The sequence below is a fragment of the Candidatus Nitrosotenuis chungbukensis genome, from assembly GCF_000685395.1.
In the GTDB taxonomy this organism is placed as follows: domain Archaea; phylum Thermoproteota; class Nitrososphaeria; order Nitrososphaerales; family Nitrosopumilaceae; genus Nitrosotenuis; species Nitrosotenuis chungbukensis.
This window is the reverse complement of record NZ_AVSQ01000020.1, coordinates 1-56,001: the sequence shown is the minus strand read 5'-3', so window position 1 is coordinate 56,001 and position 56,001 is coordinate 1. Positions and strand designations below refer to the sequence as shown.

Below are 56,001 nucleotides of genomic sequence, written 5' to 3'. Positions count from 1 at the left end.
AGATACGAAGATGCAGTTTCTGATGTATTGCTCAAACTCTTCGAATTTTAACGGCCTGTTGTCAAACGCACTTGGCAGCCTAAAGCCATAGTCTATTAGTGATTTTTTTCTTGTGTGATCTCCTGCATACATTCCGTGGAGCTGCGGTATCGTTACATGCGACTCGTCAATTACCAGCAAAAAGTCGTCACCAAAGAAATCCAAAAGGCAAAACGCTTTTTCTCCCGCCTTTCTTCCGTCAAAATGCCTTGAATAGTTCTCAATTCCAGAACAGTATCCTAGTTCCTCGATCATTTCAAGATCAAACTTTGTCCTCATCTCTAGTCTCTGCCTTTCAAGCTCGTTTAGCTGAGTCAACCTGACTTTTAGTTCGTCTTTGATTGACTTGACTGCTTTCTGCCTGACATCGCTTGCAACCAGATAGTGCTTTGCGGGAAATATCTTGATGAGGTTTGTTTTTCCTTTCTCACTTAATGAGATGTGGTCCAAAACGGAAATTCTCTCCACCTCGTCACCAAATAATGAAATTCTTATCATGTCCTCAGAATATGCCGGAATTATGTCGATGGTGTCGCCCTTTACTCTGAAATTGCCAGGGGCCATCTCTGTATCGTTGCGCTCGTATCTTGCGTTGATGAGGCTTCTTATCAGTTCAGAGCGCTCTATGTTCTGGCCAGCCGTTACGGTTATTGCCATTTTTTCCCATTCTCCAGGCGAGCCAAGCGAATAGATGCATGATACTGTGGCTACAATTATTGTCGGCTCGCCTGAAAGCAGCATCGCAGTTGCCTCCAGCCTCATTTTTTCGATTTTTTCGTTAATCTGAGTGTCTTTTTCTATGTATGTGTCAGTCTGGGGGAGATAGCTTTCCGGCTGATAGTAATCGTAATAGCTTACAAAATAACCGACATTGTTTTTTGGGAAGAACTGCTTTAGCTCAGAGTAAAGCTGCGCCGCAAGTGTTTTATTGTGCGATATGACAAGTGTGTTCTTTCCAGTCTGGGCAATTACGTTTGCAACGGTAAACGTTTTGCCGCTGCCTGTGACTCCAAGCAGTGTCTGGATCTTCTTTTTTTTGACTCCGTCTATAATTTTTGCAATCGCCTGCGGCTGGTCTCCTGTGGGCTCAAAGTCTGATACTAATTGATACATGTGTACTTGTTGCAACAGATCCGATCGTATTTTGCGAAATTTAAAGCAATGGTGATTGTGTAATGCTGCACGGGATGATCCGTAGTTGATCACTGATGAATCATACGTCTATCTTTTAAGCAAAACTCCAAAGATGTGCCTTGATTGCAAATACGTAATAATCCTCACCTGATCGGCGTTTGCTCAATTGTGGCAGTATCGGTAATTGCGTTCTGGGGATTTGGACTGGCAGAAAAAATAATGCCGCAAGAACACATCCCCCAAATTACGGATGCACTGTTTGATAATTCCCCCGAACCTGTGGCCCAAAGCCCAATTATATCGTCAGCGTCTGCTGACGTGGAATCAAAAAGCGCATCAGAGACAATGCCTGAAAAAAAGCATGCCGCGGTTGAAAAAATCCTCAAACCTGTTCTGCGCCTCGAATCCCTTGAAAAAAGAGAATTCTATCTGAGTATGAGTGGGACATATTATGCAGGATCCCCAAGCGCATCAAAACCTGCAAGCCTTGAGATGAAAATTCGTCCCGTTCTAGGTACAAATTTAGAGAATTTTGAGGTGGTTGAGGCAAAAATGATGTTTAATAATTCGGGAATTCCAATTGCTCAGCCGTCAATTACGATAACTGGAAACGACGTGTTTCTGACCTTCGTATCTGACACTGTCGGTTCCTTTGTAATTAGAGGAACACTTGACGAATCTATTCTCTCAGACAAAAACGACAAGCAAACAATTGTAATTGATGATCAGCTGTTCTATCTTGCGCAAAAAGATATGCCGTATCATATTGACATGACTGGAATTATGTCTAGCTCATAATTACCAGTTTGGCTCGTCTACCATCTTTGCGCCGCTTTCAGTAATCTCAAAGCCCATGATTCGTAATGTTTCTCTTGAGGTGGGGGAATTTCGCTCTAGTATTTTTCCTGCAATGTGGCTTCGGGTGCCTTTGTCCATGTGCTGGCCAATCTTGTACTTTCCGCGCATTGTGTGCGGAACTATCTTAATTATTGCAACCTCGTTTACTACTTCCATGTCTCGTGTGAGTTTTTCATATCTTCCCTCTGGCTGGTATTTTTCCATCAATCCGTTTAGTGCCAGCGTTTTTTCGTCCTTGTCTGAAACGATTACCCCCTTTCCCTTGATCACCACGCTGATGTACAGCGTATCTGCCTGTGATGCGTCAGTTGGGTGTGTAAAATATGATGGCAAAAATTCTAGTTCTCTGTCTACCTCAAAGCCTACCTTGTCGTTTGATTTTATGTTTTCAAGCTTTTCGCCTCTTGTGTGCGAGTGCATATAGATTGCGTCGTTTAGAAAGATAAAGTTCATCGGGATTATCTGAGGAAACCCGTCTTTGTCAATTGAGCAGACCCGTCCCACATGCTCTTGGTTTAGGAACTCGGCTATCTTTTGTTTTGACTTTATCTCCAGTCTTCCCAACAACTGCATAGGAAAAACTATGATTTATTGTAATTAAATACAATCGTTTTACATTTGGCCTGAAAAAACACCAAATTTGAGCCTGAAAAATCCTGATCTAAAGTTTTAAAATAAATTCTGGCTCTATGAATAGGCCCATTCGTAAATTGAAAATGTCAGCCCTTCTTCTTCTGAAGAGTTTACTATTTTCTTTTCAAAGACAATTCTGTAAATTACGCTATCGTCATTTATTATGTTGAGTCCGGGCTCTGATTCTTTGCTTGACATCTCCTCTGAGAGAACGTCGAGCAATACGTTTGAGAGACTATCCAAATCTTTTTTTGCGTGCGCCGTGTCCTTTTGCAGATAAAACACCACATTTACGGAGAGAGGCTTTCCCTTGCATCGCTCCCTGACATTGCCGATGTTTTTCCCAAGCTTTGTCTCGACTGCATTGCGGATCTTCTTTTTATCTTCCTTTGCGTTTTTGCCAGCAGTTGCAGGAACAAAGCCTCTTACTTGGACGTTCTGTAGCAGTATGTCTCCTTTCATGAGACCTCTGGATTCTGTCTGAATTTAAGCCAAGCCTGCAAACAAAATCTGATTCAAAAGCTTGTCTTTTTGAATTAGGGCCGGACATTCTAAAATTTGATCGGCCTTTGCTTAAAGTGAATCAAAGTCTCGTTTGCCCCGTCAAGCAGTCTTTCTATTCCCGGCGTCCTGTCCTTGTTTTCAGAAATTTTCTTTTTTAACACGTTGAGATGGTGTATGTTCTGCTTGAGGATCTTGCCTCTTTTGGTTTTTGATAATTCCGAGTCCTTTAGGATCTTAAGTGTCGCCGATATTTCGCACAGTTTGATCAAAATTGATTCCCATGGAGCGTCTTGTAGCTGCTTGATGTACTGCTCCTCCTGCCTTTGTCTTGGCAGGGAAAAATCCTTTGATATTGAGGTGACAACTGTCGCTATCTCGCGCCCAAATCTTGCGTGTATCTCATCAAAGCTTGAATTTGCATAGCACAAAAAGGCGCAGCAAAGTATCTGCTCGTCGTTTACGCCAATTGACTTTAGCCTAAACACGATGCTCTTGCAAAAATCAATGTCTGCATTTTTGGCCCTTGCAAATGCTTCTGCCGATTCTATTAGGCTCATTGTCTTGTGCAGGCGCACCTGACCCAGACTACTTTGAACTTTCCTTCGGATTTTACGTTGTGGGATATTGGCTTTTGGCAGTGCCTGCACTCTGTAAATCCGTGATACTCGTCGACTGGAACTGTAAACACGTCCCAGCATTTTTTTACATCATTCCAGACTGTGGACTCGATAGTCTTTGGGGTTTCTGGCATTACTTGTTGTGTTTTTCTTTAAAGTATGGCATCACTTTTGATGCAAACTTGTCAATAGAGCCAAAATAATTGGAGCCCCAGAATCGTATCACAAAGTGATTTACTCCTGCCTTTCGGAATCGCTCAAAGACTGGAATCACGTCATCTGGCGTCCCGACAGCGACAGATGATCTTGCAACAGAGTCTGGAATTGTAGTTGCTCCCTCTCGCATCTTTACAATCCAGTCCTGGTTTGACATGGAGTATTCTGTGAAGTATTTCTTAAAGTCAAATCCCTCAATTTCTTTTATCCCGTGAACTCGCAGCACTTCTGGTTTGAACAAGCTTACTTTGACTGCCTCTTTCATTTTTGCCCATGACTCTTCTGCGTCATCTGAAAAGTAAACATCGATGTCTAGCGCATATTGGAAATTGTCCTGATCTTCTTTGCTTCTGTTGTTTTCTTTCATCGAGTCCTTGATTGTCTTTGCATGGTCTTCAAATAGCTCCGGAGTGTATCCTATGGGTAACCATCCGTCGCCGTACTTGCCTGTCATCTTTAGTGTTCGCTGTCCGCCTGCTGCCATGTATATCGGTGGGTGTGGTTTTCTGATTGGTTTTGCCTGAAGGCACGCTTTAGTTAATTGATAGTACTTGCCGTTAAAGTCTACCGTGTTCTCAGGGCTTGAACCAAACAAGAGCTTGATTACTTGTAGCTGTTCTTCCCACTTGCTAACTGGATTGTCAAACGGTATGTTGAATTCTTTTAAATTTTGAGCTTCGCCTGCACCTATTCCAAGTGTGGCTCTTCCCTTTGATACTCTGTCAAGCGTGATTGATGCAAGCGCAATGTTTGATGGGTGTCTTCTAATTGCGTCAGTGACACATGTGCCAAGTTCCACATGTCTTGTTGTTGCAGCTATTGCAGAAAGCATGACCCATGGGTCGTTTACTATTGCCTTTGTCCACTGGGGCACATTGGAGTGGTCCATGTACCAAATAGAGTCATAACCTGTTCTGTCTGCAAGTAAGCAAGCAGTTAGGATCTGGTCTTCGCTAAATCCTGCTCTTGCAACATTGAGCCCGTTTTGAATTCCGAACTTCAGCATCTTTTTTCTGGTCATATTTTGCGGTATTTAAGTTTAGTAAAATGTGCGATTTCTGCACCGTGCAATAAAAGAGAAAAGAGAGGAAAAAATTCTAGAGTCTTCCTTCGACGATGTCCTTTAGACACTGGATGACATCTTGCTTTGTTACCGGTCTTGGGTTTGGATCCAAATGGCCCTTGTCTGTCATGACCGTGTCTGCTGCCTGGTCAAGTGGCGCCTTTAGGGACATTCTGTCAAACTTTAGCTTTTCAATTACCTCTTTGAATTGCTCGTAAAAGATTGACTTGTTGAACTTGTGTGCTACTGTGGTGCATGACGAAAGGGAATAGCCGTGAGCAACGCCCTCATTTGAAAAGACGTATGACAAAGCATGGCCTAGCGTCGTGGAGCAATTACCAAATCCTATTCCAGATAGCATTGAGCCATACGGATAGTTTTCTGGCTTGTTGTTGATTATTGCGTCGTACAAAACCTCGAAGGCCTGCTTGCACATCGTTCGTGTGAACTCGTTTCCAAGCTTGCTGTCGTACCCTTCAGTTGCCTGTGCACATGCGTCGCAAACGGAATTTTTGACAATTTGTTCTGGAGTTCCCTCCATAAAGTATGCGTCAACTATCGCTCTGTCTGCAAGGAACCTGTCCTCTCGCAAGAGCTTTTTCTTTCCGTCAAACTTTAGAACGCAATATGTGGTCATTTCCGCACCCGTTCCAAATGTTGTCGGGATGAGTGTTTTCTCAAGTTTCATTTCAGCTGCCGAATATTTTGCAACATCGAGTGAGCTTCCGCCGCCCAGCCCAATTATGCAAGACGGATTCTTTGCCTTGTATTCTGAGATGACCTGGTTTACAGTCTCAATTGACGGTTCTGGCTCAACCTTGTCGTACAACATGTAATCCTGAATTCCCATTTTTGCCAACCATTTTGATGATATTGGCGGAGGGGCAGTTGTAATCACGAGTGCGTTTTTTGGATATTCTGCTTCTGATAATGCGTCTTTGCCAAACTGAATAATTTTTGGAATTTTTACTGTGTGCATATTTTGTGGTGTATTCAAATACTAATTATACTTTACAGGAGGAAACAACTTCCCCAATAATTCTTGATGCCAGGTGCGACGTTTGGTTGTTTAGGTCGTGCTTTGGGCAGACCTCCATGATGTCAAACCCAGCCATTCCCCTTTGAACAATTTTCTTGACTAGGTGCATGGCGTCTCGGCTCTCAATTCCTATTGGCACTGGAACTGAGACTCCTGGGGCGTATGCTGGATCTAGGCAATCCATGTCAAATGATATGTAGACATTTTCCTTTATTGTGTCTAGGACTGTTTTTGAGATTTCCATCATGCCTTGCTCTACTACGTCAAATGGCGTGATTACCTTGAGGCTGTGTTTTTTTATGTTGGCAATCTCCTCTGTTTCTGGACTTCGAATGCCGATCTGTATGCTTGATTTTACGTCGATATAGTCCAAAGAATCCGTGATGACTGAGCCGTAATAGTTCCTAGTGTGGGATACAAAGTCCGGATGGGCATCAAAATAAACCAGAGAGACAGGACCGTGTTTTTTTGCCATTGCCTTTAAAATTGGCGTGGTGTTGGAATGATCCCCTCCAATCGCAATTGGGATTTTTGAGGATGATAAAATTTTATCAAATGCCTGCGGAATCTGCCGTTTTTTGATATTCCCATAATCGTGGACTCTCGTGTCTTGGAGGCCGTTTGTTGTGAGGGCAAGACACTGGAGTTTTTTTTCATAGTATATGTCCCGCTCATTTGAAATCCTTCGTATCCTGTCTGGGGCCTTTGAGGCGCCTGACCATATCGAGTGGGATCCCGTCTCATCGGGTATTCCTAATATGACAATATCCGACTCTTCAAAACCTGCCGTGTTTGCCCAGCAGATTTTTTTGATTGCTTTCTTTGTTTTAACCAACTCTGGTGCATTGTGCATATTGGGAGTTGGAAAATAACTCTTTCTACAAACTTCACAAAATACTGATTATCATAGGTGATCTTAAATGATCTAATGCGGACTCAAAAGATGTTTGATTCAAAACAAGCAGGCGATCTATGGCAAAAAGACGCAAAACGCACTTGGCATTCTAGAGGCTGGATTGCAATCTGCATTGCCTGAAAACTTGCTTACCGGCATGATTACAAAAAATAAACTGCGCATTGGAAACAGATCGTATAATCTGTCAAAGTATGATAAAATCTATGTAGTGGCAGTAGGCAAGGCGGCAGATTCGATGGCAAAACTGGTTCACTCAAAAATAAATCTAGAGCGAGGAATAATTGTAGTTCCTCAAAATCACAAGCCAGTGTTTTGTAACAAAAAATTTAAAATTTGTCGCGCAGGCCATCCGATACCAAACAAATCAAGCGTGGTTGCGGCAAAATCCGTCCTAGCACTATTGAAAAATGCCAAAAAAGGGGACCTTGTAATTTTCCTGATTTCTGGCGGCGCATCTGCCCTGCTTTGCCTGCCTGACGGAATATCTTTGGCGCAAAAACAGCAAATGACAAAACTTCTTCTCAGATGTGGCGCCTCAATTGGCGAAATCAATAGCATTCGCAAGCACCTTTCTATGATAAAGGGCGGAAAATTGGTCCAAAATCTACCCTGTCCGGCAGTTTCGCTGGTAATGTCAGACGTGGTGGGAAACAATCTTGCCTCGATTGCGTCTGGCCTTACGTACTTTGACGATTCGACATTTTCTGATTGCATGAGAGTTATTAAAAAATATGGATTGGAGGGAAAAACGCCCCCGTCTGTTTTGAGGCGGATAAGACTTGGCATGACGGGGGAAATAGATGAGACTCCAAAAAAACCGGCAATCCCAAATTTTATCGTTGCAACAAACAAAAACTGCGTTGATGCGATGGCAAAGAAAGCAGCAAGTCTTGGCTACAGAACAAAAACACTCACTCCGATTTCAGGCGATGTAAAAAGTGTGGCAAAAAGAATTTTGAAAATCTTTTCAAATGCAAAAAAATCCTGCCTTGTTTTTGGCGGGGAACCGACTGTCAAAGTTACTGGCAGTGGCAGGGGTGGCAGAAATCAGGAATTGGTTTTACGGATATTGAAAGATCTAAAAGACCCTTCAGTTGTAGTTGCATCTGTTGGCACTGATGGAATTGATGGCAATACAAAATACGCTGGGGCTATTTTTGATTTTATTCCAGACCGTAATGAAATACAAAACTACCTGGATAATAACAACTCGAACGCATTTTTTAAAAAACACAACCGACTGATTCTGACTGGGCCAACTCACACAAATCTGATGGATGTTGGGCTGATCATGAGATCATAGGAATTTTGATGCGCTGTTATCTGCGGCGTTAATTTTTTCATAGATGAACTTGAGGTTTCTCTGCGTGCCGAGCTGATTTATGAATCCTTTTTTATGCTCTAGCATCTGGTCGCCTGATTTTGCATCGGAAGAAAGATGATTGATCATTTCATCTGAATCTAGCATGATCCTCACAGTGTCTCCGTTTTTTATTATGAAAACGCCAATTGACCAAAACAGTCCTACGTGCAGTGCAATGTACTTTGATTGAATATTTGTAACCTTGTCAAGATAGATATCTGCGTGGTCTCGAAACTGATCTCTTTGATCATTTTCTGTTTTGATCGTCCATGAGATCCTCTTTGCATTTCCGTCCGAATACAAAAGGTGCTCCATGGTCAATCAAAAAGGCGTTTTTAGTCTATATAATTTGAATTCAGGTCTGAATAATCAATCTGAAAATAAAGTCTTGATGCAAAGATCCTTTGCCTTCTTTACGAAAATGGTCGATGAACTAGTTGAGTTTTCAGATACTGATCCTGAGCTTGCGGAGGGCATAAAATGGCTTGACACGCAAGCGCAAAAGAAAGGAATCACATTTTATGAAATGGTGTTCCAAGTGCTTTACAAACACGACATCAATGCAAGGGCACAACAGTGGCTTAACTCTAGGAACTAGTCTTTTAGTAGCTCGCTTGCCTTTCTGAATTCTACTTTGTGTTTTCCTGGAATGATTTTACTGCGCGGCTCAATTCTTGGTTTTGACGATTTCTTCTTTTTTGCCTGAACGCTCTTTTTTGCCTGACTGCGCTTTTTTACCTTCTTACCGTAATCCTCCCACTTGATCCAGACCAACAATTACTCTACTTGGAAACTAGGATTAATGATTTCTCACTGTCTCAAGTCTAGCTGTTTGTACTCGCAACCTTGCGGGCCGCAGTATTTTCCGACATAGTTTGCCTTTGGCCTGTATAGCACCGGTTTTGGAGCAGCTCGCGCAAACTTTTCCTCAATTACATGTGCTGCCCATCCTGCAACGCGTGATATGGCAAAAATGGGCGTGTTGAGATCAGGCGGTATTTTGAGCATGTAGTACAGTGACGCACTGTACAGGTCCACGTTTGGATAGATGTCTATTCCTTTTTGTTTTTTCATTTCTCTGATTGTCACCTCTTCTACTTTTTCTGTTATGTCGTACCATGGCTGCCCTGTCTTCTTTGCCAGTTTCTTTGAAAGTTCTTTGAGCACTTGGGCGCGTGGATCATATGTTTTGTAAACTGCGTGGCCCATTCCCATGATTTTCTCGCTTTTTGCCAGTCTTTCTTTTACCCATGACTCTGCATTGTCAACTGTTTTGATATCAAGCAGCATCTTCATGACCTCGTGGTTTGCTCCTCCGTGGAGGGGACCGCTCAGTGCCCCTATTGCCGCACTTATTGCCGAATACATGTGGGCGCCAGTTGATGCAACCTCGCGCGCGGCAAACGTTGATGCATTAAACGTGTGATCTGCATGCAATATCAGGCAAATGTCAAAAATTCTCTCAGTTTCCTGATCAGGCTTTTCGCCAACAAGCATGTTCAAAAAGTTTCCAGCATGGCTTAGCCTTGGGTCTGGATCTACAATGTCTTTGCCAGTCCTTACCCGCTCCCAGCTTGCCACGATGGTCGGCATTTTTGTAATCAGGTTGATTGCGCTTTGATAATTGATTTCTTCCTCGCTTTCTCCATTGTCGTCATAGTATCCTGCAAGTGCAACCACGAATGCCTGTAGCATTACCATCGGATCTGCGTTTTTTCTCCAGTTTCTCATGTTTGACTGCATTTGCCTTGGCATGTCGCGTGCATCAACTAGTCTTTGCACAAACTCCTCAAAATCTGCCTTTGTTGGAAGATCGTCATTTAACAGCAAATAAGCTGTTTCCTCAAATGTTGAGTTCTTTGTTAAATCTAAAATGTCATATCCTCGATAAATCAACTTGCCCCTGTCGCCATCGATGTCTGAAATTTTGGTGTCTGCAATCTCGACATCTCTTAACCCTATGTTTTTTGTCTCCAATTTGGTATTTTTTGCTTGAAAATTGCCTATTAAGTTTTGCACCGCATGATCCTCTGTAAGATGTCTGCAAAGTCAGACGTGTGCTGTAAAAAATTGTTTGTGCTTATAACATGAACAAAAAATAATGAATGATTGCAGGCAAATACCGTTTGTGAAAATAAGGACAAAAATTCTTCTGATTTCGTCAATACTGGTACCTTATTTGCGGCTAAAAATTTAATCCGAACTAGCTCTTTATTGCTGCGCTAAATTTAGCAATTAGTCTAATATGGTAAAGCTTGCCACTATAGGCGTATTTTTTGATTGTAATCATGACTCAAGTCGAGCGCAAATACATGCAACAAGTAGATGATTTCATACTTGGAGCCTCACCTGAGGTCCTTTCAAAGTTGGCAGAAATTGACAAGAAAACTCAACTTGAAGGATTGACGTTTTATGATGTGTATTCTGCACTGTCTGATGAAGACCGAAAACAAATTTTGGTTAGAAACATCCAAAACAAAAAAGACTAGTTGGTTTTCCTTTTTGATTTAAATAAGGTAGCTAAAGAGTGCGAATGTGACTGCTGCTAAAAAGACAAAAACTGTAAAAAAACCGAGAACCAAAGTGATTTGTCTTTCTCACATGGAAGATGCAGACGGCATATGTGCTGCAGCACTTGTACGCGAAGCACATGGTGGAGACTCAGTCCTAGTTGATTATCCTGGAATGATGCCTGCATTAGAAATGGTCGCACAAGATGAAAAACTAAAAACTCTGATTATCTGTGACGTGGGGCTTGCCAAAAATAATCAGGAGAAATTTGTAGACATTCTGTCTGGTCTTAGAAAAAAAAGAGTCTCAATTACATACATTGATCATCATGACATTGATCCCGAAATAGTGAAAAAACTAGAGAAGGCAAAAATCAAAGTAATACATGACACAAACGAGTGCACCACAGTCCAAGTCTATGATGCATACAAATCAAAGTTGTCAGATCATTCTTCGTTTATCGCAGCATGTGCTGCAATAACTGATTACATGGAGGATAGGCCAAAGGGTGCCAAGCTTCTGCAAATCTATGACAGACAGTTTGCACTGATCTCTGCAACCGTTCTCACATACAACATAGTTGGACACCAAAAGGATCCTGACTACTTGCTGTATCTAGTTGAGGTTCTAAGTGAATCAAAATATCCGCATGAGATTCCAAATTCGTTTGAATTTGCACAAATCCAGGTTGAAAAGCTTGCAGGGATGATTGCAAAGGTCAAAAAGTCGCTAAAAACAATGAAGAACCTTGGATACATGGAGATTTTGGATGCAGGTGCAAGCGGTGCAGTTAACTTCGTTTTGGGACTTTCAGGAAAAGAGGTCGGTGTGGCATACAAGGAGCGTGTCGATCATGGCATCTATGCAGTATCCATCCGTGGCTCCAAGTCGTGCAAGATACACCTTGGAAGACTGGTAAACTCGCTTGCCGCAGAATTTGGAGGCTCTGGCGGAGGACATGATAAGGCATGTGGAGCGGTTATTCCAAAAGCAAAGATTCTCGCATTTGTAAAGGAACTTAACTCAAGACTCAATCAGAAGTAAATTCTACAATCATATCTATTTCGACAGTGGAATTTAGGGGAAGACTTGATACTCCAACTGCAATTCTTGAATGCTTGCCTTTCTCACCAAAGATTTCAAAGAACAAATCTGATGCTGCGTTTATTATTTTGGGATGTTCTGTAAAGTCGCCTGCCGAATTTACAAATCCTGACACTCGAACAATTTTTGATATTCTGTCCAGACTGCCAAGATTTGCCTTTAGCTGTGACAAAATATTGATTGCGCAAATCCTTGCTGCACTCTGCGCCTCTTCTGGAGTTCTTTCGGTTGGAACCTTTCCAGTGTATGCAACTTTGCCTTCTTGCATTGGGATTTGTCCTGAAACAAACGCCAAATTTCCTGATACTACGACTGGTATGTATGATCCTGCAGGTTTTGGCGGTACTGGTAATGTTATTCCAAGTGACTTTAATTTCTCGTCGATCACAAGTACTGTCCTCTGTCTTGGTTTTTTAATTCTTTGAATTTAGCTGTTTATCTTCAGATGGACCATCTCGCCTTTGTGCGAGTCCGTATGATAAGTCATTTTGGTGCTCTGGCCCTTTTGCTCAAGGTAGCTTCCAATTAACATTGCCCATGGCAAGGAATGGCCGCTGTTTATCTTTGATTCAAGCGTGATGTTGTTTGTCTTTGAGTCGTACTGGATCTTACCTGCACAGGTGATCTCTAGGGTAGAGTTTACAATGTCTAAAATCTCCTCTAGCGGTCTGTCCTTTAGCGATATACCATTTTTGTCCAAAAACTTTACAAAATCTACCAGTTTATTCTTTGAATTCATGATGGAATTGAGAACGAAGCCAAGGCCGTTTTCATTTATTGCGTTGATTATCTTGCAAACCTCAAGTGCGCGGGCCTTTGTCATGTCTGAAAGGTTATCTATTTTCAATGCAGTCTTCCAAACCTGTGAAAAAATCTTGGTCTGATTTCCACCTAGTATGTCAGTTGCAGTAAAAATTGCCCCCTTTCCGTTTGTGCTGTCAATTAAGAGAAGCTCAGTGTCATCAAAGATGAAGCAGTTCTGAATGATTTCCGATGACTTGATTTTTACGCCGTCTGGCATTGCCCTAAATGACTCGCTTCCAATTACCTGTGACGGCACAATTAACTTGACATCTAGATTCCTTCTCAACACTGAGAGTAATTCCTCCTTGCATTCTGCCAGAATGCTCAAACCCCACGAGTCTGCCATTACGTGAATTGATGATTTTGCACCGTCGACCATGGTGCGCAGCTGTTTTACAACATAATTCGGATGAAGGTGGAAATATCTTTTTTCTTCAGCGCCGCGAGCCTTCTTGCTCTCCTCGCTGATTTTCTTCAAGTTGGAGACAAGCGTATTCATGGCGTCTACTTTGTTTATCTGCTCGTGCACTATCTCGTCAAATGCGTCCTCTGGCGCAATGGCCGTGCACATTACTGGCTTGCTTTTTGATAAAATTGCAAGTTTTTTCTGCTGGAGCTTTAACAAAACTGGATAAACCTTGGTTCTTGGAAGTTCGGAATAATATGCAACCTCGCTTGCAGAAATGGTGCCCTTTGTGACTATTGTCACATAGGCGCGAGCTTCGTATTTTGAGAGGCCAAACTCCTCCAAACTTATGGTTAGCTCGTGTTCTTTTACCATGACCTGTGTTTTGGTATTATTAGGTAAGATCCATTGTCAAATTCATTGAACAAATGCTAGAAAAAAAACTCTAGATTGTACCCCTTGCATACTGTAACTGCGGTTAAACCAAAATTTGTGACACCGTTCTAATAAACACAAATCTGGGTTGATGATCAAGACATGGTCGCAAGTTCAGTATTTGTAAATGATATGGTGCGCGTTCTTCCAAACCCGTACGCCCTTACAATAAAGCCAAGGCTGGAATACTCTGCGTATCTGGTACAGCGCATATTTGATAAACTGCAAAAGCAGTGGGTGCTGGCAAGAAAATCCAACCTGAAGTTCTATCTCCAAAACGAAGGGGTGCTTGCAGAAAACTACGAGTTCAACAAACAGGTAGAATTTGAAGGGATCCTGACCTCTGCAATAACTGCAATCAAAATGATTCAAAAACGACTTGACTCAATATCTCAAATCAGTAACATCACCGAAACCGTGTCTCCCATGATATCCATTTTGAGGACTGTTAACTCTAACATCTATCTTACGTCGCCTGATATTAGTCAGGATTTCATTGAGCTATCCGGGATTTTGGGCAGCATTGTTATGGATTCGGGGAGTTTGATTGAGGCCAAATTTGACTTTAAGCAAACAAACCTCGAATCCAAACAAATCCTAGATGAAGTAAATTTGATAGCAGAATCTAAAATTCGCAAGCAGTACCCTAATCTAAATTTCTAGCAAGCCTGTGATGCTCATGAAGTCCTTTGAATCAAGCAGTTTAGACCGAGATGTGGAAAAGGTCAGGGGCATATCTGCACTCGTCAAAAAAAGACTCCTAGAATCGAACCCAAAATACGAACAAAAAATAGCAAAAATGTCTCGTGAGGAACTAGAAGACTTGGACATGATACTTGGACTGGCAGAGCAAGTGCTCATGAAATACCACCACAAGCATGATGCATATGCCATTTTGAAAGAGTTTACGGACCTGATTAGAAATTCGACTTTTTCACTTGGGGAAATAAATGACCAAATACAAGAACTGATAATTTCCGCCCAGTCCTCAGTGTCTGAAATAAAGACAGCGCAAGGCGATGTATCATCAAGTCTGTTTTTTGACGATAAGGTAAGGCCTGAGACCTCCTCAAAAGAAGGTAGAATAAATTTAACAAAATCTGCTACACCTGTTTACACACCAGAATACCAACAAAGTTCTCCAGTCCAGTACGAACAGGTGATTTGAGATGAGTCTAGCCCCGCAAGAATTAGAAAATAATGCAAGCAAGTATGCCTCTGACGCAATAAAGCTTGATTCCCAAGGCGCAAGGGGCATGGCAATTGCAAGCTACCAAAAAGCAATCGATTCTCTTGTAAAATTAATCCACTTGTATCCTGATAACAAACTAAACAAGGTTTACACCGAAAGATGCCGCGCTTATGAAAATAGAATAAAGGCGCTCCAAATGACACGCGGTGTGGACATAGAGCCAGCAGTTGATCCAAACGCAACTCCTGCAGAGCAAAAAGCGTCACTTGAAAAGAAAAAGGACGAAGATGATTTTGATGACCTGATAATGAAAGAAAAGCCAGACGTTAGCTGGAAAGAGGTAGTTGGTCTAGACGATGCAAAAAGCGCACTGCGCGAGTCAATCGTGTATCCTACACAAAGGTCTGACCTGTTTCCGCTTGGCTGGCCCCGAGGAATCTTACTTTATGGCCCACCAGGATGTGGCAAAACAGTCCTTGCAGCGGCAACTGCAAACGAAATTGACGGCTATTTCATAGTGGTTGATGCGGCATCGATGATGAGCAAGTGGCTTGGCGAGGCAGAAAAGAACGTCTCCAAAGTATTCAAGATGGCACGAGGATATGCCGAGCGCGAGCACAAGCCAGTAATATTATTCATAGATGAAATCGACTCCCTTCTGGGAAATAGAAACAGCGAGGTTGGAGGCGAGGTTAGAACAAAGAACCAGTTCCTAACAGAAATGGATGGAATCAACGGCAAAGGAAAGGACATCCAGCTGTATGTGATTGGTGCTACGAACAAGCCTTGGAGCCTTGACTGGCCATTCCTGAGAAGATTCCAAAAAAGAGTCTATGTTCCACTGCCGACACTTGAGGCAAGGGAGAAACTGTTTGATTTGTACACTCATCCGCTCAAAAAGGACGAAAAAGTCAAGTCAAATGAGCTTGCAAAAATATTTGACGGATACAGCGCAAGTGACATTAAGGACATCTGCCAGTCTGCACAACTAATGATTGTAAACGAGTTGTTTAGCGCACCTGACTATCACGAGCCAGTTGCAGGCGAAACGCCACCGCAACCGCGCGATCTGACCACCAATGACTTTAAGGAAATGATGGGAAGAAGAAAGCCGAGCGTTTCGATGGACATGATCCGAGCTTACTACAAGTGGAGCGAGCAGTTCAGAGCACTCTGACTTTTTGTTTGCGATCATCTCTCATAAAACTTAAATCAGCTTAGAAATCCACTTTTTGAGGGTCACAATTTCGATAAAAAAAGCCCAGTTTGCAAACAAATACGGAAAACTGATTTTATCTGACGGTACGGTTCTTGACGGCAAGGGCTTTGGGTACCAAAAGACCGTTTTTGGAGAACTGGTGTTCAACACTGGGATGGTGGGATACACTGAGACTTTGACTGATCCATCCTATGCAGGCCAAATCCTGACACTGACCTATCCGTTAATTGGGAATTATGGCGTTCCAGACCCGTCACTAATGGATAAATCGGGAATATCTCAATTCTTTGAATCTGATAAAATCCAGGCACGGGGACTGGTGGTTCACGAGCTATCTGAGGTTGCAAGCCACTGGAATCTTACCATGACCTTAGATGAATGGCTATACAACGAAAAGGTGCCTGGAATCTCTGGAATTGACACGAGGGAGCTTACAAAAAAACTCAGAATTGGAGGCGTCATGATGGCAGCACTCGTGGTATCTGACTCTGAAATTGATGTAGAGTCTATCAAAAAACAACTCGCGGAAGCCAAATCGTACTCGTCAGAGGAATTCATGGACCAGGTTTCAACAAAAGAAGAACACATCTATGGCAATGAGAGTGAATCGATTGTGGTGATTGACACTGGCGTGAAAAACGCAATCATACGAAACATTCGGGACCTGGGATACAGGGTGGTAAAGCTTCCATGGAACGCAACGATTGAAAAAGTATTATCGTATAATCCAAAAGGAGTGGTGCTAAGTAATGGTCCTGGTGATCCTGAGAAATGCCCGCAAACAATTCAAACTGCAAAACAGCTAATTGAAAAAAATATTCCGACACTTGGCATCTGTCTTGGCGCACAAATAATCGGGCTTGCCGGCGGCGCAGAAACTTACAAGCTCAAATACGGTCATCGGGGGCAAAACAAATCCTGCCTTAATTTGAAAAATAACCAGGTCTATGTCACAAGCCAAAATCACGGTTATGGAATTAATCCTGACTCGTTGGGAAAAACTGATTTTGAATTATGGTTTACAAATACAGACGATAATACAGTCGAAGGCATAAAGCACAAACAAAAAAAAGTCATCGCAGTCCAGTTTCATCCGGAAGCATCGCCTGGGCCATATGACTGTAAATACGTCTTTGAAGAGCTGAAAAGTTTGATCAAGGGGGGAGATTCTAATAAGAAATGAGAGCCTGAAAAAAATTCTAGTTCTTGGTAGTGGGGCAATAAAGATCGGAGAAGCAGGCGAAAGTCGCAAAAACGACCGCTAATTCGACTACTCCGGCAGTCAATGCCTCAAGGCCATACGGGAGGACGGTCTGAAAAGCGTGCTGATCAATCCAAACATCGCTACAATTCAGACAGATACCCGTTTTGCCGATAAAGTGTATTTGCTACCAGTTACTCCCGAGTATGTCTCGTCAATAATTGAATCTGAACGACCAGACGGCGTAATGCTGGGGTATGGCGGCCAGACTGCGCTTAACTGTGGTGTAAATCTTGGCGAGCAGGGAGTCTTGACAAAATATGGAGTCAAAGTGCTTGGAACGCAAATCCCTGGAATCCAAAAAACAGAGGACAGGCAGCTGTTCAAGGATTCCATGAAAGAGTGCGGAGTCCCGGTACTCAAGAGTAAAACTGTCAACACGTTTGACGATGCAAAAAATGCCGCAGAAGAACTAGGCTACCCTGTGATAATCAGAGTGGCGTACACACTTGGGGGCAAGGGAGGCGGTGTGGCCTACAATGAATACGAATTGCACGAAATTGTTGAACGCGGATTAAATGCAAGTCTTGTAAGACAAGTGCTCATTGAGGAATACATCGGGCACTGGAAACAAATCGAATATGAGGTAATGCAAGACTATGAGGGAAACAATGTCATAGTGTGCAACATGGAGAACGTTCTTTCAATGAGGGTTCATACTGGCGATAACATTGTTGTTGCACCGTCACAAACAATTAACAACCATGAATACCACATGCTTCGCTCTGCAGGACTTCGCGCAACAAAACACGTTGGGATTGTAGGCGAATGCAACATCCAGTTTGCGCTAGAGCCCACCTCTGATAGATATGTTGCAATCGAAATCAACCCAAGACTCTCAAGATCATCTGCTCTTGCAAGCAAGGCAACCGGATATCCGCTTGCATACATGTCTGCAAAAATAGGGCTTGGACACTCACTACCAGAACTTGTAAACCGCATCACAAAAACTACCACTGCGTGCTTTGAGCCCTCCTTGGACTATATCGTGTGCAAGCACCCTCGCTGGGATTTTGCTAAATTCGAGCTTGCAAACCGCAAGCTTGGTCCTACCATGAAGTCGGTGGGCGAGGTAATGGCAATTGGCAGGACATTTGAGGAATCATTGCAAAAATCAATCAGGATGCTTGACATTGGCAATGATGGGCTGGTCCTCAACCGCGGCAATGGGAAATCATACGATGTGGAAGACATTGAAAATCATCTTTTGAATCCAAATGATCATATTTTGTACTATGTTGCAGCCGCTCTTAAGAAAGGACTATCAGTTGAAAAAATCCAAAAACTATCTTCAATTGATCCATGGTTTATCGAAAAAATAAGAAACATCGTTGACGTAGAACAACAGACAAAGGAAAAACCGATGAACTCTGAACTTATGCATAAAGCAAAGCACTTTGGGTTCTCTGATAGGCAAATAGGGCGGGCTATAAACAAAAATGAATTCGAGGTGCGAAAACTCCGAAAAGAACTCGGTGTTGTTCCAATTGTAAAACAAATTGATACACTTGCAGCGGAATGGCCGGCAAAGACAAACTATCTTTACATGACGTATGGGGGAACTGAAAACGACATTCAAGTCAGTTCCGATCAGAGGGGCGTAGTTGTACTGGGTGCAGGACCGTATAGAATTGGAAGCAGCGTAGAGTTTGACTGGGGAACAGTCAACATGGTTTGGGGGTTGCAAGAAAATGGCGAACAAAACGTAATTGTTGTAAACTGTAATCCGGAAACCGTCTCAACTGACTATGATATTTGCAGCAGGCTTTACTTTGAGGAGCTTACCCTTGAAAGAATTCTGGACATTGCCGACTTTGAAAATCCAAAGGGCATGGTCACCTCTGTGGGCGGACAAACTGCAAACAATCTGACGCCACAGCTTGCAAAGGCGGGAATTCATCTCCTGGGCACGTCTGCAGAAGATGTTGACATGGCTGAGGACCGCTCCAAGTTTAGCAAAATCCTTGACAAATTGCACATAAAGCAGCCTCTATGGCAGGCGTTTTCTAGCTTTTCTGAGGCAAAATCATTTGCAATAAAGGTCGGATACCCCGTCTTGGTAAGACCATCTTACGTGTTAAGTGGAGCCGCAATGAAAGTGGTGTGGTCACAAGAAGAACTTGCCAAGTATGTCGGCGAGGCAACCACGCTTTCGCCTGATCATCCCGTGGTGATTACAAAATTCATGCTAAACTCGCTTGAAGTTGATGTGGATGGCGTATCTGATGGAAAAAATGTCATAATCGGCGCAATTGTGGAGCACATTGACGCCGCTGGCGTTCATTCAGGCGACGCAATGATGGTCATCCCGCCGTGGCGCCTTAACAATAAACAAGTTGAGACCATAACTGATTATTCAAACAAGATTGCAAAATCGTTTAACATCAAAGGCCCGTTCAATTTACAATTTCTGATTCATAACGATCAAGTTTACGTAATTGAGCTAAACATTAGGGCGTCTAGATCAATGCCGTTTGTCTCTAAACTGATAAAGACAAATCTCATCAGCCTTGCGGCACGCGCGGTTCTGGGCAAACCCCTGCCTAACATACCTTCAGACAAGTGGAAGAAAACACTAATCCATGGAATCAAAGTGCCCCAGTTTTCGTTTATGCAGCTTGACGGTGCAGATATCGTACTGGGTGTGGAGATGCAGTCAACAGGCGAGGCCGCGTGTTTTGGCGATAGCTTTTACGATGCGCTGGCAAAGGGATTGATTTCTGTTGGGTATAATCTGCCAAAGCAAGGGACTGCACTGATCACAATCGGCGGTGCAGAAAACAAGGAAAAAATGCTACAAACAATGGCAATTCTAAAACACCTTGGATTTAAAATACTTGCAACAGAGCACACTGCAGAATTTTTGTCTGAAAAAAATATTCAGGACGTTGAAATTGTCTACAAAATCAGCGAGCCGCACCGAAAGCCAAACATCTCTGATTTGCTTTATGAGCGCAAAATCAACTTTATAATCAATATTCCATCCACGTCAACCCTGGAAAAATATGTGGGAATGCTTTACGACGAATTCCAAATTCGCAGAAAGGCAACTGAGCTTGGAATCCCCGTTCTTACTACGACTGAGCTTGCAGAGTCTTTTGTCAAAACGCTAGAGTGGCTTCACACCAACGAAACTACCAAAAGGGCGCTTGAGCCGTACGATCCGTTCTAAATTACTTGGGACAGAAGCGACTCATTGCCAATTATTGTGCCGTCTAGCGTGGCAATTTTTGCAGAAGAAAAATCCTTGATCCTTTCTAAAATTGGTGAGATTGATTTTTTGTATGTCTTCTTTTTTGTCGCATAAAAATACCTGTTAAACGATGGAACTATCGTTATTTCTATTTCTCCGGAGGTAGACGGAAATATTTTTTCTTTTTCGGCCTTTAATGAAACCCATACCCGTTGCCCGTTTAACACCGAGTCTTCCTCAAAAAACACGGGGTGGACGTGCCCCATAATTATCTTGTCCACATGAGAAAAATTCTCTGTTGGCATTGTGTGGCCGTGTGTGAGCAAAACGTTTTCAATTACAAGGCCGATCGAACCAATCAGAGTTATTCCGTCTGGTGCAAGTTTTTGTATGTTGGAATCGTGGTTTCCGGGAATCAGTATGACGTTTGTTTTTTCTTGCATCTTTTTTAAAAACAGCGGAACCTCGTCCCACTCACTCCTTGAAATTGTCTTTATGCTTGATTTTACGTCGCCTAGCAGAATCAAATCGTCTGGTTTTTCAGAGTCAATGATTGATGATAACTGCTCGATTGATTCGTTGATGCTGGTATTTTTTCCAACAAAAATCAGATTTGTTGCCAGACTGCTTTCAAATCCTATGTGCAGATCAGTTGCTATTAGGTGACGCTTTTGACCTTCAAGTATCATTGCCGGCTTGGAAGGAACTATCTTAGTTAGTACCACCAAAAATATACGCATCATTTGAGATTAAATTCTTGTGGAAAAAACAGAAAATAAAACAGACGTGATTGTTTCAGAAAAACGAGTAAAACTGCACCTGTTTGAGCCTAGCCAAAGGCAAATCTGGACCGTGGTTGGAATGGGAAAAGAACATTGGATTTCTCCAGAATTTGATTTTTGCTCGTGCGAGGGATATTATTTTGGGAAATTAAAAGGAAAGAAACATTGTTACCATCTTGACTCTGCCAAATTGGCGCAGGACGAAAACAATATTGAAATCGTAACGTTTTCTGATGACGAATACTCTGATTTTTTGTCAGGACTGATATCTGAATTATAGGCTATTCGTTTCTTATGGAGTCTCGTGAGTGACCCTTGTTTACTATCATCTGAATTACGGCATCGACTGAATACTCTATGCCGTGCTCACTTTCCATGTGGTCGCGCAGCTTTTGAATCAAGGATATGCTTTTTTTGCCCTCTAAAACAAAATCGCACTCAAAACCATATTCTGCGCATATGAGTTTTATTGTCATCATTTGAAAATTTCGTCTTTTTACTTATAACCTTTGTTTTACAAGGTTCTGTGTAATCTACGAGACCTAAACCCCGATGTCATTCCGAGGTCAACATCTAACACAACGGATCGTTTTAATCCCAAAATCTACCATATGCTCCCATTGCCTGTCAAGTCAGTGCGGCAAAACTTTGATCCCAACTCGGAAATATCATCGATGATGGAGACATTCCGCCAGATGGTGAACCACTGCATAAGAATCGGTCTTGAAAACAACTGCTCTACGCTAAAAAGACTATCCAGTTTGGCATACCGCACACTGCAGGATTATGATATAATGTCGTACTACAAGATGACTGCAATCTCGCAAGCATGCGGAAGACTGTCCCAGATGAAAAGAGACATCAAAAAAGGCAGAAATCCAAAATCACCGTTTGTGCAAAAGCCATATCTTGTATCCTGCTATGGATTCAAAATCAATGGAATACTGCTATCATTCCCAGTACGTAACAGGGAATTTGCAAACATTCTGCTAAATGATCATCTGATCAGAATTTTATCAGACCAGTCCATTACACCAAGATCATTTACCATAACGCCCCAATCCCTGTCAATATCGATTGCCAAGGATGTTGAATCAATCCAGACGGAATTCACAATAGGAGTCGACAGGAACCTGAGAAATGTCACATTTGGAAACGGCAAAGAAATAATCCAAGTAAACACGTCAGAGATGCTCAAAATAAAGGAGAATTATTCTCACGTCAGATCCACATGTACAAGAAACGACCACAGAATCAGAAAAAAGGTTTACGGAAAACTTGGAAGGCGGCAGACAGGATAAGGCAGAGAATCCACAGAATGTCAAAATCAATAGTAAACTATGCCAAGAAAAACAAGGCTGCAATAATATTTGAGGATTTGAAAGGAATCAGAAAACTATACCGAAAGGGAAACGGCCAGGGAAATAAATTCAGAAGAAAGCTAAACTCGTGGTCTTTTTACGAACTGGAAAGGCAGACATCATACAAGGCAGCATGGGACGGCGTTCCGTTCTATAAGATAGATCCAAGGCGCACCAGCACGCTATGTCCGGCATGCGGAGGGAGACTCCAAGTGGACAGGCAGAGACATCGGGATTTGTGGTGCGGTAGTTGCAGGCGATGGCGCGACAGGGATGTTGTTGCCGCAATGAATATTGCTTGCAAGGGGTTGCACAGGTTTTGCAATCCTCAAGGTGACGCAGGTGAAGCGATGAGGGGGAACCTGGAAGAGCCAGTAATCCTCAGAGTCGATGTGTCAAAGTTGGTCACGGACTGGAGCGATGAGTGCATTGTTCAGGTCTTGTAGATTACACAGAACCTTTTACATTGTTAAGTGGCAAAACCCTGGATCTGCTATTTTCAAAAAGGGGAATTAAAGTGGGATGGTAGATATGTCGTCTTTTGAGACTCCTTTCCACAATCCAATCATGCCTACCGGCTCCACTGGCTCGACTTTGGTAATTTTTTGAATCTTGATGTGATCCGGGTTTGGCGGCATCCAAAGCATTGCCATGTAGTCTCCCACACTGCCTACTTTGTTTGGCAATGCAGAAAATATTTTGTCTTTTGAGAATCCTTTTGCCACAAGTGCTTCTATTGACTTGGTTTGCAAATCCATTCTTCCATGCGTAAAAAGGTAAACGTCTTTTGTTGCATCTATTTCTGACATGTATTCTCTGAATTGTAAAGGTAAATCAAGGTTTCCAACAATCTGGGCTCAAAAAAAGTTAAATTGGTATTAAAAAGACTGCTAACTGTGAAGATTGTAACTATTGGTAGCAGAATTTTTGTTACAAGTTTTCAATTAGCCGGAGTTCAGGGAATAGTCGTGGATAATCCGTCTGAGGCATTTTCAGAAATCAAAAAACTAGCCGATGATCCTGACGTGGGTCTGGTTCTGATAAGTGATGATATCTCTGCACCGATCAACACTGATTTGACAAAGCTACGTGCAACAAAATCAAAACCACTCGTGTTCTCATTGCCAGCTGCTGGCAGCGCAAAAAAGGAAGTAGACTACAGAAAAATGCTCAAGACCATTCTCGGAGTCTAAATCCTATCGTATTTCCTATCGTCTGCAAAAGACAGTTTGCCCGTCTTCGGTCCTTGCACATACGTTCCAATATACGCAATGCCTCCTGCAATTATTCCGCCTGCAAATAAAAGTGCAAACCCAGTTATTGGAATTTCTATCATGTCCATGATTTCAGAGCTGGCAGTTTCGTTTCCTATGGCAAAGTCAATAAACCCAGCCCCGCTCAGTCCTGCAAACATCATCAGTATTGTAGTTGCCGCCCCACCGACATTCATTCCTACAAGCTGCGCCCACGCAAGTTGTTTTTTACTTCCTCGTACCTGGCGATTCAAATTTGTCTCAAGATGACTGTAAAATATCGCAGTAATTGCGATTGTAACAACTAGTGTTATGTACATGAAATAACCGAAAAAGAACCACTTGGCCGGACCATCAATTGATAACGATAGGAACTCAATTAGGCTTACGTCTGCAAAGATTGCCTGAATTAGGATCAACGCGACAGTAAGTCCCGTGATGACTGCTCCCTGAATTATTGCAGATAGTACGAACCTGTTCCCCCAAACACTTGGGCGTTTTTTATCGGATACCTCGAGGAACTTTCTCCGCTCGGTTTCCTTCTTTTCAATCTCTACATAGTTGTAGAATTTCTTCAATAGCCTCGATTCTTCCTCATCGTCAAACCTATCTGGCTCGTCCCATCGCGACATTACTGATGTGAGTCTGAATTTTGTAATAATTGATTTTATGTTCGAATCGAACGGAATGTTTGAAAATTCTCCACAAATTTTTCAAATTCGTGAATACACATATACCCAAAAAATCTTGTAAAAAACACAATGAAAGCGGCATTTGTTACCGGTCCATCCAAAGTTGAGGTTGGTGACGTACAAAACCCCGCACTTGGATCCGGAGACGTTTTGATCAAAATGAAATCTTGTGGGATATGCGGCTCTGACGTTGAAAAAGTGTTTGGAAAATACGGACAACCTTCAATGCGCCTTGGACACGAACCTGCCGGAATAATCCTAGATGTGGGATCTGATGTTAAGGAATTCAAAAAAGGAGACCGCGTCTTTACTCATCATCACGTGCCTTGCTATTCTTGTCATTTTTGCACGCATGGAAATGAGACGATGTGTGCAAAATACTATGAGACAAATCTCTCCCCATGTGGACTGTCTGAAGAATACGTGGTTCCTGAATGGAACGTAAGGCACGGGGGCGTCTTGAAAATTCCAGACTCGATGTCATTTGACGAAGCTGCAATGATAGAGCCACTGGCATGCTGTGTTAGAGCATGGAACAAGTTCCAATTCAAAAAAGGCGACACTGCGGCAATCTTTGGGACTGGACCTACTGGCATAATGCACATGATGCTTGCACAAGCAAATGAGTTTAGCAAGGTATTTTGTTTTGACGTAAATGACTTTAGGCTAAATTTTGCAAAAACATTTGGCGTAACCACGCTGACATCGGGAAACCAAAATTCTATTCCACAACTTTTGTCTGATACGCAAAACCGGGGAGTCGACGTTTCAATCGTGGCAACGGGAAGCCTGCGCGCCGTATCTGACGCCATATCGTGCACGAGAAAGGGTGGGACAATTGTCCTCTTTGGAGTTCCGTCAAAAGGCGCTACGATGGATATTGACATGAGCGTGATTTACTCTAAAGAACTGACGCTGGTCCCAAGCTATGCTGCATCCGATCATGATACCAGACAATCACTTGATCTAATCGCGTCTGGCAAGGTGGATGTAAAAAAACTAATCACCCATAGGTACACGTTATCTGAATCTCAAAAGGCCTTTGAGCACGCTCACACTGGCGAAAACGCCATGAAGATAATCATTAACAGCTAGAAAAGATTAAGAAGGGTTCAAAATTTTTGAGAGTGAATAGAAATGGATTGGGGTTTAAAAAACAGAATTGCAAGCATAATCAAGCCAACCAATAACAGGGGCGTAATGCTTGCCATAGATCATGGTTATTTTTTAGGACCGACAGAGAAGCTTGAAGTTCCAAAGCGAACAATTAGTCCTTTACTAAAGTACTGTGATTCGTTGATGGTGACAAGAGGAATTGTCAGGACATCAGTTGATCCTAACTTTCCGGTTCCAATAGTGCTGCGCGTTTCAGGCGGCTCTAGCATAATTGGGGAGGATCTCTCAAATGAAAAAATCACGACAAGCGTAAAAGACGCAGTTAGAATTAATGCGAGTGCACTTGCGACGTCTATCTTTGTCGGTGCAAAATACGAGCACAACTCCCTAGTGAGTCTTGGGAATCTGGTAAATGAAGCAGAAGAATACGGGCTACCAGTTTTAGCAGTGACTGCTGTAGGAAAGGAACTTGCAAAAAGGGACGCACGATACCTTTCACTATCATGTAGAATTGCAGCCGAATTTGGCGCACATATAGTCAAGACATACTATTGTGATAACTTTGAAAAAGTTGTAAACAGCTGTCCTGTACCTGTAATAATTGCAGGCGGACCAAAGATTCCAGAGCGCGATGCGTTGGCATTGACGTACAATGGAATCAAGGCAGGCGCGGCGGGAGTTGACATGGGCAGGAACATTTGGCAATCCCAATATCCAATCCCAATGATTCGTGCAGTGCGAGCAATAGTTCACTCTAACTATAATCTCAACCAAGCATACGAGTTATTCAAAAAACTCTGCAAGGAATATCCTGTAAGAAACAATCCCTCACAGAATTTCCCAGGAAGACTGCCACAAAACCAGCAACGACCACAACAAAACCAGCCAAAGCCGCAGCAGAACCAGCAGCGACCTCAGCAAAAGCCACAGCAGAATCAACCACGCCCTCAACAAAATCAGCAACGTCCACCACAACCAACTCAACAACAAACCAAACCGCAACAAACTCAACCAAGACCTCCGCAAAAACAGCAACCAAAGCCTCAGCAAAACCAGCAGCGACCTCAGCAAAAGCCACAGCAACCAAAGCCACAGCAGAATCAACCAAGACCTCCGCAAAAACAGCAACCAAAGCAGCAGCAAAACCAGCAGCGACCTCAGCAAAAGCCACAGCAACCAAAGCCACAACAACAGTCTAAGCCAAAACCACAAAAATCAGAACCAAAAAAACAACCAGAGCCAGCTGCGGCAAAAACACAATAAATTTTTACAACTTTTCTGTTTTTGATTACGGTACTCTAGAAAGATGGATGTGAACTATTTTCCACGTTGGCTTTTTTATCAGGACAAATGTGGCCCTGCCGTCAATTAGGATGTGCTCACCAGTGTACGCCTTGTTGTCTATTAGCATTCCTTTCTGTGTCAGCTCAAACGCGACTACTGCCACGTCCCCAAACACGCTTATCTTTGGATTTCTTATTTGGTGATCATAGTCTGATATGCTGATGAATCGCAACTCCTCTAGCGATATGGTCGTCTTAAAGTCCTTGAGATCGTATGGCGGAACGTCACTAAAGCTAGAAAAACTGTTGTCGTCAAGCTGAATCTCCCTTAGGGGTGCCAAGTCTTTTGTTTTTCCCACCTCAAAAAAAGTTTCAATTATTTTGATGATTTCTTCCCTGTCTGACAAAATCGTTTTTGCTTGGAACATGCCGAGTTTAAGCATTATGCCTACGTGGACATTCTAAACCGAAAAGTCAACAGGAGTTTTTACGAATCTATAAGGTAATGTTTATAATGCTAAAATCCGTGTTAACCACTGAATATGACAATTTACAGTTCGACTGCCCCTACGGTTCTGCTGCTGGTCGAGCTGGTGCTGTAAATTTATACTACAGCGAATTTTTTAGGTGAATAATTTATGGAAACAATCTCTGGCGCTCGCGCATTAATGAAAGCATTGGAAAAGGAAGGTGTTAAGGAAGTCTTCGGCCTACCGGGAGGTGCAAACTTGCCTATGTACGACGAGTTGTACAAAAGTAACATCCGTCACATACTTGTCAGACACGAGCAATCAGCTGCACACATGGCAGATGGGTTTGGCAGGGTTAGCAGAAAGCCCGGTGTGTGCTTTGCAACTTCAGGACCTGGAGCAACTAACATCATAACGGGGCTTGCTACCGCACAGGCAGACTCCTCACCGATGGTTGCAATCACAGGCCAAGTGCCAGTCAACATGATTGGACGCGACGCGTTTCAGGAAAGTGACATTATCGGAATTGCAAATCCTGTGGTAAAGTATTCTTTTCAACCAAGACATGCATCTGAAATTCCGACCGTTATCAAAAAAGGGTTTTACATTGCAGAGACAGGACGTCCTGGCGCCGTATTAATTGACATTCCAAAAGACGTGCAGCAAAATGAGGCACAAATGGAATTTCCAGACGAGATCAAAATACGCGGATATCATCCATGGACTGATCCTGACGTTATTGCAATAGAAAAAGCAATTACCTTGCTGCTATCATCAAGCAGGCCTGTCATTTTGGCAGGTGGAGGAGTGATAATTTCAGGAGCATTTGCAGAGTTACAATCCCTTGCAGAAATGCTAATGATTCCAGTTGTCTCTACATTCAAAGGAAAGGGCGCATTTCCAGAAACCCATCCGTTATCTGTAGGACCGATAGGCATGCACGGTCACGCAGAGGCAAATAAAATAATGGCAGAGGCTGACTGTGTTCTTGCAATAGGGACACGATTCTCCGACAGATCAGTTGGGACGTTTACAGAATTTGAAAAGCACCTAAAAATAATCCACCTTGACGTGGACCCTGCCGAAATAGGAAAGAACCAGACCACAAGCGTTGCAGTGGTTGGCGATGTCAAGGCATCATTGAGAATATTTCTCAGATTGTTGCTTCAAAAGGCAACTAAAAAGTCAGAACACAACGTATGGTTTGATCACGTAACTGAGGTAAAGGAATACTGGAAACAAAACTTGAAGCTACACCCCGGCGAGCTTACAGCTGCAAAAATCTTGAGGAAATTGCGCGAGGTATTGCCGCACCAATCGATTGTTACAACCGAAGTAGGCCAACACCAAATGTGGGCATCATTGTTCTATGATGTGATACACCCTGGAACTTTCTTTAGCTCAACTGGTTTGGGAACTATGGGATGGGGATTCCCGGCAGCGATTGGAGCAAAAACTGCAAGGCCCGACTTGCCGGTAGTGGACATTGCAGGCGATGGAAGCTTTAACATGACTGAAAACTCGTTGGCAACATCAGTTCTTGACAACTTGCCTGTGATCGTATTTCTAGTAAACAACTACACCTTGGGAATGGTTGCCCAGTGGCAGAGAACCTTCTATGATAGGAGGATGATTGGCGTTGATCAAAAACACTGTCCTGACTATGTCAAGCTAGCAGAGTCATACGGGGCACAGGGAATTAGAGTGGGAAACCTCGACGAATTGGGCAACGCAATCAAGGCAGGGCTAAAGAGCGACGTGGCAACCGTAATTGATATTCCAATTGACCCAGAAGAAGACGTGCTTCCATTCGTTGCACCCGGCACCTCACTTAAGGACATGATATTACCATCGTAGTGATCTGAAATGTGGGCAATACTTTCAATACTTGTCGAAAACAAACCGGGGATTCTCTTTAAGGTGACTCATCTTTTCAGGTCGAGGAACTTTAACATAGATAGCATCTCAGTTGGAACGACGCAAAACCCCGAGTTTTCCAAGATGACAATCACCACAATAGGCGATGAGAAGCAGATCGAACAAATTGTAAAACAGCTTGACAAAATGATTGATACGATAGAGGTAAAGCGCCTAGATGAGAAAAAAACCGTATATAGAGAATTGGTCTTATTTAGAGTTAAAGTATCAAAGGCATCTGATACCATGGAGATAAACAATATTGCAAATTCATTTGGGGCAAAAATCCACGATGCGAGAAAGGACTCCATCATGCTAGAATTGACTGCCACCCCTGATCAGATAGAAAACCTTCAGGAGCTATTGTCCAAATACGAAATCTTGGACATGGCAAAAACCGGCGTTGCGGCATTGCAGAGGGGCGGAGATTGAGAGTTAGGATTTTTGACACCACGTTACGGGACGGAGAGCAAACACCTGGCGTCGCACTGTCGCCGGAGAAAAAACTCGAAATTGCAAAAAAGCTAGACGAGCTTGGCGTAGATGCAATAGAGGCTGGATTTCCAGTAATATCTGAAGGAGAACAACAAGCAATTAGGCTAATAACAAAGGCAAACCTTTCTGCAGAGATTTGCGGCCTTGCACGAACGACCAAGAAGGACATAGATGCAGCAATAGACTGCGGACTAAACTACATCCACACATTCATCGCAACATCTGACATTCACTTGCAGTACAAGCTCAAAATGACTAGAGATGAGGCGCTATCTAAGGCAATAGAGGCAGTCGAATATGGGAAATCTCATGGCTTGCAAGTTGAATTTTCAGCAGAGGACGCAACAAGATCCGACCGTGAATTCCTAAAGCACGTGTTTTCCGAAGTGGCAAAGGCAGGAGCAGACCGAATAGACATTCCAGACACCGTTGGATACTCTACACCTCAGTATATTGCAGAAATTACCAAGGACGCAATCGCAGCATCACACTTGCCAATCAGTGTTCACTGTCACAACGACTTTGGGTTGGCAGTTGCAAACGCCATATCTGGGATCCAGGCCGGAGCACAATGTGCACACGTTACAATTAACGGAATTGGTGAGAGGGCAGGAAACGCATCGCTTGAGGAACTTGTCATGGCATTGCAATGTTTGCCGTTTGGGCATGGGCAAAAGTGGGAGACTGGGATCAATACCAAACTACTATACGCAACTTCCAAGTTTGTCTCAAATCTAGTTGGAATCAAAGTTCAGCCAAACAAGGCAATTGTAGGCGAAAACGCGTTTGGCCACGAGTCTGGCATTCACACGCATGGAATTTTGAATAATCCGCTCACATACGAGCCGATAAGTCCTGAGTTGGTTGGCAGAACCCGATGGCTTCAAGTGGGAAAACACGCCGGAGTTCACGGGGTGTCTGCAATGCTTGAAGAATACGGCGTAAAGGCAAGTGAGACGCAGCTAAAGCTAATCTTGGATAAGGTAAAGGCAATCGGCGATCAAGGAAAACAGGTGACCGAAGTTGAATTGCTATCAATAGCAAACGAACTATTGTCTGAGCACCCGATAAAAAGAATAGTTCAACTAACAGGATTTTCAGTCTCTACTGGAATAGGCACAATGCCTTATGCGTTTGTCAAGCTAAACATTGATGGCACTGATTACATTGGAACAGATTATGGCGTGGGCCCAGTTGATGCCGCGCTAAATGCCATACAAAAGATTACCGGCGAGATCGCCAAGGTGCGAGTCAAAGAATACAAACTTGATTCAATTTCAGGTGGCGCAGATGCGCTATGCGAGGTCACCATAAAGGTGGACGATGCATACGGGAACGTGGCGTCTGCAAAATCAATCGGTGAGGATATAGTAACTACTAGTGTTCAGGCAGTAATTGAAGGAATTAATCGAATAATGTTCAAAAAAACACTAAAACAAAAAAAGATCGGAAACTAGGTTTAACGACTAGTCATGTACAAGATTTCATTAATCACTGGCGATGGTATCGGGCCTGAATTATCAGAATCCGTAATTTCTGTATTGAACACAATCCATGATAAATTAGATGTTAAGTTTAGTGTAGAAAAATTACTTGCGGGCGATATTGCGTTGGAAAAATTTGGAAAGGCATTGCCTGATCAGACGCTAGATGCAATCAAAAAATCTGACGTGTGCATGAAGGCGCCAGTCGGAGAATCTGCAGCTGACGTGATTGTGGTATTGCGAAGAATGCTTGACCTGTATGCAAATATTCGGCCTGCAAAATCCTATCCTGGCATGAATGCCCTAAAGGATGGAATTGATATGGTGATTGTTCGGGAAAACACGGAGGACTTGTACACTGGACAGGAGTTTGAGGTGCAGGGCGCCGCAGTTGCATTTAGGATTATCTCCGAAAAGGCATCTGCAAAGATTGCAAAATATGCATTTGAAACCGCAAGAATAAGAAATGGAAAAAAACGCGTCACATGCGTCCACAAGTCAAACGTCATGAGAAAGACCGACGGTCTATTTTCTAGAGTTTGTGCCGATGTCGCAAAATCCTATCCTGACATATCGTTTGATCAAATGTATGTTGATGCGTGCGCAATGAATCTGATTAGACGTCCTGAAACCTTCGATGTTATTGTTACCACTAACCTATTTGGCGACATTTTATCTGACGAATCTTCCGAAGTGGTGGGTGGATTGGGCATGGCGCCAGCTGCGAACATTGGAGATGACTTTGCGTTATTTGAGCCAGTGCATGGCGCGGCATTTGACATTGCCGGAAAAGGAATTGCAAACCCGTCTTCTTTTATCTTGTCTGCAAAGATGATGTTAGAGTGGCTAGGTGCAAAACACAACGATCCGAAATGTTTTGAAGTTGCCAAGAAATTAGAATCTGCCGTATATGGTGTGGTGAACAAGGGAGTCAAGACTTGTGACATTGGTGGGACAAAGACCACGTCGGAATTCACAAGGGAAATCGTTTCTTTACTGTAATCATACATCTGATGCAGGGGGATTCCTTGACCAGAAAAACATCATCAGGCAAAGCGGTATCATGCATACTATTGCCGCGATCACAAAAACGACATAGTACCCCTGATGGAGTCCTGGGATAAGCGGCCCTGGGAACACTGCGTAAAACCACACAAATGCCACAAATCCTACGATTATCTTATTTTTCTTAATTGTTGCCTTTAAGCCCAGTTTTCGCTTGTCGATGTAGCATTTTTTGCATCTAGTTCTGTCATCTGTCATACAAGATGTGCAAACTTGCTTTTGGCAGAAATAGCATTTTCTGTCGCCGAACCTAGAGCTGCAAAATTCGCAAGTTACCAATTAGGGTTTTTTCTCTTTTCTTTGAATTTATCTTTTTATGGGCTTAGTCTTTCCGGGTCTCGCGGATACAGGACTACCTCTCTGACGTTGTCTGTTCCAATTATCACTGCCATTAGTCTGTCAAGGCCCATTCCCCACCCGGAGTGTGGCGGCATGCCCCAGTCAAAGGCCCTTAGGTGATCCTCAAAGTTTGCAGGATCCAGCCCCTGCTCTGCAAGGCGTGACCTTAGCTTGTCAGGATCGTGGAGCCTTGTTCCACCTGACGATAATTCCAAATACCCATACTGCAAGTCAAATGACCTTGACAACTCTGGGTTTTCATCTTTTTCATGAATGTAAAACGGCTTTAGCTTCATAGGCCAGTCAATCAAAAAGAAAAATCCTGGATGATTGTTGCCGATTATTTTCAAATGCGAGTCTAAAAGATCCTCGCCAAACTGAACGGTAATTCCTTCTTTTGCCAATTCTTCTAGAACCTGCTGATACGTGACTCTCTCAAATGGCTGCTGCGGAACTTTTAGGTCCCGCTCCAAGATTTTTAGCTCTTCGGCGCAATTTTCCGCAACGTCTTTGAACACAGAAACAACAAGCGATTCTAAAACATCGATTACATCTGTATAATCCATAAATGCTGCCTCGATGTCTATGCTGGTAAATTCGCTCAGATGTCTTCCCGTGTGTGACTTTTCTGCGCGGTAAAACGACGCAATCTCGAACACTCTCTCAAGGCCGATTGTCAGCTGCTCTTTGTATAGTTGCGGGCTTTGCGCAAGGTAGCCTTTTTTGCCAAAATACTCTAGTGAAAACAGATTTGCGCCGCCCTCGCTTGCACTGCCGATTATTTTTGGCGTTGTCACCTCGATGAATCTTTTTTGCGAAAGGATTCTTCTCAAGGATGCCAGGACATGGTGTCTTATCTTAAAAATCGCGGCAACTCTTTGGTTTCTCAAGTCCAGTGCTCTTGCGTTTAACCTGTTGTCAATGTTGCTCTCTAGTCTTCCAATTGGATCAATTGGGAGTGGGTGCACCGCCTTTGTTAGGATGTCAATTCCGTTTGCCTTTATCTCAAATTTAAAATCGCGGGCCTTTGTGCTCTGGACGGTTCCGCTCACCATGATGACGCTCTGTCTTGTCAAGTCCTCCGGTATGCTTGTGGCGTCTTTGGCAATTATCTGGGCAAGTCCTGTCACATCGCGCACTGTTAGAAACGCCAGTTTTCCAAGCTTTCTGAGGTCTTCTACCCATCCTCCGATTACCACATCTTGCCCTTCCATGCTTGCCGATATTTCGTCAATGTTGTGAGTTTTCTTGAATTTCATTTTCTCTGGCTGTCCTCAAATTCTATTACTATGTCCAGTTGGCGCACCTGCTTTACAATGTTTATGACCTTGTTTATGTCAATTGGGAACTTTGCAGTCCACTTTCCAGACACGATTACCTTGGTTTTCTGAATTCCACCCGGAACCCAAACCACGTTTATAGACAGAATTCTTATTGGAAAGAACAAATCCTCGATGAACTTTCTGTCGTTTGCCTCTGATTCTACGAGCCAAATTTTTCCTGAGAACTCGTTCTGCAGAGTTCTGTAGAGCACTCTGCTCTGTCTGATGATGTCGATGTCTGCTTTTGACAGGTATAGTACAAAATCACCTGACACCTCTCTGCATGAAAACAAGGAAAACTTGTCTATCTCTGAATTTGTTTTTGCAAGTTTTGCAAGCTTTATTGAGGCATCCACGTCTGCTTTTGTCAGCTGGCCTGACTCGACCTTTGACTCGCACTGGGGGCACAAGATTGCGTTTTTTGCATCAAAATTACATATTGGAACTTGCAAGTAAATCGATTTCGCAATGAAACTAAAGATAAACTTATGGAAAGCGCAAATTTGACTAAAATTTCAACTGGAACATCAATTTAGAACCACAACGTCTAGTATTCCTTAAAAAATTTAAATCGGTTCCTGGGGCGGTTTTAAAAATTACGCTTTTTCAACAATAGATGCCAGGTTTTTTGGTATCTCGATAGTAAAGACTGTGGGCTCGCTGCTTGCAGTTATCGTTCCCGCATGCTGTGTTATGATGTTTCGGCAGCTTGAAAGACCGAGTCCTGTTCCGTTTTGTTTGGTGGTAAATAAGGGCACAAAAAGTTTTGATAATACGTCTTTGGGAATCGTGGGGCCGGAATTCTGTACTTTAATGATGTTTGAATTTTGGTCTTCAATCACTTCTATGATCAAGTCACCTGATTTACTCATTGCATCTGCCGCATTGTTGAACAAGTTTGTAAATACAATTTCTAATTTTTTTGGATCGCATACTATCATCACATCACAGTTAATTGTTTTTACCTTTATGGATTTTGGCAAATTGATGTTTGAGAGCGTGGACTGGATGATATTTGAAATCAAACACGTTTGTATCTCTAATGGGGTGTTTCTTACAAAGCTTAGCGTTCTGTCTATCTCGCTTTTCATTTTATTGACTGCTCTGCCTATTACCTGAAGTTTGTCATCTTGCTCTTCAGTCAGGCTATTTTGCCTAAGTAGCCACAGAGCCGATTCGATTATGGCTAGGGGTGATCTAAGATCATGAGCGATTTGACTTGACAACAAACCTATTGCGGATAATTTTGCAGATTTCTCCATCTCTGCATCTTGCACTTGTATTCGATTAGTTGCAGTTTCAAGCTCTGCATCTTGCATCTGTATTTGATTGGCCGCTATTTCCAGCTCTGTTTTTAAAAAGTTTATTTTCTCAATATTGTTATTTTTTGTCGCAATTTTTCGGATCTGTTCTTGCTCAGTATTGATTAAGTTGTCATGTTTCTTAACTGTCTGTTTCTTCACTTGTCTATCTCACCTTCGTACAATGATATAAGATGCGCTTACGTTGTTGTCAATTTTACTGACATAACTGTAAGTATGGTCAGATTACTTACAAATTTTTTGAAAATCGCGGAAAACTAAATTCAGTCTGTTTTCCATAGATTTAACTTTAGTTTGATTCGTGTCTAATCAATTAAACTACAGATTTCATATTTACAGACGAACTAGTTTTAGTTGTACGCTAGAAAATTAATATCATCTTAACAAGATACCTTTGTAGTTACATGTCTTCTTATTAATTCTGAGAGAAATTCAGTAGGCCATGGTTTTTCTAATAAATAAATGGCGCAAGCTGATTTTACTTCCTTCCATCTGGCATGATCAGCAAATCCAGTCATCATGATGATGTTTGCATTTGGGAATTTACTCCTTATGCGAAAAAATGCATCAAATCCATCCAGTATTGGCATTTTTACATCCATGAATACAAGATTTGGTATGTGTTTTTCAAATTGTAAGACAGCCTCCTGCCCATTACTTGCTAAAATTGCACCATATCCTAACGTGGTTATCACTTCGGACATAACCTTTAGAAGATCAGCATCGTCATCCACAAGAAGAATATTTTGTTTTTCCATGATGATGATCAGTCATCATTCCATATAGGTGTGGGGTAGCTATGAGTAATAAAAAATAATTTCACAAAATAGGCGACGATAATTTGATTAAAAACAGACATTATCTACAAATATCCCACATTAATTGCAAATACGTGTAATTAGGTAGGAACGTAGGAATGTTAGATAATGTTAAGCTAAACTAAGATGGCCATGATCATCTGAAAATATTCTTCTGTCATTGTTGGTATCCCCACCTTTTTGCCAGCCGTATCTTCCTGGATCTTCTTTTTCAAAACATAGTAGTTCGGCAAGCGTCAAAGTATCTAATATGTCCTAATTTCTCATGAATGTGACATCGGGGGTTAAACTCTGTACCACTCACTTACCTAGCACGTCTAACCACACAATCATGATTTTGCTGTTGAGGTATTTTGGTATGATTACCCAAGACTGCATTTCTCCTTGAAATCATATGGACTATTTTGCTTCACATCTATATGTCTAAAGTTAAATGCTTCTCATTGCTATCAAGGCAAAGGTGACTGCATGACACAATTTTTGACAATTGATGGCCTAAACACGTACTATATCACAGAGAAAGGCAATGTGCATGCAGTAGAGGATGTTAGTTTTAGTTTAGAGGATGGCGAATCAATTGGGATTGCAGGGGAGAGTGCGTGCGGCAAGAGCACACTGGGCTTGTCTATAATCCGAATGGTTCCAGGGGGCAAAATTGTCTCTGGCAAGATTTTGTTTGATGGTGATTCCATTTTGGAGTTGTCTAAAGATGAATTTGATAAAAAACAACGCTGGAAAAAAATCTCAATGGTATTTCAGGGCGCAATGAACTCGCTTGATCCCGTCTTTACCGTGTCTCAGCAACTCTCAGACGTTCTAAGGCAGCATGATTTTGATGGAGACTATTCTGATACTATGAAATGGGCTGTGCGTTCTGTTGGACTCAAAGAAGATGTCTTACAAAAATATCCACATGAATTGAGCGGCGGAATGAAGCAGCGCGTGGTCATCGCAATGGCATTGCTGTTGAGGCCAAAAATCATGATTGCAGACGAGCCAACAACTGCCTTAGACGTACTCGTTCAAGCACAAATCCTCAACTTGCTCAAAGGTCTAAAAAAAGAAGGAATGTCAATCATGCTGATTTCCCATGATCTGTCGACAATTTCTGAGGTTTGTGAAAAAATTGGGATAATGTATGGGGGCAAAATGATTGAGTTTGGAACATCGCGTGAAATATTTGAGAAGCCAAAGCATCCGTATACGCAAGCTCTAATTCAATCCATTCCGCGATTACGTGGGACTGAAAAACCAAAATACATTCCGGGCAGCCCGCCAAATCTACTTGATCCAAACCCTGGATGCAGGTTCATTGATAGGTGCCCTCATGTAATGGAAAAATGCAAAAAAGATCCGCCTAAATTCAAAACCGAATCAGGCTACGTGATGTGCTGGCTTTACGAGTAATTTCTTACTAGTGGAAGGCACGAGTCGATAATTCTCAGCATTTCTGAGCGAATCACCTTCTTGTCAATTGATACCCAAACCTTGTGTTTTTTTATTGCAAATGAAATTGTCTGGACTTTTTTTCTTTCCTCCCAGACAAATTCGACTTGGCCCAAGCTTTTATCGAATTCCCTCTCCATGCCTGTCTTAATTGCGATGTGGGAGAACTGGCTAGTCGTACCTTTTGCATTCAAAAATGGCTTTAATCCCTCTTTTCTTTTGTATGCAAGCAGTTTGCCGTTCTTTCCTATCACTCCAACAAATCTGATGTACGGACTTATTGCTGAAATCTTGTAACAAATTTCCTGCAGCTCTTTTTTTGTCAATTGCATTTCTCTCCGAACTATGATATTTTAATATCGTGGTTTCATGGTTTAATAGTCTAAATCAAATCGTCAGGATGTGGATATTTCAGCGATTTTTCCATTTGCTGATGAAATAGGCTACATTGGTCTTGCACTTGTAAGCTTTTTTGGCTCATTAATTCCGTTTGTACCATTGCCGTCGTTTATCTTTCTGGCGACAATGTCTGCAGGCGACAAATTCAACATCCATTACTTGGTGCTAATTTCGGCAATAACCTCGACTGTTGCAAAGCAAATAATATTTCTCATAAGCTATGGTGGAAGAAAAATGATGACTGATAAAACACGTGCCAGAATGAAGCCGTTTGAAAAGTTGGTAAAAAAATACGGCGCCGCAGCCGCATTTGTTGCCGCCGCAACTCCGATTCCAGATGATCTGATTTATGTCCCGTTGGGGCTTGCAAGGTATAACCCACTGCGATTTTTCATATCTACTTTTGTTGGAAAAATAGTTCTAAGTTATGTGGTCGTATTGTTGTCTCATTACTTTGGTATGGCATACGTTGAGCCAATTCTTGAAAATGTCGACGATCCAATGGTGGTGTATGTTGGGTTTGCAGTTTTTGCCGCGATAATGACTGCTGCCATACTGTTGATGCTGAAACTTGACTGGGAAAAAATTCTTGGGCGCTTTGCACCATGGACTGTGAAAAGTGACGACGAAAGCTAGATTTTGATCTTAAAGTTCCAAAGCTTTTCAGTTCCCTGTCTTATTCCAATTCGCGAACCCGCACTTATCTTTCCGTTAACCTTATCTTCTTCTGTAATGTATAGTTGTGAAGAATTGACAAGATCCTCACCGTAATGCATCTTTGTGATCCCAAGGGCAATTGTGAGTTTTGCGGGGCCGTTTGCAAGGTTTGAAACATTCTCAGTCTTTCTATTTTGAATCATGATGTCGATTCCCTCCTTTGGTTCCAGTGCCCTGATCAGGACTGCACCTGCCTGAAAGTTTTTGCTCTTTGCTACTGCGTTTACACAATAATACATTCCGTATGTAAAGTAGACATACGCATGCCCGACTTCACCAAACATTGCCTTGTTGCGCTCTGTCCTGCTCCTAAAAGCATGGCTTGCAGGATCGTCGCTGTGCCTGTATGCCTCCGTTTCGGTTATTATTCCGGACACTGTCTTTTTCCCAATTTTACGAACCAGTGTTTTCCCGAGCAAGTCCTTTGCAACTTCTACAGTATTTCGTGCGTAAAATTCTCTTGAGAGTCTCATTTTAGGTGCCTTTGATTTCATCTAGGGCTTTTACCAAATTTTGTATGTCTTTTTCCAGTACTGGTATGAGCTCCTGGTTGTATATTGTCGCTGCTGGATGAAAAGTCAAAAAATAGGTCCTGCCGTCTTTTTTTATTGTCTTTCCCCTGTTTTTTGTTATCTCTCCTTTTCCAAGAATTGAATTGCTTGCAGTATTTCCCATAACGCAAATTATTTTTGGGTTTATCAGTTTGATTTCATTATTCAGGTATTCTATGCATGAGGTGCGTTCTAGTTCCGTTGGAACGCGATTGTTAGGAGGCCTGCACTTTACGACGTTTGTTATGTATACTGCATCTCGTGAAAGCCCTGCCTTTTCTAGCATTTCTGAAAGCTTTTTTCCGGCGGATCCTACAAACGGCTCCCCCCTCAGATCCTCGCTTCTGCCCGGTGCCTCTCCAACAAAGACGATTTCGGCATTCTTGTTTCCCTTTCCTGGCACTGCCTTTGTCCTCGTCTTACACAAATCGCACTTTGTACAAGAAACGACCTGGCTGTGAATGTTATCGAGTTCTGTCATTTTACGTTCCTGTGCTTTTTACTGTGGCGATTCCCCGTATTGACGGACCACCATTACCCATCATCATTTGCTGCATTGGATCTCCTTTACCACAATTAGTAATTGGTCTTACTGTAAAATCCTTACCACACGCATCAATTGAATTAAAAAATTCCGGCGCAGTTCCAACCACAATTACATCTCTTAAAAGATCCGTTACCTCGCCGTTTTCTATCTTGTTTGCATATTGGCATGATATGCTCCAGTTGTACCTCCTCATGTCTATTGAGGGTATTTTCATGTTTGAGACAAGGTAGCCATTTTTGACATCCTTTATCATTTCTTGAGGATCCCAGTTGCCTTTTTCTATGCAAGTACACGCCATCCTGATTAGCGGCATAAACCGATATGATGTTGCGCGCATGCTCGCGTTTGGAGTTTTATTGAAAATATCTGCAGTTTCACGGCTATGCATGTGATCTACAAGATTGCCGTCCTTTACCAGCTGCTTTCTTTGTGATTTGGTGCCTTCGTCGTCATATTCGTACCACCCGAGATTTCCTTCCATCGTGGGATCGTCAATGACGTTGAGATTTTTTGAGCCAATCTGCTCTCCAAGCATTCCTGACCACCATGCTCCTCCTGCCCATGCCATTTCTTTTCCCAAAACTCTGTCTGCTTCAGACGGGTGACCCAAAATCTCGTGCGTCAAAAGCGCGACAAAATCTGGGTTCATCACGACTGTTGCTTTTTCTTCCCTTGCATGTCTTGCATCAAGCAACCTGACTGCGTTGTCTGACGTTTCTTTTGCTATGTGAAATATGTCTGCGTCATCTGTAATTTTCTCCACTCCTCCCCTTCCGCCCTCCGTCGTGTTTATGGACTGGGTCAATCCGTTCTGGTGTGCAATTGCCGTCAAATCCATTATGGTATCAGAAAACTCTTGCATGATTTTAGATCCCTCGCTACTTACAAAATACTTTGAGACTTTACTAGATGACGCACTCACAATGCTTTTGATTATTTTTTTATTGCCTTGAATTATTTTGTCGCAGTCAAACGCAATTCCTTCTAATGCTTCTGGTGTTGCCTCTTTTTTTATTTTGTAATTGACGTTCCTTACGGCTGTTGGGACTTTTGCTAGACTGACTGGGTTTTTCTTTTTCTGCGAATTGTGCCTCGCGGCCTTTATGGCATCAATGACGCCATTTTTTATCTTGGAAACATCTGAAGTGGAGTAAAACCCCCATGCCCCATCGCACAACACCCTGATTCCGATTCCGGATTCATGGCGAGTTATGGAATGCTCGATTTGACCGTTTTCTATGATAAATCCGTGCCTTTCGATGATCTCTACCCTTGCATCGCTGTATGAGCAGCCGTTGCTTTGGGCAAACTGTATTGCTTTCTCGGCATGTTCTTTTAGCACTAGTCTGCTGAAGCGTGGTGTTCTTTTATGTTAATTGCTTCCTGAGATTACCGGCATTGTGTAAAAGAACTCGTCCTCAAACCCGTCATCATTTTTACCCTGTTTGCGTAAAGCGGTGAAATACTCGTTACAGTTTGCATAAAACTCGCTGTTTTTTGCAGTATGTGACTCTTCCATGAATGCTCGTAAAAATTTTCAGTTATTTTGTGGCATGTGAGACAATTTAGCTTTCCAAGTTTGATTTCTTTGAGTAACTCAGATTGACATCTTGCCGTCGCCTTTTGGCAAAGAAAATGTAACCTTTGTTCCTACGCCCGGAGTGCTCTCTAGCGTAATTTTACCATCGTGCGCCCCGACAATTCCCTTGCAGATTGATAACCCAAGGCCGCTTCCTCCCTTTTCTCTTGTAAGTGATGCGTCTGCCTGATAGAACTTTGTGAAAAGCTTGGTTTGTTTTTCCGGCGGTATTCCAGTTCCGTTGTCCTCTACGGTGATTCTCACCTCGCTTGCGTCTTCAGCTGAGGTGATACGTATTATGCCGACATCTGGTTTTACTGATTTTAGGCTGTTTTTGATAAGGTTTGTCAAAACCTGGGTTATTCTGTCGGCATCATGTGCAACCATTGTTTTTGGGTTTACCTCGTTTATCACTTTGATCTTACTTTCGTCAATCTGTGGCTGTAGTGTTTGAATTGATTTTAAAACCGTATTCTGAATTGGCGTGACTTCTTTTTTCATTCTTAGCTGCCCGAGCTCAAGTTTTTGAGCATCTAACAAATCTGAAATAATCTGAAGCAACGATGTGGCACTTGACTTTATTATTCCCATTCTCTCTCTTTGCTTGTCTGTAAGCGTGCCTAGGTGGCCGCCAAGTAGCATGTCTGCGTATCCCTGAATTGGGACCAGGGGAGTCTTGAGCTCATGGGTAATCATTGTAAGAAACTCGTCTTTTGCAACGCTCATCCTTCTTGCCTCCTCTTCTTTTATTCTGATGGTGTCTGACATTATGTTAAATGTGGATGCAAGCTCTCCGATTTCGTCGCTTGAGCTGTACTTTATCTTCTCCCCGTAAATCCCCTCCTTTATGCGGGATAGGGCGTTTGTGATTGTTTGAAGCGGCAATAATGATTTTCGAATTACAAACAACACTATGATGAAAATTACAATGTCGACTCCAATTATTGCCTGTATTACTAACTGCCCCTCATTTCGCTCATCAAGCCTGCTCTGGTTCCATACGTCTAGCATGCTGTCAATCGAGTCTAACAGTGACTTTCTTTGCATGTTTAGACTTGAAAATGATTTGCTGAACTCGTCAGAAAATAGTGATTTTTTTTCAAGCGTCTTGACCCTTAATGACACTGACTCCCACAACAAATCTATCTGATCAAGCGACCTTGAATTTTCCCTCGGTATTGGGATTAGTTGTTCTGCCTTGAGGTTGGTTCCTGACAAGTCCAGATCGTCCAATGGTATCTGCAACAGGTTTCTAATTCCGACATCAAAAGTTAATCTTGCATTGTGTAGGCTGTTTCTTGTATTGTTTTCCTGTCCAATCGAAATTAAGACCGCGTCCTGCCCTATGGTTTTTGTAATTTCGTGCAACTCTCTTGCAATTTCTTTATGTCTGTTGTAGTCTCTGTTTAGATCTAACAAGTCTTTTGCTAACGAATCCGTTGTCAGTATCATCTCTGTATTTTTATCAAGTACGTAGTTTAATGCTGCCATTGTTTCTGGATTGTGTACCGATAAAGCCTGAATCTGCGATGCTTCTTTTTTGTATAGTTCCCAATTTTTTTTGACCACTTCGTACTCTGAGGATATGTCGCTGGATAACTGCGGTATGGCCTGCCCTCTGATGGTTCCACCATTTTTTAAAGTATTGAGGATGTTGTCAAAGTCTCTTATTTCATTGTCTAGTGTCTTTCTGTCATTTTCATTCCCGCCGGCGATTGAGCTTGCAAGGCTTGCAATTGTCTCTACTTTGGCCTTGAGGTCTCCTGCGCGAATGATGGCGTATGATTCGTTAGTGGTGGTAACCTGTGTATTGTACAGGATAAACAAATTGAAAAGTGCTACAGCTACTAGTATTCCTATTAGTAAGTATGTTTTACTGATAATCTTCAATTTTAGTTATCTTCTCTTTCACAGAGTATAAAAATCTCGATCAATTATCATTAGTGATTGTCAGAAGAATTCTTACGTGTTGCCAAAAAAGAAGTCTCAGACGATATTGCTGAAATTGGCAGTCTACTGCGTGCCTGTTCTGGCGATTCGGATATTTCAAAAAACGCAGCTGAAATTGAGAAACACACTCACAAGATAAAGGGCTTGGCGCCGATGATGGGGCAAATTGAAATTGGAGATGTTGCGTCCACACTTGACGCTCTGCTTAAGCTGGCAATCTCTGGAAACATGCCGCCTGATCTCTTTCAATCAATAAAGAAATCTCATCAATTCATGCTTGACACTATTGATGGCCACGAATCTGATTTTGCCTCGCTAAAAAGCGATTTAGACAAAAAATATTCTGCATTTCTTAGCCGAAAATAGAAATTTTCATAAGTTATGTCGTTTAGCTGTTGGTATGGCCAGAGTAATGATTGCAGATGACTCTGACGCGATTCGTTTTGTACTAAGTGATATTCTGACAATTGGGAACCACAAAATAGTGGCAGAGGCAGTCAATGGCGCAGAGGCTGTGGAGAAATTCTCCCAAACAAGTCCTGACGTGCTGCTGCTTGATCTTGCAATGCCAAAAAAAGATGGGCTGACCGTAGTGAAAGAAGTAATGGCAAAACATCCATCCGCGAGAATAATTCTGATCACTGCAAGCGACAATCAGAATATAATTAACGAATGTCTAAAGGCAGGGGCTTATGCGTTTATCTCAAAACCGTTTGACTTTGATCACGTCCTGAAGCTGATCACTGAAGTTTCGCCAAAATAACTTTTATTTCAACCAAGAATATCCCTGGCTTGTTAATAATTTTGCATGTTCTAATGTGAATCTTTCACTGCACTTTAAGCACAAGTACTCTGTAAAAATTATCGCAAAAATTTCTTTGCATTCGTTGCACGCATAAAAATTGTCCTGCTTTCTGTAGTCAACCCCAAACACTTTGATTACTTGGTGGCACTTTGGGCACTTGTCGTCAACGTATGACGCTTCCGTAGAAACGTTGCCGCACTTGTAGTGCTCAATAATTTTCTCCTGCTTAAAGTCGACCCCATTACATTTTGGGCAATGAAACATCTGTGCGACGCGAACATGGTTGCACCTTGGGCACGCGATTTCTTTTATTGTGTTTATCTGAATTACTTTTTTGTCAGAAATAAGCTGCTTAATTGCTGATAAAATTTCCTCCTCAGTTTTGCCCAAATATTGAGATAGTCTAAGAATGCTGATCTGAGTTGTATTTGACATTAGGTTTGCTATCTTTGCGGAAATCTCTTCGTTTAATATTGCCGCCTCTTCGTTTTTTAGAGTCTCGACAATTTCCTTTATCTTGTCCAGTCTGATTGGTTTTGCCAGGTATTGGTATGCACCTTGGGCAATCACGTCCTTGATTGATTCTTCCGTTTTGTCCCTTGCCGTCTCAATTATTACTTTGATGTCAGGCCTTATGTTTAGCAGCTGCGACATGATCGAAAACGCATTCATGTCTGGCAAGTTGTAGTCAAGAAAAACAAGCGGCACCGTGCCTGACTCAATAATCTCTTTAAATGTCTCAATGCCAGTTTTTCCGTTTTGGCAGCTGTGTATTTTTTTAAACCCCAGTTTTGTTAGAAACTCTTTGAGCAAAATGCCGACTGCTGGGCTGTCTTCTATGATTATGACCTCTTTTTCTTCCAACTCTGGCACACGCCATCTTTTCGTATCTGGTATGAAAAGTTTAGTTTGTGTCATTGAGTTATGATTAAAAGCCCCGCGGTGACCTCTGAATCATGTCAAAAATAGTAATTGACACTAGCGTGATTGTCAGTGGCCACATTACAAGGCAACTTGAATCAAAAAGCCTTCAGAATGTCGAGATAATCATACCTGTCGCAGGATTGGACGAATTGCAGTCTCAGGCGTCCCAGGGAAAAGAACAGGGCTTTATCGGCCTTGAGGAAATAAAGAAAATTCAAAAACTGTGTCAGGAAAACAACATCCCAGTTCAGTTTGTAGGGCAGAGACCAAGCCTTGACGATATCCGGCTTGCAAAACGCGGGAGAATTGACGCCATAATAAAAGACGTTGCAAAGCAAAATAACGCAATACTGTATACTGCCGATTATGTGCAAGGATTAGCCGCTGAGGCAGAAGGCGTTCTTGTAAACTATCAGAAATCAGAAAAACTGGCCGCTCCTTTGGAATTCTTGAGATTCTTTGATCAAACTACTATGAGCGTTCACCTAAAAGACCAAAATGCGCCCCTTGCAAAAAGAGGAAAGCCAGGCAATTTTGAACTAGTCAAAATTGAAGACAAGTTGTTAGATGAGGACTATCTTGAGCTCATAACGACGCAAATACTTGAGGCATCAAAAATCTCAAATGCCGGAACCATTGAGATCTCAAAGCCGGGTGCTTTGGTTGTACAGTACGGCGAATATCGAATTGCAATCACACACCCTCCATTTTCAGAATCATACGAAATTACAATCGTTCACCCAATCACAAAAATGTCACTTGATCAGTACGGGATGTCAAAAAAACTGATGAGCCGATTCTCAGAAAAAGCAGAGGGAGTCCTAATTTCCGGACCTCCTGGCTCTGGAAAAAGTACGCTTGCGTCAAGCCTTGCAAATTTTTATGCGTCGCTTGGAAATATTGTAAAAACATTCGAATCGCCACGTGACCTGCAGGTGGACAAGGGTGTCACGCAATACACAAAGCTTGATGGCAAATTTGAGAACTCTGCTGACATCTTGCTGCTTGTGCGACCAGATTACACTGTGTTTGATGAGGTGAGACAGCGTGATGATTTTAGAGTATTTGCAGATCTGAGGCTTGCCGGAGTTGGCATGATTGGGGTGGTGCACGCAAACATGCCCCTTGACGCAGTCCAGAGGTTCATCGGGAAAATAGAGCTAGGCATGATTCCAAGCGTAATTGACACTGTAGTTTTTGTAAAGGACGGATATGTCTCCAAAGTCTATGATCTTGATCTTAAAGTTAAGGTGCCGTCAGGGATGGTGGAGCAAGACTTGGCAAGGCCCGTAATAGAAATTCGTGATTTTGAGACGGGCACATTAGAGTATGAAATCTACACGTTTGGCGAAGAAAACGTGATTGTGCCTGTATCAAAACAAGAAGCAAAATCCGGAATTTACAAACTGGCAGAAGAAAAAATCCGAGACACCATTCGAAGATTTGACGCAAATCCTGAAATTGAGATACTGTCTGAGAGCGGCATTCGAGTCAGGGTGAGGAAGGACTCCATGCCTTCTATAATCGGAAAAGGCGGTTCTACTATTAGCGATCTTGAAAAAATACTACACGTTCACATTAATGTGGAGCCAAAAGAATCCGAAGATTCTCTTGGCTCGTATTCGAGTCAACAAAGTCGGGGCTCCACCCCGTTTGACCTTTCTGAATCCACAAACTCACTACTGTTTCAGGTAGATAAGAAAAACAACGGCTTGTTTGCAGACATTTACGTAAAAGGGGATTATGTTACCACTGCACGGGTGGCAAGACACGGAAAGATAAAAATCTCAAAACGCTCCGACGCCGGAAGGAGGCTGGCGAGATCTGCCTTTTCAAAAAATGACATCGAGATACTTCTTAAAGACTCTTAAAACTCTCAAGGAATTTCTGGTTTGATTTGAGATGCGTGATGAATTTTCGTAACTGCCTGATTGTTTTGGGATTTAGGTGATGCTCTATTCCCTCGGCGTCTTGGTTTGCAGTTTCGTGCTCTATTCCAAGTATCTCGAAAAACTCCAATAACGTGCTGTGCTTTTGCCTTATCGTGTCTGCCACGTTTTTTCCCTTTGAAGTGAGTTTGACTCCCTGGTATTTTTCATAGTTCAGAAAGCCGCCCTCGTCTAGCCTGTGAAGCATCTTTGTGACGCTTGGGGCGCTCACGTTTAGGTATCTTGACACGTCAAGGGTTGTTGCATATCCTTTCATCTCGACTAGTTCTGATATGACCTCAAGATAATCCTCGACTCTTGCCGATTTTGGCTTGACTGCCTTGTGGGCAGCCTTTATGGATTCAAGCCTGATTTCGTCCTTTTTCTTCAAATTGGTTTGTAAGTGGATGAGTGTCTTATAATCTAGTCTGTGTGTACTGGCATCTTGTTATTTGATCTTGACTTGAATGTAACTAATCTTCTGGTTTTGCACTTAACTAACAATATCAAAAATGATGCTGGGCATGGATAAGTATCGCGAGAGACTGCGCAAGTTAAAACTGGCATCCGAATCCGTAAAAAGGCGCTCTAGCATTTATTCAAAAATATCTGAAATCGATGACAAGCACAGCGCAAAGTCCATGTCTGCTTTGCGTAAAGCGCCAGATCCTGGAGGTAAGATACAAAAGATTGGCTTTATCGTGTTCTGGATTCCTGAGCCAACTGGCATTACAAACGCAGTTGGGGCCCCGATGATACTTGCAGGCAAGTATCTTGAGAAAAAATACAACGGCTCAACACTGTCTGACATAGGAAAAACCACAAAAAACAACACTTCTACGATTTCAAGCTTTAAGGATGCTGTATTTTAGACTGCACTTGGTTTTTAATACCTGATATTTTTTTAATCTCATTGGCAACACGTACCCAAATTTTGATACCGATAGGAATCGCAGCAATAATAATTGGTGCAGCTGGCCTCATCTCGATTCCAAAGGACGCCAAACTTGAACAAACCAAATTCCCAATGGGAATTGTGAAAATTGACGGTGTTACGCTGCAAGTCCAAATTGCCGATACGCGACCACTGCAGACTCGCGGTCTGATGTTCCAAGAAAAGATGCCCTATGATCAGGGAATGTTGTTTGTTTTTGATGGTGAGGCGATACGCTCAATGTGGATGCTAAACATGCAGTTTGCATTGGATGTTATCTGGTTTGATGCAAACGGCAATGTGGTTTACATACAAAAGGACGCACAGCCTTGCAAGTCAGCAATTGAGACTGCGACATGCACGTTTACAAATGGGAATAATGCAAAATATGTTCTTGAAGTGACATCTGGGTTTGTAGATATGTATGATATTACAGAAAGTTCAAAGTTGGAAATAATTTCAATTTGATTTGTTGGAAAGGCTTATCTGTAGAATATAGTGTCAACAAAAAATGAACAAAAAGATTCTTTATGCAGGAATCATGTCCGCAATAGCAATAATATCTGTTCTAATTGTGTCCTCAAACGACGCGGCGCCACCTGCAAGCGTTTCTGCCTCACAATATCTTGAACATAATCTCATTTTAAAGCAAAAACTATCTGAGGCCGAAATATCGATGTCGTCTCCTATCCGACTGCAGACACCTGATGAAATAACGCAATACTGTTCTTTTTTTGCAGACAGTGAAAAACAGAAACTTGTCGAGTACTGCACATCGACAGAACTAAAAGACAAGGACGGTAATTTTCTTGGGAATATACACATGGTGGGACTAAAAGACGTCCCACAAATGGTTCTGGTGCTAGTGCAGACTGATCCGACCATGTCAAAAATCGATTCTGTCAAAAAGATATTCAATGTCGTAATACAGGAACTTGTTTGCAAGTGCTGGGCCGATGTAAAACCTGATAATTTTGAAAACATAGATGGCTGGGTTGACGGCATGCGTGATTTTCATACCTCTGACACACAAACGCACAGCAAATCAAAACAGCTAGTACTGGAGGGAAAAACACTGCAACTTGAGCTTACGACAAATAATGACGGCTACCTCTGGCAGCTCTATATCTATAATTAGTGTCTGTCTGTTTTGCACAAACAGACTGTTAATAGAGCGCATTTAGGCATGATTTGGGGGATTGGGGTGTGAGTGGTACGCTGAGCATCGAGGGGGGTATTTCGTACGACGCATTGCTAGACAAAATAAAGGCGTTAGAGACAGAAAAACAAAAACTCAAGCAAGAAAATATGTCTCAGAGTAAAATAATTGTTGATCTGGAGCGAAAGATGGCAAAACTAGACGAAGTAACGCAGCAACGGGATTGGCTCTTGGACACGTTGACAAAAAAGATAAGCGATCTGAGTCGTTTTCAAACTGACCTTTTCAGGGCAGAACGATTCTCAACTATTGGAGAAATGTCTGCAAGACTTGCACACGACATGCGCAATCCTTTGGCAATAATCAAAAACACCATCGAAGTAGTCAAACTAAAACACTCATCTAAAATTCCAAATGATCTGATGAGTATGTTTAGTGCCATTGATAAGGCTTCATCACGGATGGTGTTTCAGCTAGACGAAGTGCTCAATTTTGTTCGAACTTCTCCCTTGGAGTGTGACGAATATTCGTTATCTGAAATACTTGACTCATCAATTGACAAAATCGTTGTTCCGGATCGAATACAAATTAATCGCCCAGAAAACGACGTACGTCTTTTCTGCGATATGAAAAAAATCGAGGCGGTCTTTACAAATCTTTTGATGAATGCGATTCAGGCCATGGAAAATTCAGGCCAAATCACGATCCGCTTTTTTCAAAATAACGATGTCGTTACCTTTGAAGTTGAGGATTCTGGGCCTGGGATCCCGGAAAACCTTCTTGATAAAATATTTGAGCCGCTGTTTACGACAAAATCCTGTGGCACCGGGCTTGGGCTGCCTACCGTAAAGGCGATCATCCAACAGCATTGCGGCACAATTGAAGTCAAAAATGCCCCGACTGTATTTTCTATCTTTATTCCAAAAACATTGTAATCCTAAGCACAAGGCAAGATTCAATAGCAAATCGAGAGTCATATGAAAAATGTTTGAAAATCTGTGGCTAATCCCGCTTGGCTTTGTGGCCGGGATTCTGGGCTCTATAATTGGCCTTGGAGGCGGGATAATAGTTGTACCAGTAATGACAATTCTTGGATTTTCTCACACTGTTACTTCAAGCAGTAGCCTTTTTGCCGCGTTTAGCAATTCAGTGGCGTCTTCTGTATCGTATGCCAAGCAAAAAAGAATCGAGTACAAACTGGGCATCACACTTGGGCTGATGTCTGTTCCTGGGACAATTCTGGGGGCATTCATATCCTCTGAGGCGTCGCCTTCAACGTTCAAAATACTATTTGGAATAGTACTGGTTGCCTCATGTCTGTATCTTTTTTTGAAAAGAAACTTGGAATCAAAATCTGCAAACATGACTGTAAAGATGCTCGTGTTTTCCTCTGGGATAAGCTTCTTTGCTGGAATACTGTCTAGCTTTTTTGGAATTGGCGGGGGAATTGTCTTTGTTCCGCTTATGATACTTGGAATCGGGATTTCGGTAAAACATGCAACTGCCACATCTCAGCTAATACTGATGTTTTCCTCGGCATCTGGGATGATTGCGCACTCGCTGCTTGGCCACTCTGATTTTACGTATGCCTTACTACTTGGCATTGGAGCATTTGCTGGGGGAATAATCGGTGCAAGAATATCTGTCGATCTCAAGGAAAACAACATCCGAATTCTGATCTGTGTGGTATTGCTTGCCGCCGCAATCAAACTGTTCCTTGACGCAATTGAGTCATAACTGTTAGGACCAATTAAAAATATAACACGGTCTGATTCATATCGAACATGGTAAAATTTGACGGAATCAGGATGCAGGAACTAGTCTCAGTCCAAGACCCAGATAAAGACGGTGGAATCACACTGATATTCCAGGATAACCGATCCCTGCAAATACGAGTCAAGGACGGAAAGCTAGAAACGATATCCGTTCCAGAATAAACTTTTTTGGCATCATCTGTGCCGATGAGTATTTGGAATTTTATCTCGGCGGCTCTTTTTTGATTCTGTACAGGTTTTTCTTTGATATCACGACAACGTCCCCGTTTTCTTTCTTTCCCTCAAAGTCTACTGTTATCATGCCAAAGTCTTCGTCTATGTCCTTTTTGTCCGATATTGTGAACTTTATCTTCAGTATCTCCTCTATGTGCAGGGGTTTGAGAAATCGCGTGTTTCTGTTTTCCCAGCTTGCATCCCCATCCATTCCGTACAGCAGTATCATGTTGCCGTAAATCTGGCTCAGTCTGGTGAACTCGCCCTCCATCCTTGCGATGATTGCACGACCTGACACTATGGTGCTATATTCATCATCGTCAAAGATCGTGTTTTTGATTCTTGAAAATGAAAGATACGTTTCCAGTTCCTTTTTTGAAAATGTACATGTGGACTGGAATTCCTCCCCTACCTTGAGGTCTGCAAATTTCTTCATTATTCCCTTGTCTCATCTATACAAAACGTTACTTCGGATGAATTTCTTGCAGAATCTGTGACAAAATAGTTTAGCGCCTGTGCGATTTTTTCATTGCTTGATTCTTTCCCCTCGATGCTTCCGGGCAGTACCAAAAATGACCTGATTTTTGATTTTAACACGTCGCTAAACTCTTGGTTTATTGTCGTAGTGAATGGTCTGAGTGCGCCTCGGAACACTTCGACTCGGGCCCTGTCTGCACCTGACACCTTTGGTCCTGTGGGCAAGTCTGGGCCAATTATCACCGCAGTTCCAGATCCGCTCTTGTATAGCCTTGGATCTTTGCTGCCTCCTGGAACAAACAACTCCAGCATGGATTGCAGTACCGTAGCAGGCGTGTTTATGAACTTGTCAACCAGGTTGTCCCAGTCCTTTCTTGACGATTCCATTATCTTGAGATTTTGCGGGACTTTGCCCGTGATGTGGATTATGGTGGATGCTTTGCCCATGTTTTTTGCCGCGTTTAGCCACCTTTGCATCTCTTCGGGCTTTTTTAGATTCACAACATGCGAGTGGAACTTTGCGCTGATTTGATCTTGGTATTCTTTTGGTGTGTTTTCTGAAATAAAGCAGACTGCCTTGCCGCCGTTTTTCTCCACATGCTGGCCCAAAAACAATACTCTGTCCGCATCTGACTTGTCAGTAGCGTCTATGGTAAAGACAAACACCTGTGAAGTAAAGTCTGGCTGATGAACCATTGGGGCGTCTGATGCAATATGTGGTTTTACTGGATAGAACACTCTGTCGCCTGGAATTACTTTGCCGTTTAGCGTTTTTGCAATGTCATCGTCTGCCAAAGCGATGACTGTTTGAGCTACCTGTGTCTGCGACAGGAACTGCCTGTCTGCAATCATAAACGAAGTGTTCTTTTGTACTTTTTCTGCGATTTCCTGTATCTTTGATAACTGTCTTGTCAGCGTCTGGGAAATTTTTTCGGCATCTCCGTTTTTTGCCTTTGCAACTATTTGTGCAGCTTTTTTGATGCCGTCTTTTACCGTCTGCTCGCTTTCGCCAAGCAGTCCGACAATCTCCTTGTTGGCAGCGTCGACTTCTGACGGACTGAGATCCTCAAAGCCGCTGACTCGCAAAAATTCTGCGGCCGCTTTTGGATAAACCGTTTTGTAAATTCTGTCTGAGTGGACAGGTCCTGGGTTTGTCGCAATTGAGACTATTCCTTTGTCGGTTAGTTCCCATGACATTGCCTCTACAAGCCTATTTTTTGCACCCTGCGCCGCAGTGTAGGGACTTCGGAATCTGTATGGTCTTTGCTCAAACGGCCTTTCCTCTGTGAAGAACGTTGAAATAGTAATTATTTTTCCACCTGGCTTCATTACTTTTAGTGCCTGAGATGACGTCCAGAAGGTGCCAGTCAGGTGGATTGCTACTGCACTTTTGAATTCTTCTAGCGGCGCATTTGAAAAACAGGTTACTGGCCCTGAAACACCTGCATTGTTTATCACAATGTCGACTATCACGTTTGCCTTTTTCAATTCCTCGTACATCTGTGAAACGCCTGCCTCATCGCTCACGTCGACACCTGGGAACAGCCAGACCTTTGCATTGCTGTTTACTCTGGCAATTATCTCGTCAAGTATCTTTTTTGTCTCTTCAAGAGGCTCCTTTCGCCTGCCTAAAATTATTATGCTTGCCCCGTTTTCCGCAAACAGTTTGGCAACTGTCTGACCTATTCCGGTTCCGCTGCCGGTAACTAGAATAACTTTATTTTGAAACTTTAACATGGATTTGGCAATCTTTTTGTATTATTTATTTGGATCAATCTTGCCTGCCGTGTTCCCCAATGTCTTTGCTGGTGTCAAACAATTGATCGGTCTTTACTCAATGCCGTCTCTTTGAGGCAAACTCAAGCTTTTTTTGCCCGTTCTTCTCACGGGTATCATCATAGAATTGGCTAACTGCACATGATGAGATCACATCTCGTCATGGCAGAAATTGGCATTTTATACTCAATATCTGAATAAATGATTTCTTAACCTGCAAAGTTAATTTTAGTACTTTTCTGTCGTGGATACAAATCATCTAATTTCATCTTGGTGATCACAAAAATTTCTCAATTCTAACAACCTGGATGTCGCTTACGTAGAATATGATGGTCAGATCTGCAAATAGTGTGCTAGTTATCTCTTCTATGATTTTTTCTAATTTGTCTTTGCTTAACACAACTTCAATTTTGACGTTTTTTTGATCCTGCAGGCCTTCTCCACGCACTCCTTTTTCACCTTTCCCCCTTACATCGTATATCGTATGTCCTGTCACTCCGTATTTTGCAAGTATGTCGTTGACATATTTTTGTGCAAGTATTTCGCAGGTGACTGTTAAAAGTTTCACATCGTATAGTTTCATAATTGTTTATCACCTATCCAAAAAAATCCATCATTCCGGAATGTAGCATTGTAGATAGTATGAACATCATCGGAAGTAATATGATGATGTTAAATGGGAATGTTATGCCTAGAGCGGATGTTATGTAGAGTCCGGGGTTTGCTTTTTTTATTGCGGTTCTAAGAACAGATGGAGCTGCAATGAATGATGCACTTGCAAGTAATAACCCAAACATGACTGCTCCTCCGATACTTAATCCCAAATATGTTGACACTATGACTCCAACTATTCCATTAAGCGTTGGAACTAAAATTGCAAATGCTATCAAAAAAATACCCGCTTTTCTTATGTCTTCAAGTCTCTGACCTGCAATGATTCCCATCTCGATTAAAAAAATCACAAGTGCTGCAAAAAACATATCTTCAAAACCGATTTTAATTGACTGAAAACCTTGCTCCCCAATGATGTAGCCAATTGTGATTGCTCCAAGCAAAATCACTATTGCTTTTCCAGATATGGTGTCGTGTAAGACCTGCCGTAAACTGGTTTCACGTCTTATCCCGCCTATCTCAATTGCAGTGGGTCTGTCATTTGGGCTTTGTCGCTGTATTTTTTCTACAATGTCTTTTGTCTCATATNNNNTTGTAAAATCTTTATTTGTGGATATTCATAGGCCCATAAACCATTCTCTTTATTCACTGCTCGTGCTTAAATTAAAAGACCTCAAGGCGTGGATTCGTTAGATAAATTTCAAAAAGAAAGATTTTGTAGAATACTGAGAATCAAAAATCTGCCAATTGCACACAAAACGGGATCTAAATTAAGGCTGAAACGTAGTATCTCTTCGGGCCCATCGATTTTTTTTAAAAAGAAAAATCCGAGTTCAACGGTGTTCACTACAACTGTTCTCACGGACGCCCTGACACTTCTGAATTTTTCTACAATCCGAATCCTTGATTTTTCATTTTGATCAATAACTGTAGTCTTCAACAATCTGATCTAGACCTGTGCTACACACCTCCCCATATTAGGTAGAATTGTATATATACAAGAATGTACTATGATATATCAAATGAGGATGTCTACGCTTACAGACAAAGGTCACAGCCCAAATCTCGATACCATACTGATGATAGAAGGTATTCTTTCAAAAAAGCACGAGTTTGCATCAAAGAACAAACTGAGACTCTCATTGCCAAAACAACTACAATACAAGACATTTAACAAGATTTTAGAATATCTGGAGGCATCAAACAAGATCGCCTATGACAAGGATGGTTCCATTTTCTGGATATTTGCTCAAGGTCCACAGTTTGAGAGACTGGAAAAAGAGTCAGTCAAACTAAAGTAATTCAATATCCAAATCTTTTTTCATAGTCCTTATGATCAAATATCTCAAGTACGTATACCGTCCTTTGATCCGGCTTTCCCGTAAATGAATAAACTAGCCTCCAGCCCCTGCTAATCTCAACTCGAAACAGGTTTGGAATGCCGTATGCTGCAATGTAGCATTTTGGGATTCTTTCATACTGGATTCTGTTTCCAATTTGCGGATTATCTTTGACTAGCTCAAGAATGTCATCAATCTCTTTGTAAAATTTACCCTTCTTTGCAAGTGTTCCAAAAAATTTCATGAACTTTAGTCCGCCTTTGACTTGATTCAATCGGTATTTCATTGGGTAATTCATGTATTAATCTTCAATGAAAAGCCTGGAGTTATGTGGTGGTGAATGTTGAATATTGCTGTATTTAGTAATCTTTAAAGCTGGTTTTGCCGTAAAAGCATTGGAATCCAAAATCTGAACCGCTGGCGGAACGAATCCCACTAGATTCGACTTTGATGACAAAACAATGATTCTGTGATCTGTAGTATCAACCTTTTTTGATAAATCTCTTACCTGGTGCTAAATCAAAGTTTAAAACTCAAAATAAAAAATTGGAGTAGGGTCAACTACCACTGTTCTCATGGGCACCTTCGGGCCCGTTTTTAAGATAATTTTGTAAACTAATATTTTGAATTTGGAATCTTTATT

General features: G+C 42.2%; 67 protein-coding genes and 1 pseudogene (1 of these 68 only partly in view). 32 read left to right on the top strand and 36 right to left on the bottom strand.

The genetic code is table 11. The features are described from left to right. A protein-coding gene (uvrB, locus tag NKMY2_RS08285; RefSeq protein ID WP_177316545.1) for an excinuclease ABC subunit UvrB crosses the window boundary here: on the bottom strand, positions 1-1,152 show its 5' portion. 783 nt of this gene lie to the left of the window's left edge; only the first 1,152 of its 1,935 coding nucleotides appear in the window; its start codon is at positions 1,150-1,152; the stop codon falls past the left edge of the window. A gap of 144 nt (positions 1,153-1,296) precedes the next feature. On the opposite strand from uvrB, the gene NKMY2_RS08280 reads away from it, so the two are divergent. After that, positions 1,297-1,971 carry a hypothetical protein gene (locus NKMY2_RS08280; protein WP_157832503.1) on the top strand — a complete coding sequence of 225 codons (675 nt, stop codon included), beginning with the start codon at positions 1,297-1,299 and terminating at the stop codon, positions 1,969-1,971. Here NKMY2_RS08280 and NKMY2_RS08275 read toward each other — a convergent pair whose 3' ends face one another. The 7 genes from NKMY2_RS08275 to speB all read right to left on the bottom strand — a co-directional run bounded on the left by NKMY2_RS08275 (position 1,972) and on the right by speB (position 6,956). Beyond that, on the bottom strand, positions 1,972-2,604 hold the full coding sequence (locus NKMY2_RS08275) for a pyridoxamine 5'-phosphate oxidase family protein (RefSeq protein ID WP_042686974.1): 633 nt from the start codon (positions 2,602-2,604) through the stop codon (positions 1,972-1,974). Between the two features lie 114 nt (positions 2,605-2,718). After that, positions 2,719-3,126 (bottom strand): hypothetical protein, encoded by a 408-nt coding sequence (locus NKMY2_RS08270; RefSeq protein ID WP_042686972.1) that lies wholly within the window; start codon positions 3,124-3,126, stop codon positions 2,719-2,721. Between the two features lie 89 nt (positions 3,127-3,215). Then, positions 3,216-3,725, bottom strand: coding sequence for a hypothetical protein (locus tag NKMY2_RS08265; protein WP_042686970.1), 510 nt, complete (start codon positions 3,723-3,725; stop codon positions 3,216-3,218). Beyond that, complete coding sequence (locus tag NKMY2_RS08260; RefSeq protein WP_042686967.1) at positions 3,722-3,919, bottom strand: hypothetical protein; 198 nt, start codon at positions 3,917-3,919, stop codon at positions 3,722-3,724. The genes NKMY2_RS08265 and NKMY2_RS08260 overlap by 4 nt, the downstream gene beginning before the upstream one ends. Continuing rightward, positions 3,919-5,022, bottom strand: coding sequence for an LLM class flavin-dependent oxidoreductase (locus NKMY2_RS08255; RefSeq protein ID WP_042686965.1), 1,104 nt, complete (start codon positions 5,020-5,022; stop codon positions 3,919-3,921). Before NKMY2_RS08255 ends, NKMY2_RS08260 begins: the two co-directional genes overlap by 1 nt. A 76-nt stretch (positions 5,023-5,098) precedes the next feature. Then, complete coding sequence (locus NKMY2_RS08250) at positions 5,099-6,043, bottom strand: iron-containing alcohol dehydrogenase (protein WP_042686963.1); 945 nt, start codon at positions 6,041-6,043, stop codon at positions 5,099-5,101. Between the two features lie 25 nt (positions 6,044-6,068). Continuing rightward, positions 6,069-6,956 carry an agmatinase gene (speB, locus tag NKMY2_RS08245; RefSeq protein ID WP_238549813.1) on the bottom strand — a complete coding sequence of 296 codons (888 nt, stop codon included), beginning with the start codon at positions 6,954-6,956 and terminating at the stop codon, positions 6,069-6,071. A gap of 94 nt (positions 6,957-7,050) precedes the next feature. Here speB and NKMY2_RS08240 point away from each other — a divergent pair, with 94 nt between their 5' ends. Then, positions 7,051-8,322 (top strand): glycerate kinase type-2 family protein, encoded by a 1,272-nt coding sequence (locus NKMY2_RS08240; protein WP_042686962.1) that lies wholly within the window; start codon positions 7,051-7,053, stop codon positions 8,320-8,322. Here NKMY2_RS08240 and NKMY2_RS08235 read toward each other — a convergent pair. Then, entirely contained in the window at positions 8,317-8,697 is a 381-nt protein-coding gene (locus NKMY2_RS08235) for a hypothetical protein (RefSeq protein WP_042686961.1), read from the bottom strand. The two genes, NKMY2_RS08240 and NKMY2_RS08235, sit on opposite strands and share 6 nt — an antisense overlap. Before the next feature lie 76 nt (positions 8,698-8,773). On the opposite strand from NKMY2_RS08235, the gene NKMY2_RS08230 reads away from it, so the two are divergent. Next, a complete protein-coding gene (locus NKMY2_RS08230) occupies positions 8,774-8,980 on the top strand; it encodes a hypothetical protein (protein ID WP_042687362.1) in 207 nt (68 codons plus the stop codon). Here NKMY2_RS08230 and NKMY2_RS08225 read toward each other — a convergent pair. Then, entirely contained in the window at positions 8,977-9,156 is a 180-nt protein-coding gene (locus NKMY2_RS08225; RefSeq protein ID WP_157832502.1) for a hypothetical protein, read from the bottom strand. The two genes, NKMY2_RS08230 and NKMY2_RS08225, sit on opposite strands and share 4 nt — an antisense overlap. Positions 9,157-9,192: 36 nt before the next feature. Beyond that, entirely contained in the window at positions 9,193-10,359 is a 1,167-nt protein-coding gene (locus NKMY2_RS08220) for a citrate/2-methylcitrate synthase (protein WP_042687359.1), read from the bottom strand. Positions 10,360-10,658: 299 nt separating this feature from the next. On the opposite strand from NKMY2_RS08220, the gene NKMY2_RS08215 reads away from it, so the two are divergent. Together NKMY2_RS08215 and NKMY2_RS08210 are read left to right on the top strand one after the other, a co-directional pair. Then, on the top strand, positions 10,659-10,871 hold the full coding sequence (locus NKMY2_RS08215) for a hypothetical protein (RefSeq protein ID WP_052347663.1): 213 nt from the start codon (positions 10,659-10,661) through the stop codon (positions 10,869-10,871). 46 nt (positions 10,872-10,917) lie between these two features. Then, positions 10,918-11,937, top strand: a complete 1,020-nt coding sequence (locus NKMY2_RS08210; RefSeq protein ID WP_052347661.1) for a DHHA1 domain-containing protein — start codon at positions 10,918-10,920, stop codon at positions 11,935-11,937. On the opposite strand, the gene NKMY2_RS08205 is transcribed toward NKMY2_RS08210, so the two are convergent. Both NKMY2_RS08205 and NKMY2_RS08200 read right to left on the bottom strand, forming a co-directional pair. After that, on the bottom strand, positions 11,924-12,385 hold the full coding sequence (locus NKMY2_RS08205) for a RidA family protein (RefSeq protein WP_042686959.1): 462 nt from the start codon (positions 12,383-12,385) through the stop codon (positions 11,924-11,926). The two genes, NKMY2_RS08210 and NKMY2_RS08205, sit on opposite strands and share 14 nt — an antisense overlap. A gap of 39 nt (positions 12,386-12,424) precedes the next feature. Next, positions 12,425-13,582, bottom strand: a complete 1,158-nt coding sequence (locus NKMY2_RS08200) for a TrmB family transcriptional regulator (protein ID WP_042686957.1) — start codon at positions 13,580-13,582, stop codon at positions 12,425-12,427. A 162-nt stretch (positions 13,583-13,744) separates the two neighbouring features. Between NKMY2_RS08200 and NKMY2_RS08195 the strand changes: the two genes are divergently transcribed. From NKMY2_RS08195 to carB, 5 genes and pseudogenes are all read left to right on the top strand, one after another. Next, positions 13,745-14,305 carry a hypothetical protein gene (locus NKMY2_RS08195; protein ID WP_052347659.1) on the top strand — a complete coding sequence of 187 codons (561 nt, stop codon included), beginning with the start codon at positions 13,745-13,747 and terminating at the stop codon, positions 14,303-14,305. A gap of 16 nt (positions 14,306-14,321) precedes the next feature. Beyond that, complete coding sequence (locus tag NKMY2_RS08190) at positions 14,322-14,810, top strand: hypothetical protein (protein WP_042686955.1); 489 nt, start codon at positions 14,322-14,324, stop codon at positions 14,808-14,810. Position 14,811: 1 nt separating this feature from the next. Next, positions 14,812-16,011, top strand: a complete 1,200-nt coding sequence (locus NKMY2_RS08185; protein ID WP_042686953.1) for an AAA family ATPase — start codon at positions 14,812-14,814, stop codon at positions 16,009-16,011. Between the two features lie 55 nt (positions 16,012-16,066). Then, on the top strand, positions 16,067-17,236 hold the full coding sequence (carA, locus tag NKMY2_RS08180) for a glutamine-hydrolyzing carbamoyl-phosphate synthase small subunit (RefSeq protein ID WP_420887353.1): 1,170 nt from the start codon (positions 16,067-16,069) through the stop codon (positions 17,234-17,236). Then, positions 17,226-20,486: pseudogene (carB, locus tag NKMY2_RS08175) on the top strand (carbamoyl-phosphate synthase (glutamine-hydrolyzing) large subunit). The gene carA and the pseudogene carB overlap by 11 nt, the downstream one beginning before the upstream one ends. On the opposite strand, the gene NKMY2_RS08170 reads toward carB, so the two are convergent. After that, the gene (locus NKMY2_RS08170) at positions 20,483-21,232 is read right to left on the bottom strand and encodes a metallophosphoesterase (RefSeq protein WP_042686949.1); all 750 of its coding nucleotides are present in this window, start codon (positions 21,230-21,232) and stop codon (positions 20,483-20,485) included. The pseudogene carB and the gene NKMY2_RS08170 sit on opposite strands and share 4 nt — an antisense overlap. Positions 21,233-21,266: 34 nt before the next feature. Between NKMY2_RS08170 and NKMY2_RS08165 the strand changes: the two genes are divergently transcribed. After that, positions 21,267-21,569 carry a hypothetical protein gene (locus NKMY2_RS08165; RefSeq protein WP_042686947.1) on the top strand — a complete coding sequence of 101 codons (303 nt, stop codon included), beginning with the start codon at positions 21,267-21,269 and terminating at the stop codon, positions 21,567-21,569. 1 nt (position 21,570) lies between these two features. Here NKMY2_RS08165 and NKMY2_RS08160 read toward each other — a convergent pair whose 3' ends face one another. After that, the gene (locus NKMY2_RS08160; RefSeq protein ID WP_042686944.1) at positions 21,571-21,765 is read right to left on the bottom strand and encodes a DUF1059 domain-containing protein; all 195 of its coding nucleotides are present in this window, start codon (positions 21,763-21,765) and stop codon (positions 21,571-21,573) included. Between the two features lie 144 nt (positions 21,766-21,909). On the opposite strand from NKMY2_RS08160, the gene NKMY2_RS08155 reads away from it, so the two are divergent. Beyond that, complete coding sequence (locus tag NKMY2_RS08155; protein WP_157832501.1) at positions 21,910-22,590, top strand: hypothetical protein; 681 nt, start codon at positions 21,910-21,912, stop codon at positions 22,588-22,590. Then, on the top strand, positions 22,521-23,096 hold the full coding sequence (locus NKMY2_RS08150; RefSeq protein ID WP_081781897.1) for an IS200/IS605 family accessory protein TnpB-related protein: 576 nt from the start codon (positions 22,521-22,523) through the stop codon (positions 23,094-23,096). Before NKMY2_RS08155 ends, NKMY2_RS08150 begins: the two co-directional genes overlap by 70 nt. Positions 23,097-23,162: 66 nt before the next feature. Here the strand turns inward: NKMY2_RS08150 and NKMY2_RS08145 are convergent, their stop codons facing one another. Beyond that, positions 23,163-23,459, bottom strand: a complete 297-nt coding sequence (locus NKMY2_RS08145; RefSeq protein WP_042686937.1) for a hypothetical protein — start codon at positions 23,457-23,459, stop codon at positions 23,163-23,165. An 87-nt stretch (positions 23,460-23,546) separates the two neighbouring features. Here NKMY2_RS08145 and NKMY2_RS08140 point away from each other — a divergent pair, with 87 nt between their 5' ends. After that, complete coding sequence (locus NKMY2_RS08140) at positions 23,547-23,843, top strand: V-type ATP synthase subunit F (protein WP_042687341.1); 297 nt, start codon at positions 23,547-23,549, stop codon at positions 23,841-23,843. Here NKMY2_RS08140 and NKMY2_RS08135 read toward each other — a convergent pair. After that, positions 23,840-24,535 (bottom strand): hypothetical protein, encoded by a 696-nt coding sequence (locus NKMY2_RS08135; protein WP_052347657.1) that lies wholly within the window; start codon positions 24,533-24,535, stop codon positions 23,840-23,842. The genes NKMY2_RS08140 and NKMY2_RS08135 overlap by 4 nt on opposite strands. Before the next feature lie 129 nt (positions 24,536-24,664). Between NKMY2_RS08135 and NKMY2_RS08130 the strand changes: the two genes are divergently transcribed. After that, positions 24,665-25,690 (top strand): zinc-dependent dehydrogenase, encoded by a 1,026-nt coding sequence (locus NKMY2_RS08130; RefSeq protein ID WP_042686935.1) that lies wholly within the window; start codon positions 24,665-24,667, stop codon positions 25,688-25,690. Positions 25,691-25,732: 42 nt separating this feature from the next. Beyond that, positions 25,733-26,974, top strand: a complete 1,242-nt coding sequence (lsrF, locus tag NKMY2_RS08125; protein WP_052347655.1) for a 3-hydroxy-5-phosphonooxypentane-2,4-dione thiolase — start codon at positions 25,733-25,735, stop codon at positions 26,972-26,974. Between the two features lie 25 nt (positions 26,975-26,999). On the opposite strand, the gene NKMY2_RS08120 is transcribed toward lsrF, so the two are convergent. After that, positions 27,000-27,437: a YybH family protein gene (locus NKMY2_RS08120; protein WP_238549812.1), complete on the bottom strand. Its 438-nt coding sequence runs from the start codon at positions 27,435-27,437 to the stop codon at positions 27,000-27,002. Between the two features lie 195 nt (positions 27,438-27,632). On the opposite strand from NKMY2_RS08120, the gene ilvB reads away from it, so the two are divergent. The 4 genes from ilvB to NKMY2_RS08100 are packed head-to-tail and all read left to right on the top strand — an operon-like array spanning position 27,633 to position 32,362. Next, a complete protein-coding gene (gene ilvB, locus NKMY2_RS08115) occupies positions 27,633-29,321 on the top strand; it encodes a biosynthetic-type acetolactate synthase large subunit (RefSeq protein ID WP_042686932.1) in 1,689 nt (562 codons plus the stop codon). Between the two features lie 9 nt (positions 29,322-29,330). After that, the gene (gene ilvN, locus NKMY2_RS08110; protein WP_042686930.1) at positions 29,331-29,813 is read left to right on the top strand and encodes an acetolactate synthase small subunit; all 483 of its coding nucleotides are present in this window, start codon (positions 29,331-29,333) and stop codon (positions 29,811-29,813) included. Continuing rightward, positions 29,810-31,333 (top strand): 2-isopropylmalate synthase, encoded by a 1,524-nt coding sequence (locus NKMY2_RS08105; RefSeq protein WP_042686928.1) that lies wholly within the window; start codon positions 29,810-29,812, stop codon positions 31,331-31,333. Before ilvN ends, NKMY2_RS08105 begins: the two co-directional genes overlap by 4 nt. Before the next feature lie 15 nt (positions 31,334-31,348). Then, positions 31,349-32,362 carry an isocitrate/isopropylmalate dehydrogenase family protein gene (locus tag NKMY2_RS08100; RefSeq protein ID WP_042686926.1) on the top strand — a complete coding sequence of 338 codons (1,014 nt, stop codon included), beginning with the start codon at positions 31,349-31,351 and terminating at the stop codon, positions 32,360-32,362. On the opposite strand, the gene NKMY2_RS08095 is transcribed toward NKMY2_RS08100, so the two are convergent. The 5 genes from NKMY2_RS08095 to NKMY2_RS08075 all read right to left on the bottom strand — a co-directional run bounded on the left by NKMY2_RS08095 (position 32,363) and on the right by NKMY2_RS08075 (position 36,166). Then, the gene (locus NKMY2_RS08095) at positions 32,363-32,623 is read right to left on the bottom strand and encodes a hypothetical protein (RefSeq protein ID WP_042686924.1); all 261 of its coding nucleotides are present in this window, start codon (positions 32,621-32,623) and stop codon (positions 32,363-32,365) included. A gap of 116 nt (positions 32,624-32,739) precedes the next feature. After that, complete coding sequence (gene aspS, locus NKMY2_RS08090) at positions 32,740-34,023, bottom strand: aspartate--tRNA(Asn) ligase (RefSeq protein WP_042686921.1); 1,284 nt, start codon at positions 34,021-34,023, stop codon at positions 32,740-32,742. Then, on the bottom strand, positions 34,020-34,538 hold the full coding sequence (locus tag NKMY2_RS08085) for a transcription elongation factor NusA (protein WP_042686919.1): 519 nt from the start codon (positions 34,536-34,538) through the stop codon (positions 34,020-34,022). The genes aspS and NKMY2_RS08085 overlap by 4 nt, the downstream gene beginning before the upstream one ends. Positions 34,539-34,682: 144 nt before the next feature. Next, entirely contained in the window at positions 34,683-35,549 is an 867-nt protein-coding gene (locus tag NKMY2_RS08080) for a sensor histidine kinase (RefSeq protein WP_052347653.1), read from the bottom strand. Positions 35,550-35,788: 239 nt separating this feature from the next. Further along, positions 35,789-36,166: a response regulator gene (locus NKMY2_RS08075; protein WP_042686916.1), complete on the bottom strand. Its 378-nt coding sequence runs from the start codon at positions 36,164-36,166 to the stop codon at positions 35,789-35,791. A gap of 528 nt (positions 36,167-36,694) precedes the next feature. Between NKMY2_RS08075 and NKMY2_RS08070 the strand changes: the two genes are divergently transcribed. Then, positions 36,695-37,633: an ABC transporter ATP-binding protein gene (locus tag NKMY2_RS08070; RefSeq protein ID WP_042686914.1), complete on the top strand. Its 939-nt coding sequence runs from the start codon at positions 36,695-36,697 to the stop codon at positions 37,631-37,633. On the opposite strand, the gene NKMY2_RS08065 is transcribed toward NKMY2_RS08070, so the two are convergent. Next, positions 37,624-38,004, bottom strand: a complete 381-nt coding sequence (locus tag NKMY2_RS08065; RefSeq protein ID WP_420887352.1) for a DUF6659 family protein — start codon at positions 38,002-38,004, stop codon at positions 37,624-37,626. The two genes, NKMY2_RS08070 and NKMY2_RS08065, sit on opposite strands and share 10 nt — an antisense overlap. A 70-nt stretch (positions 38,005-38,074) precedes the next feature. Between NKMY2_RS08065 and NKMY2_RS08060 the strand changes: the two genes are divergently transcribed. Next, positions 38,075-38,707 carry a YqaA family protein gene (locus NKMY2_RS08060; RefSeq protein ID WP_042686912.1) on the top strand — a complete coding sequence of 211 codons (633 nt, stop codon included), beginning with the start codon at positions 38,075-38,077 and terminating at the stop codon, positions 38,705-38,707. Here the strand turns inward: NKMY2_RS08060 and NKMY2_RS08055 are convergent. From NKMY2_RS08055 to NKMY2_RS08040, 5 genes are all read right to left on the bottom strand, one after another. Continuing rightward, the gene (locus NKMY2_RS08055; protein WP_238549811.1) at positions 38,704-39,282 is read right to left on the bottom strand and encodes a DNA-3-methyladenine glycosylase; all 579 of its coding nucleotides are present in this window, start codon (positions 39,280-39,282) and stop codon (positions 38,704-38,706) included. The two genes, NKMY2_RS08060 and NKMY2_RS08055, sit on opposite strands and share 4 nt — an antisense overlap. Next, positions 39,263-39,820 carry a uracil-DNA glycosylase gene (locus NKMY2_RS08050; protein ID WP_042686910.1) on the bottom strand — a complete coding sequence of 186 codons (558 nt, stop codon included), beginning with the start codon at positions 39,818-39,820 and terminating at the stop codon, positions 39,263-39,265. The genes NKMY2_RS08055 and NKMY2_RS08050 overlap by 20 nt, the downstream gene beginning before the upstream one ends. A 1-nt stretch (position 39,821) precedes the next feature. Then, positions 39,822-41,228 (bottom strand): TldD/PmbA family protein, encoded by a 1,407-nt coding sequence (locus NKMY2_RS08045; RefSeq protein WP_042686908.1) that lies wholly within the window; start codon positions 41,226-41,228, stop codon positions 39,822-39,824. Positions 41,229-41,258: 30 nt separating this feature from the next. Continuing rightward, complete coding sequence (locus tag NKMY2_RS10910; protein ID WP_177316538.1) at positions 41,259-41,405, bottom strand: hypothetical protein; 147 nt, start codon at positions 41,403-41,405, stop codon at positions 41,259-41,261. Between the two features lie 78 nt (positions 41,406-41,483). Next, positions 41,484-43,355, bottom strand: coding sequence for an ATP-binding protein (locus tag NKMY2_RS08040; protein ID WP_052347651.1), 1,872 nt, complete (start codon positions 43,353-43,355; stop codon positions 41,484-41,486). Between the two features lie 57 nt (positions 43,356-43,412). On the opposite strand from NKMY2_RS08040, the gene NKMY2_RS10325 reads away from it, so the two are divergent. Together NKMY2_RS10325 and NKMY2_RS08030 are read left to right on the top strand one after the other, a co-directional pair. Next, positions 43,413-43,781: an Hpt domain-containing protein gene (locus tag NKMY2_RS10325; RefSeq protein WP_052347648.1), complete on the top strand. Its 369-nt coding sequence runs from the start codon at positions 43,413-43,415 to the stop codon at positions 43,779-43,781. Positions 43,782-43,815: 34 nt separating this feature from the next. After that, positions 43,816-44,178 carry a response regulator gene (locus tag NKMY2_RS08030; protein WP_042686906.1) on the top strand — a complete coding sequence of 121 codons (363 nt, stop codon included), beginning with the start codon at positions 43,816-43,818 and terminating at the stop codon, positions 44,176-44,178. Between the two features lie 3 nt (positions 44,179-44,181). On the opposite strand, the gene NKMY2_RS08025 is transcribed toward NKMY2_RS08030, so the two are convergent. After that, positions 44,182-45,093, bottom strand: coding sequence for a TackOD1 domain-containing metal-binding protein (locus NKMY2_RS08025; RefSeq protein ID WP_177316537.1), 912 nt, complete (start codon positions 45,091-45,093; stop codon positions 44,182-44,184). Positions 45,094-45,176: 83 nt separating this feature from the next. Between NKMY2_RS08025 and NKMY2_RS08020 the strand changes: the two genes are divergently transcribed. Further along, the gene (locus NKMY2_RS08020; protein ID WP_042686904.1) at positions 45,177-47,015 is read left to right on the top strand and encodes a PINc/VapC family ATPase; all 1,839 of its coding nucleotides are present in this window, start codon (positions 45,177-45,179) and stop codon (positions 47,013-47,015) included. Here the strand turns inward: NKMY2_RS08020 and NKMY2_RS08015 are convergent. Beyond that, positions 47,002-47,463, bottom strand: coding sequence for a metal-dependent transcriptional regulator (locus tag NKMY2_RS08015; protein ID WP_042686902.1), 462 nt, complete (start codon positions 47,461-47,463; stop codon positions 47,002-47,004). The genes NKMY2_RS08020 and NKMY2_RS08015 overlap by 14 nt on opposite strands. 133 nt (positions 47,464-47,596) lie before the next feature. On the opposite strand from NKMY2_RS08015, the gene NKMY2_RS08010 reads away from it, so the two are divergent. The 6 genes from NKMY2_RS08010 to NKMY2_RS10905 all read left to right on the top strand — a co-directional run bounded on the left by NKMY2_RS08010 (position 47,597) and on the right by NKMY2_RS10905 (position 51,102). Beyond that, entirely contained in the window at positions 47,597-47,944 is a 348-nt protein-coding gene (locus NKMY2_RS08010) for a hypothetical protein (protein ID WP_042687309.1), read from the top strand. Between the two features lie 41 nt (positions 47,945-47,985). Continuing rightward, positions 47,986-48,474, top strand: a complete 489-nt coding sequence (locus tag NKMY2_RS08005; protein ID WP_042686900.1) for a DUF192 domain-containing protein — start codon at positions 47,986-47,988, stop codon at positions 48,472-48,474. Between the two features lie 43 nt (positions 48,475-48,517). Then, on the top strand, positions 48,518-49,144 hold the full coding sequence (locus NKMY2_RS08000; protein ID WP_052347646.1) for a hypothetical protein: 627 nt from the start codon (positions 48,518-48,520) through the stop codon (positions 49,142-49,144). Between the two features lie 68 nt (positions 49,145-49,212). Continuing rightward, positions 49,213-50,100: a sensor histidine kinase gene (locus tag NKMY2_RS07995; protein WP_052347644.1), complete on the top strand. Its 888-nt coding sequence runs from the start codon at positions 49,213-49,215 to the stop codon at positions 50,098-50,100. 49 nt (positions 50,101-50,149) lie between these two features. Further along, on the top strand, positions 50,150-50,902 hold the full coding sequence (locus NKMY2_RS07990; protein WP_042686898.1) for a sulfite exporter TauE/SafE family protein: 753 nt from the start codon (positions 50,150-50,152) through the stop codon (positions 50,900-50,902). A 47-nt stretch (positions 50,903-50,949) separates the two neighbouring features. Next, the gene (locus tag NKMY2_RS10905) at positions 50,950-51,102 is read left to right on the top strand and encodes a hypothetical protein (protein ID WP_177316536.1); all 153 of its coding nucleotides are present in this window, start codon (positions 50,950-50,952) and stop codon (positions 51,100-51,102) included. 40 nt (positions 51,103-51,142) lie between these two features. Here NKMY2_RS10905 and NKMY2_RS07985 read toward each other — a convergent pair whose 3' ends face one another. From NKMY2_RS07985 to NKMY2_RS07970, 4 genes are all read right to left on the bottom strand, one after another. Further along, positions 51,143-51,589 (bottom strand): hotdog family protein, encoded by a 447-nt coding sequence (locus tag NKMY2_RS07985; RefSeq protein WP_042686896.1) that lies wholly within the window; start codon positions 51,587-51,589, stop codon positions 51,143-51,145. Next, positions 51,589-53,367, bottom strand: coding sequence for an SDR family oxidoreductase (locus NKMY2_RS07980; RefSeq protein WP_042686894.1), 1,779 nt, complete (start codon positions 53,365-53,367; stop codon positions 51,589-51,591). The genes NKMY2_RS07985 and NKMY2_RS07980 overlap by 1 nt, the downstream gene beginning before the upstream one ends. Before the next feature lie 316 nt (positions 53,368-53,683). Next, entirely contained in the window at positions 53,684-53,989 is a 306-nt protein-coding gene (locus NKMY2_RS07975) for a DUF3240 family protein (protein WP_042686892.1), read from the bottom strand. A gap of 13 nt (positions 53,990-54,002) precedes the next feature. Continuing rightward, positions 54,003-54,527 (bottom strand): sodium-dependent bicarbonate transport family permease, encoded by a 525-nt coding sequence (locus NKMY2_RS07970; RefSeq protein WP_255347577.1) that lies wholly within the window; start codon positions 54,525-54,527, stop codon positions 54,003-54,005. Positions 54,528-55,040: 513 nt separating this feature from the next. Here NKMY2_RS07970 and NKMY2_RS07960 point away from each other — a divergent pair. Then, a complete protein-coding gene (locus tag NKMY2_RS07960) occupies positions 55,041-55,319 on the top strand; it encodes a hypothetical protein (protein ID WP_157832500.1) in 279 nt (92 codons plus the stop codon). A gap of 1 nt (position 55,320) precedes the next feature. On the opposite strand, the gene NKMY2_RS07955 is transcribed toward NKMY2_RS07960, so the two are convergent. Continuing rightward, a complete protein-coding gene (locus NKMY2_RS07955; protein WP_157832499.1) occupies positions 55,321-55,656 on the bottom strand; it encodes a type II toxin-antitoxin system RelE/ParE family toxin in 336 nt (111 codons plus the stop codon). Positions 55,657-56,001 lie beyond the last annotated feature (345 nt).

Coding starts and splice junctions, on each gene's coding strand:
- NKMY2_RS08000 (WP_052347646.1), top strand. CDS start 48,518: ATGAACAAAAAGATTCTTTATGCAGGAATCATGTCCGCAATAGCAATA.
- NKMY2_RS08120 (WP_238549812.1), bottom strand. CDS start 27,437: ATGCTTAAACTCGGCATGTTCCAAGCAAAAACGATTTTGTCAGACAGG.
- NKMY2_RS08265 (WP_042686970.1), bottom strand. CDS start 3,725: ATGAGCCTAATAGAATCGGCAGAAGCATTTGCAAGGGCCAAAAATGCA.
- NKMY2_RS07975 (WP_042686892.1), bottom strand. CDS start 53,989: ATGAAACTATACGATGTGAAACTTTTAACAGTCACCTGCGAAATACTT.
- ilvN (WP_042686930.1), top strand. CDS start 29,331: ATGTGGGCAATACTTTCAATACTTGTCGAAAACAAACCGGGGATTCTC.
- NKMY2_RS08230 (WP_042687362.1), top strand. CDS start 8,774: ATGCAAAGATCCTTTGCCTTCTTTACGAAAATGGTCGATGAACTAGTT.
- NKMY2_RS08150 (WP_081781897.1), top strand. CDS start 22,521: ATGTACAAGAAACGACCACAGAATCAGAAAAAAGGTTTACGGAAAACT.
- NKMY2_RS07990 (WP_042686898.1), top strand. CDS start 50,150: ATGTTTGAAAATCTGTGGCTAATCCCGCTTGGCTTTGTGGCCGGGATT.
- NKMY2_RS07960 (WP_157832500.1), top strand. CDS start 55,041: ATGAGGATGTCTACGCTTACAGACAAAGGTCACAGCCCAAATCTCGAT.
- ilvB (WP_042686932.1), top strand. CDS start 27,633: ATGGAAACAATCTCTGGCGCTCGCGCATTAATGAAAGCATTGGAAAAG.
- NKMY2_RS10910 (WP_177316538.1), bottom strand. CDS start 41,405: ATGGAAGAGTCACATACTGCAAAAAACAGCGAGTTTTATGCAAACTGT.
- NKMY2_RS08075 (WP_042686916.1), bottom strand. CDS start 36,166: ATGGAAAAACAAAATATTCTTCTTGTGGATGACGATGCTGATCTTCTA.
- NKMY2_RS08275 (WP_042686974.1), bottom strand. CDS start 2,604: ATGCAGTTGTTGGGAAGACTGGAGATAAAGTCAAAACAAAAGATAGCC.
- NKMY2_RS08065 (WP_420887352.1), bottom strand. CDS start 38,004: ATGCAATTGACAAAAAAAGAGCTGCAGGAAATTTGTTACAAGATTTCA.
- NKMY2_RS07955 (WP_157832499.1), bottom strand. CDS start 55,656: ATGAATTACCCAATGAAATACCGATTGAATCAAGTCAAAGGCGGACTA.
- NKMY2_RS08190 (WP_042686955.1), top strand. CDS start 14,322: ATGAAGTCCTTTGAATCAAGCAGTTTAGACCGAGATGTGGAAAAGGTC.
- NKMY2_RS08260 (WP_042686967.1), bottom strand. CDS start 3,919: ATGCCAGAAACCCCAAAGACTATCGAGTCCACAGTCTGGAATGATGTA.
- NKMY2_RS10905 (WP_177316536.1), top strand. CDS start 50,950: ATGGTAAAATTTGACGGAATCAGGATGCAGGAACTAGTCTCAGTCCAA.
- NKMY2_RS08135 (WP_052347657.1), bottom strand. CDS start 24,535: ATGTCGCGATGGGACGAGCCAGATAGGTTTGACGATGAGGAAGAATCG.
- NKMY2_RS08145 (WP_042686937.1), bottom strand. CDS start 23,459: ATGTCAGAAATAGATGCAACAAAAGACGTTTACCTTTTTACGCATGGA.
- NKMY2_RS08055 (WP_238549811.1), bottom strand. CDS start 39,282: ATGAAATCAAAGGCACCTAAAATGAGACTCTCAAGAGAATTTTACGCA.
- aspS (WP_042686921.1), bottom strand. CDS start 34,023: ATGAAATTCAAGAAAACTCACAACATTGACGAAATATCGGCAAGCATG.
- NKMY2_RS08250 (WP_042686963.1), bottom strand. CDS start 6,043: ATGCACACAGTAAAAATTCCAAAAATTATTCAGTTTGGCAAAGACGCA.
- NKMY2_RS08270 (WP_042686972.1), bottom strand. CDS start 3,126: ATGAAAGGAGACATACTGCTACAGAACGTCCAAGTAAGAGGCTTTGTT.
- NKMY2_RS08095 (WP_042686924.1), bottom strand. CDS start 32,623: ATGACAGATGACAGAACTAGATGCAAAAAATGCTACATCGACAAGCGA.
- lsrF (WP_052347655.1), top strand. CDS start 25,733: ATGGATTGGGGTTTAAAAAACAGAATTGCAAGCATAATCAAGCCAACC.
- NKMY2_RS08130 (WP_042686935.1), top strand. CDS start 24,665: ATGAAAGCGGCATTTGTTACCGGTCCATCCAAAGTTGAGGTTGGTGAC.
- NKMY2_RS08010 (WP_042687309.1), top strand. CDS start 47,597: ATGGATAAGTATCGCGAGAGACTGCGCAAGTTAAAACTGGCATCCGAA.
- NKMY2_RS08235 (WP_042686961.1), bottom strand. CDS start 8,697: ATGGAGCACCTTTTGTATTCGGACGGAAATGCAAAGAGGATCTCATGG.
- NKMY2_RS08100 (WP_042686926.1), top strand. CDS start 31,349: ATGTACAAGATTTCATTAATCACTGGCGATGGTATCGGGCCTGAATTA.
- NKMY2_RS08195 (WP_052347659.1), top strand. CDS start 13,745: ATGGTCGCAAGTTCAGTATTTGTAAATGATATGGTGCGCGTTCTTCCA.
- NKMY2_RS08050 (WP_042686910.1), bottom strand. CDS start 39,820: ATGACAGAACTCGATAACATTCACAGCCAGGTCGTTTCTTGTACAAAG.
- NKMY2_RS08160 (WP_042686944.1), bottom strand. CDS start 21,765: ATGACAATAAAACTCATATGCGCAGAATATGGTTTTGAGTGCGATTTT.
- NKMY2_RS08255 (WP_042686965.1), bottom strand. CDS start 5,022: ATGACCAGAAAAAAGATGCTGAAGTTCGGAATTCAAAACGGGCTCAAT.
- NKMY2_RS07980 (WP_042686894.1), bottom strand. CDS start 53,367: ATGTTAAAGTTTCAAAATAAAGTTATTCTAGTTACCGGCAGCGGAACC.
- NKMY2_RS08030 (WP_042686906.1), top strand. CDS start 43,816: ATGGCCAGAGTAATGATTGCAGATGACTCTGACGCGATTCGTTTTGTA.
- NKMY2_RS08070 (WP_042686914.1), top strand. CDS start 36,695: ATGACACAATTTTTGACAATTGATGGCCTAAACACGTACTATATCACA.
- NKMY2_RS08200 (WP_042686957.1), bottom strand. CDS start 13,582: ATGGTAAAAGAACACGAGCTAACCATAAGTTTGGAGGAGTTTGGCCTC.
- NKMY2_RS07985 (WP_042686896.1), bottom strand. CDS start 51,589: ATGAAGAAATTTGCAGACCTCAAGGTAGGGGAGGAATTCCAGTCCACA.
- NKMY2_RS08020 (WP_042686904.1), top strand. CDS start 45,177: ATGTCAAAAATAGTAATTGACACTAGCGTGATTGTCAGTGGCCACATT.
- NKMY2_RS08185 (WP_042686953.1), top strand. CDS start 14,812: ATGAGTCTAGCCCCGCAAGAATTAGAAAATAATGCAAGCAAGTATGCC.
- speB (WP_238549813.1), bottom strand. CDS start 6,956: ATGCACAATGCACCAGAGTTGGTTAAAACAAAGAAAGCAATCAAAAAA.